Source organism: Acetobacter papayae (genome assembly GCF_047721125.1).
GTDB classification, from domain to species: domain Bacteria; phylum Pseudomonadota; class Alphaproteobacteria; order Acetobacterales; family Acetobacteraceae; genus Acetobacter; species Acetobacter papayae.
In genome coordinates this window covers 1-57671 of record NZ_JBDNWF010000005.1, presented here as the reverse complement: position 1 = coordinate 57671, position 57671 = coordinate 1, and the positions used below count along the sequence as shown (strand labels likewise).

The 57671-nt window shown below is 61.8% G+C and carries 46 protein-coding genes (1 of these 46 running past the window's edge); 20 read left to right on the top strand and 26 right to left on the bottom strand.

Annotation, left to right across the window (positions count from 1 at the left end; all coding sequences use genetic code 11):
• Positions 1–961: the 5' portion of an MFS transporter gene (locus tag ABF757_RS03045; RefSeq protein ID WP_415480871.1), read on the bottom strand. The gene continues 434 nt to the left of window position 1, outside the view; only the first 961 of its 1395 coding nucleotides appear in the window; its start codon is at positions 959–961; its stop codon lies beyond the left edge, outside the window.
• A gap of 127 nt (positions 962–1088) precedes the next feature.
• On the opposite strand from ABF757_RS03045, the gene ABF757_RS03040 reads away from it, so the two are divergent.
• From ABF757_RS03040 to ABF757_RS03030, 3 genes are all read left to right on the top strand, one after another.
• The gene (locus ABF757_RS03040; RefSeq protein ID WP_025860226.1) at positions 1089–1394 is read left to right on the top strand and encodes a CsbD family protein; all 306 of its coding nucleotides are present in this window, start codon (positions 1089–1091) and stop codon (positions 1392–1394) included.
• Between the two features lie 139 nt (positions 1395–1533).
• Positions 1534–2160, top strand: coding sequence for a ribonuclease HII (locus ABF757_RS03035; protein ID WP_415480870.1), 627 nt, complete (start codon positions 1534–1536; stop codon positions 2158–2160).
• Positions 2160–3284, top strand: a complete 1125-nt coding sequence (locus tag ABF757_RS03030) for a site-specific DNA-methyltransferase (RefSeq protein ID WP_415480869.1) — start codon at positions 2160–2162, stop codon at positions 3282–3284. The genes ABF757_RS03035 and ABF757_RS03030 overlap by 1 nt, the downstream gene beginning before the upstream one ends.
• A 33-nt stretch (positions 3285–3317) precedes the next feature.
• Here ABF757_RS03030 and ABF757_RS03025 read toward each other — a convergent pair whose 3' ends face one another.
• The 5 genes from ABF757_RS03025 to ABF757_RS03005 all read right to left on the bottom strand — a co-directional run bounded on the left by ABF757_RS03025 (position 3318) and on the right by ABF757_RS03005 (position 11071).
• Positions 3318–3902 (bottom strand): ankyrin, encoded by a 585-nt coding sequence (locus ABF757_RS03025; RefSeq protein WP_035370485.1) that lies wholly within the window; start codon positions 3900–3902, stop codon positions 3318–3320.
• A gap of 106 nt (positions 3903–4008) precedes the next feature.
• On the bottom strand, positions 4009–6201 hold the full coding sequence (locus tag ABF757_RS03020; protein WP_415480868.1) for a VWA domain-containing protein: 2193 nt from the start codon (positions 6199–6201) through the stop codon (positions 4009–4011).
• Positions 6198–9011: a DUF4159 domain-containing protein gene (locus tag ABF757_RS03015; protein WP_415480867.1), complete on the bottom strand. Its 2814-nt coding sequence runs from the start codon at positions 9009–9011 to the stop codon at positions 6198–6200. The genes ABF757_RS03020 and ABF757_RS03015 overlap by 4 nt, the downstream gene beginning before the upstream one ends.
• Positions 9008–9910 carry a DUF58 domain-containing protein gene (locus tag ABF757_RS03010; RefSeq protein WP_415480866.1) on the bottom strand — a complete coding sequence of 301 codons (903 nt, stop codon included), beginning with the start codon at positions 9908–9910 and terminating at the stop codon, positions 9008–9010. Before ABF757_RS03010 ends, ABF757_RS03015 begins: the two co-directional genes overlap by 4 nt.
• Positions 9911–10051: 141 nt before the next feature.
• Positions 10052–11071 carry an AAA family ATPase gene (locus ABF757_RS03005; RefSeq protein ID WP_415480865.1) on the bottom strand — a complete coding sequence of 340 codons (1020 nt, stop codon included), beginning with the start codon at positions 11069–11071 and terminating at the stop codon, positions 10052–10054.
• A gap of 229 nt (positions 11072–11300) precedes the next feature.
• On the opposite strand from ABF757_RS03005, the gene ABF757_RS03000 reads away from it, so the two are divergent.
• From ABF757_RS03000 to ABF757_RS02980, 5 genes are all read left to right on the top strand, one after another.
• The gene (locus ABF757_RS03000; RefSeq protein ID WP_081773625.1) at positions 11301–11873 is read left to right on the top strand and encodes a DUF1285 domain-containing protein; all 573 of its coding nucleotides are present in this window, start codon (positions 11301–11303) and stop codon (positions 11871–11873) included.
• Complete coding sequence (locus ABF757_RS02995) at positions 11870–13114, top strand: CCA tRNA nucleotidyltransferase (RefSeq protein WP_415480864.1); 1245 nt, start codon at positions 11870–11872, stop codon at positions 13112–13114. The genes ABF757_RS03000 and ABF757_RS02995 overlap by 4 nt, the downstream gene beginning before the upstream one ends.
• 73 nt (positions 13115–13187) lie before the next feature.
• Positions 13188–14969 (top strand): ABC transporter ATP-binding protein, encoded by a 1782-nt coding sequence (locus tag ABF757_RS02990; RefSeq protein WP_415480863.1) that lies wholly within the window; start codon positions 13188–13190, stop codon positions 14967–14969.
• Between the two features lie 157 nt (positions 14970–15126).
• Positions 15127–16326: an HlyD family secretion protein gene (locus ABF757_RS02985; RefSeq protein ID WP_051543383.1), complete on the top strand. Its 1200-nt coding sequence runs from the start codon at positions 15127–15129 to the stop codon at positions 16324–16326.
• On the top strand, positions 16326–17906 hold the full coding sequence (locus ABF757_RS02980; RefSeq protein ID WP_415480862.1) for a DHA2 family efflux MFS transporter permease subunit: 1581 nt from the start codon (positions 16326–16328) through the stop codon (positions 17904–17906). The genes ABF757_RS02985 and ABF757_RS02980 overlap by 1 nt, the downstream gene beginning before the upstream one ends.
• Positions 17907–17933: 27 nt before the next feature.
• Here ABF757_RS02980 and ABF757_RS02975 read toward each other — a convergent pair whose 3' ends face one another.
• The 9 genes from ABF757_RS02975 to carA form a co-directional block, all read right to left on the bottom strand.
• A complete protein-coding gene (locus ABF757_RS02975) occupies positions 17934–18449 on the bottom strand; it encodes an RNA pyrophosphohydrolase (RefSeq protein ID WP_025861610.1) in 516 nt (171 codons plus the stop codon).
• Positions 18450–18454: 5 nt separating this feature from the next.
• Positions 18455–19543 (bottom strand): divergent polysaccharide deacetylase family protein, encoded by a 1089-nt coding sequence (locus ABF757_RS02970; RefSeq protein WP_415480861.1) that lies wholly within the window; start codon positions 19541–19543, stop codon positions 18455–18457.
• Between the two features lie 27 nt (positions 19544–19570).
• Entirely contained in the window at positions 19571–21022 is a 1452-nt protein-coding gene (locus tag ABF757_RS02965) for a S41 family peptidase (RefSeq protein WP_415480860.1), read from the bottom strand.
• A gap of 183 nt (positions 21023–21205) precedes the next feature.
• Entirely contained in the window at positions 21206–22567 is a 1362-nt protein-coding gene (locus ABF757_RS02960) for a murein hydrolase activator EnvC family protein (RefSeq protein ID WP_415480859.1), read from the bottom strand.
• A gap of 129 nt (positions 22568–22696) precedes the next feature.
• Positions 22697–24235: a 2,3-bisphosphoglycerate-independent phosphoglycerate mutase gene (gpmI, locus tag ABF757_RS02955; protein ID WP_415480858.1), complete on the bottom strand. Its 1539-nt coding sequence runs from the start codon at positions 24233–24235 to the stop codon at positions 22697–22699.
• A 95-nt stretch (positions 24236–24330) separates the two neighbouring features.
• A complete protein-coding gene (locus tag ABF757_RS02950; RefSeq protein WP_415480857.1) occupies positions 24331–25527 on the bottom strand; it encodes a threonine ammonia-lyase in 1197 nt (398 codons plus the stop codon).
• Between the two features lies 1 nt (position 25528).
• Positions 25529–26002 (bottom strand): transcription elongation factor GreA, encoded by a 474-nt coding sequence (gene greA / locus ABF757_RS02945; RefSeq protein WP_025860852.1) that lies wholly within the window; start codon positions 26000–26002, stop codon positions 25529–25531.
• Between the two features lie 108 nt (positions 26003–26110).
• Positions 26111–29365 (bottom strand): carbamoyl-phosphate synthase large subunit, encoded by a 3255-nt coding sequence (gene carB / locus ABF757_RS02940; RefSeq protein WP_415480856.1) that lies wholly within the window; start codon positions 29363–29365, stop codon positions 26111–26113.
• 20 nt (positions 29366–29385) lie between these two features.
• Positions 29386–30819: a glutamine-hydrolyzing carbamoyl-phosphate synthase small subunit gene (gene carA / locus ABF757_RS02935; RefSeq protein WP_415480855.1), complete on the bottom strand. Its 1434-nt coding sequence runs from the start codon at positions 30817–30819 to the stop codon at positions 29386–29388.
• Positions 30820–31069: 250 nt separating this feature from the next.
• Here carA and ABF757_RS02930 point away from each other — a divergent pair, with 250 nt between their 5' ends.
• The 8 genes from ABF757_RS02930 (at position 31070) to ABF757_RS02895 (ending at position 39213) form a co-directional block, all read left to right on the top strand.
• Positions 31070–31525: a GatB/YqeY domain-containing protein gene (locus ABF757_RS02930; protein WP_415480854.1), complete on the top strand. Its 456-nt coding sequence runs from the start codon at positions 31070–31072 to the stop codon at positions 31523–31525.
• Positions 31526–31579: 54 nt separating this feature from the next.
• Complete coding sequence (gene dnaG, locus ABF757_RS02925) at positions 31580–33427, top strand: DNA primase (RefSeq protein ID WP_415480853.1); 1848 nt, start codon at positions 31580–31582, stop codon at positions 33425–33427.
• A gap of 148 nt (positions 33428–33575) precedes the next feature.
• On the top strand, positions 33576–35552 hold the full coding sequence (gene rpoD, locus ABF757_RS02920; RefSeq protein WP_415480852.1) for an RNA polymerase sigma factor RpoD: 1977 nt from the start codon (positions 33576–33578) through the stop codon (positions 35550–35552).
• A 28-nt stretch (positions 35553–35580) separates the two neighbouring features.
• Complete coding sequence (locus tag ABF757_RS02915) at positions 35581–36120, top strand: GNAT family N-acetyltransferase (protein ID WP_415480851.1); 540 nt, start codon at positions 35581–35583, stop codon at positions 36118–36120.
• A 179-nt stretch (positions 36121–36299) separates the two neighbouring features.
• Positions 36300–36746 (top strand): 30S ribosomal protein S6, encoded by a 447-nt coding sequence (gene rpsF / locus ABF757_RS02910; RefSeq protein WP_025860844.1) that lies wholly within the window; start codon positions 36300–36302, stop codon positions 36744–36746.
• Between the two features lie 5 nt (positions 36747–36751).
• The gene (rpsR, locus tag ABF757_RS02905; protein ID WP_025860843.1) at positions 36752–37027 is read left to right on the top strand and encodes a 30S ribosomal protein S18; all 276 of its coding nucleotides are present in this window, start codon (positions 36752–36754) and stop codon (positions 37025–37027) included.
• A gap of 12 nt (positions 37028–37039) precedes the next feature.
• Positions 37040–37627: a 50S ribosomal protein L9 gene (gene rplI, locus ABF757_RS02900; protein WP_415480850.1), complete on the top strand. Its 588-nt coding sequence runs from the start codon at positions 37040–37042 to the stop codon at positions 37625–37627.
• Between the two features lie 374 nt (positions 37628–38001).
• Complete coding sequence (locus ABF757_RS02895; RefSeq protein WP_415480849.1) at positions 38002–39213, top strand: class I SAM-dependent methyltransferase; 1212 nt, start codon at positions 38002–38004, stop codon at positions 39211–39213.
• Positions 39214–39233: 20 nt separating this feature from the next.
• On the opposite strand, the gene ABF757_RS02890 is transcribed toward ABF757_RS02895, so the two are convergent.
• From ABF757_RS02890 to ABF757_RS02865, 6 genes are all read right to left on the bottom strand, one after another.
• Positions 39234–40256 (bottom strand): sulfite exporter TauE/SafE family protein, encoded by a 1023-nt coding sequence (locus tag ABF757_RS02890; RefSeq protein WP_415480848.1) that lies wholly within the window; start codon positions 40254–40256, stop codon positions 39234–39236.
• A 53-nt stretch (positions 40257–40309) separates the two neighbouring features.
• Complete coding sequence (rsmA, locus tag ABF757_RS02885) at positions 40310–41233, bottom strand: 16S rRNA (adenine(1518)-N(6)/adenine(1519)-N(6))-dimethyltransferase RsmA (RefSeq protein ID WP_415480889.1); 924 nt, start codon at positions 41231–41233, stop codon at positions 40310–40312.
• Complete coding sequence (locus ABF757_RS02880; protein WP_025860839.1) at positions 41148–42494, bottom strand: peptidylprolyl isomerase; 1347 nt, start codon at positions 42492–42494, stop codon at positions 41148–41150. The genes rsmA and ABF757_RS02880 overlap by 86 nt, the downstream gene beginning before the upstream one ends.
• An 81-nt stretch (positions 42495–42575) precedes the next feature.
• A complete protein-coding gene (locus ABF757_RS02875) occupies positions 42576–44918 on the bottom strand; it encodes an LPS-assembly protein LptD (protein WP_415480847.1) in 2343 nt (780 codons plus the stop codon).
• 2 nt (positions 44919–44920) lie between these two features.
• On the bottom strand, positions 44921–46030 hold the full coding sequence (gene lptG / locus ABF757_RS02870) for an LPS export ABC transporter permease LptG (RefSeq protein WP_415480846.1): 1110 nt from the start codon (positions 46028–46030) through the stop codon (positions 44921–44923).
• 169 nt (positions 46031–46199) lie between these two features.
• On the bottom strand, positions 46200–47879 hold the full coding sequence (locus tag ABF757_RS02865) for a porin (protein ID WP_415480845.1): 1680 nt from the start codon (positions 47877–47879) through the stop codon (positions 46200–46202).
• Between the two features lie 617 nt (positions 47880–48496).
• Between ABF757_RS02865 and ABF757_RS02860 the strand changes: the two genes are divergently transcribed.
• Positions 48497–49186, top strand: a complete 690-nt coding sequence (locus ABF757_RS02860) for a GntR family transcriptional regulator (RefSeq protein ID WP_415480844.1) — start codon at positions 48497–48499, stop codon at positions 49184–49186.
• A 44-nt stretch (positions 49187–49230) separates the two neighbouring features.
• Here ABF757_RS02860 and minE read toward each other — a convergent pair whose 3' ends face one another.
• The 3 genes from minE to minC form a co-directional block, all read right to left on the bottom strand.
• Positions 49231–49512, bottom strand: coding sequence for a cell division topological specificity factor MinE (gene minE, locus ABF757_RS02855; RefSeq protein ID WP_025860837.1), 282 nt, complete (start codon positions 49510–49512; stop codon positions 49231–49233).
• A complete protein-coding gene (gene minD / locus ABF757_RS02850) occupies positions 49509–50324 on the bottom strand; it encodes a septum site-determining protein MinD (RefSeq protein WP_415480843.1) in 816 nt (271 codons plus the stop codon). The genes minE and minD overlap by 4 nt, the downstream gene beginning before the upstream one ends.
• Positions 50325–50482: 158 nt before the next feature.
• The gene (minC, locus tag ABF757_RS02845; protein ID WP_415480842.1) at positions 50483–51175 is read right to left on the bottom strand and encodes a septum site-determining protein MinC; all 693 of its coding nucleotides are present in this window, start codon (positions 51173–51175) and stop codon (positions 50483–50485) included.
• Positions 51176–51454: 279 nt separating this feature from the next.
• Between minC and ABF757_RS02840 the strand changes: the two genes are divergently transcribed.
• Both ABF757_RS02840 and ABF757_RS02835 read left to right on the top strand, forming a co-directional pair.
• Positions 51455–52123 carry a glutathione S-transferase family protein gene (locus ABF757_RS02840; protein WP_025860835.1) on the top strand — a complete coding sequence of 223 codons (669 nt, stop codon included), beginning with the start codon at positions 51455–51457 and terminating at the stop codon, positions 52121–52123.
• A 5-nt stretch (positions 52124–52128) separates the two neighbouring features.
• The gene (locus tag ABF757_RS02835) at positions 52129–53349 is read left to right on the top strand and encodes a BaiN/RdsA family NAD(P)/FAD-dependent oxidoreductase (RefSeq protein ID WP_415480841.1); all 1221 of its coding nucleotides are present in this window, start codon (positions 52129–52131) and stop codon (positions 53347–53349) included.
• Between the two features lie 35 nt (positions 53350–53384).
• Here ABF757_RS02835 and rsmI read toward each other — a convergent pair whose 3' ends face one another.
• Complete coding sequence (rsmI, locus tag ABF757_RS02830) at positions 53385–54362, bottom strand: 16S rRNA (cytidine(1402)-2'-O)-methyltransferase (protein WP_415480840.1); 978 nt, start codon at positions 54360–54362, stop codon at positions 53385–53387.
• Between rsmI and ABF757_RS02825 the strand changes: the two genes are divergently transcribed.
• Positions 54350–55864, top strand: a complete 1515-nt coding sequence (locus ABF757_RS02825; RefSeq protein WP_415480888.1) for a penicillin-binding protein activator — start codon at positions 54350–54352, stop codon at positions 55862–55864. The genes rsmI and ABF757_RS02825 overlap by 13 nt on opposite strands.
• Before the next feature lie 184 nt (positions 55865–56048).
• Here ABF757_RS02825 and ABF757_RS02820 read toward each other — a convergent pair.
• On the bottom strand, positions 56049–57671 hold a 1623-nt coding region (locus ABF757_RS02820; protein ID WP_415480839.1), incomplete at its 5' end, for a tetratricopeptide repeat protein.

The following is a 57671-nucleotide window of genomic DNA, read 5'->3' as shown; positions in this document are numbered from 1 at the left end:
GAATGGCGGGCACCAGTGGACGAATGGCGATAGAGCCCAGTGGCCCAACAAATGTGACAATACCGCTCTGGGCCGCGTTCAGCCCCGCGCCGATCTGCAAAAAGGTGGGCAGCAGGAAGGGGAGCGAGCCCACGGCAATGCGCGAGGCCGCTCCCGCCACGAGCGAAATGCGGAAGGTGGCAAAGCGCATCAGCCGGAAATCCAGCAGTGGCTCGGTAATCCGGCTTGCATGGCGCGCATAGACGGCCATAAGCACCACGCCCCCGGCTAGCAGACTGACCAGCACGGGCCAGCCCGCCGCATCATGGCTGAACAGTTCGGCCAGAATGGACAGGGTGGCCAGTCCGCCTCCGGCCAGCACCATGCCTTTGAGGTCAAACGGAGGGGGTGAGGGCTCGCGCACCTGCGGGATAAAGCGCCATGTCATCAACAGCCCCAGTATGCCCACGGGAATGTTGAGATAAAAATTCCACCGCCATGAAAACCATGTGGTGATGAAACCACCCACAACCGGCCCCATAAGTGGGCCGAGTGTTGCAGGGAGCATCATCCACGCCATGGCGCGCACAAGATCCTGGCGGGGGGTATCCCGAATGACGACAAGCCGCCCTACAGGTACCATTAGCGCCCCGCCCGCGCCTTGCAGCATGCGCATGATAGCCAGAAACGGCAGCGAATGCGCAATGCCGCAGAAAATGGAGCAAACCAGAAAGACGCTGATAGCCAGACTGAGAATGGTGCGGCTGCCAAGCCTGTCCGCCAGCGCTCCAGATGCGGGAATAAAAATAGCCAGCCCGATAATATAGGATGTCAGGGCTACGGAAGTTGCAACCGTATCGACATGCAGATCATGCGCGATGGCGGGCAGTGCCGTAGCCAGAATGGTGCCATCGAGTTGTTCCATGAAGAACATGGCGGAGACAGTAAGGGCCGTGAGTTGGATACGGTTAGGAAAAGCCATGCCTGCGTGGGAACCCTAGTCAGCGTTATGTTTTTGCGGTCTGATAGGTTCAGACAACCGTAAAGCCGGGATCACGCCCGATACGCGGACCGTGGACCAAGCGGTTGGAGAAGGGAGGACTATGGTCATGGCTGATGACAAAATCAAGAAACTGGAAAACAGAGCCGAAGGCGTCGCCAAGGATGTGCAGGGTCACCTGAAAGATGCCGTTGGCGGATTGACAGGGGATGTCGGCCTGCAGGCGGAAGGCAAGTTCGACCAGTTCGCCGGGCACATGCAGCAGGATTTTGCTGATCTGTACGACGAAGGCGAGGGTGTGGTGGAAAAGGCCGTAACCCTCGTGCGCGACAAGCCCCTGCTGGCTCTTGGCGTTGTTTCCTTTGTCGGGATCGTGCTGGGCTGGCTGCTCGCACCGCGTTCAAAGCGGTCCTGAAAAAAATCATTTCATCAGGACTCTTGCGTTCCTAGGTGAAAAAATGCTTCTCCTTCCCCACGGAGTCGCAGTTAGAGCGACTCGGTTATTTTAGCCGAGTCGCTCAAAACGAGCGATCAGTTGGACGGAACGAGGGGCAATGCCGGATTTCAGGCGTGAACAACAGCATGGCGGACGTGTCGCCGGGGTAGACGAAGTGGGCCGTGGCCCGCTCGCTGGCCCCGTGGTGGCGGCTGCGGTGGTGTTTGCGTCCGGTGTGCCAGATGATCTGGCCAGCCTGATCGATGATTCCAAAAAACTGAAACCAGCCATGCGCGAGGCCATTGCGGCCCGGCTGCCCGGTGTGCCGGGGGTGGAAATCGGTCTGGGTGCAGCTTCCGTTGCGGAAGTGGACCGGCTGAACATCCATCATGCAGCCCATCTGGCCATGCAGCGCGCCGTGGCCCGGCTGCCGCAGATGCCCGACCACGTGCTGGTGGATGGCAACAAGCTGCCCAGCTTTGGCTGCAGTGCCGAGGCACTGGTGGGTGGCGACGGGCTGAGCCTGTCCATTGCTGCCGCCTCCATCGTGGCCAAGGTGGTGCGTGATCGCATCATGGCGCGGCTGGATGTGCGCTGGCCCGATTACGGGTGGGACGGCAACGCGGGATACGGCACGCAGGCGCACAGGCATGCGCTGGTGCAGGTGGGGGTTACCCCCCACCACAGGAAGACATTCGGTACGGTACGGCGGCAGTTGGAACTGGCAGGAGCGGCAGGGCAGTGATGAGCGGCATGAAAAAATCGGTTCCCATGGAACTTCCTCTCGACAGGATTATCCGTGGTGAATGCGTGGATGTAATGCGCGGCCTGCCCAGTGGGTCGGTGGACTGCATTTTCGCGGACCCGCCGTATAACCTGCAACTCCGTGGCGAACTGCGCCGCCCTGACGATACGCTGGTCGATGGCGTTGACGATGAGTGGGACAAGTTTTCCGATCTGGAAGAATATGACCGCTTTACCCGTGCATGGCTTTCCGAGGCCCATCGCCTGCTGCGCAAGGATGGCACGATCTGGGTGATCGGCTCCTACCACAACATTTTCCGTCTGGGTGCGATTCTGCAGGATCTGGGGTTCTGGATCCTTAACGACATCGTATGGCGCAAATCCAACCCTATGCCGAATTTCCGTGGTCGCCGCTTTACCAATGCGCATGAAACGATGATCTGGGCTGCCCGTGGGCCGGATAGCCGCTACCGTTTCAACTATCAGGCCATGAAGGCGCTGAACGACGATGTGCAGATGCGCTCGGACTGGTATCTGCCCCTGTGTACCGGCAATGAACGCCTGCGTAACGAACACGGGCTGAAGCTGCACCCGACGCAAAAGCCCGAAAGCCTGCTGCACAGGGTGCTGGTTGCCTCCACCACGGTGGATGATGTGGTGCTTGATCCGTTCTCAGGTTCGGGCACGACAGCGGCCATGGCGCGGCGGCTGCGGCGGCACTTTATCGGGATCGAGCGCCACCCGGACTACATCGAGGCTTCACTGGCGCGGATCGCGCGTGAGCAGCCTTTGCCTGAAGACGTTGTGCAGACAACGCAGGACCGGCGCGAGGCCCCGCGGGTGCCGTTTGGCAGTCTGGTGGAGCAGGGCGTGATCGTAGCGGGTACGGTGGTGTGCGATAAAAAACAGCGCCTGCAGGCAACGGTCTCACCAGATGGCACGCTGGTTAGCGGCACGCATCGTGGTTCTATCCACAAGCTGGGAGCGCAACTGACTAACGCGCCCTCATGCAACGGCTGGACGTTCTGGCATTTTGAGCGTGAAGGAGCACTTCTGCCGCTTGATGTGCTGCGTCAGGAAAGCCTGCAAATGGTCGCTGCTAATAACGCGAACGCGCAGGGCTGATAATTCGCCCCGCCCGTAAGGGCTGGTGGCAGTTTAGCTGCCACCAAACCCGAGGAACCCGGCGGAAGGCTGGGCAACGCCCCCCGTGGAATCATAACCATGTCCCGCCGGAGCGGTGTCGGCCCGCGCGGCGTTGATCCCGCCGGTAACAACGGGGCGCCCCGCGTCCATACCCTGATTGGCGTAGTCTGAGCCGACCCGGTCATCCGACGTGCGCAGAGACAGCAGCAGGAAGGTTATGGGGTTGCGGTTGAGGTCGATGGACATTTCCAGCGGCGTTTGCCCCAGAATATTGTGCCCACCCAGATCAGCCCCACGGTTCACGGCATCCTTGGCCGCAGCAACGCTGCCACGGTTAATGGCCTCGAACAGAGCGCTCGTGGGCTCCACATCCTTGCCAATACGGTCGCCGTCATCCTCGTCCATCCCTTCCGAGCCCGGAATGGCGGAAGGGGGGGCAGCGCGCTTGGCGGCCTTGGCGCTTTCCGCTTTCTGCGATGCCTCCTCAGCCGCGCCCTGTTCTTCCTCTTCGGAAGCAGCAAGGGCGGGGGAGACATGGAAGTGGGCCAGGCTACAGAACAGCAGGGCGCAGGTAACAGGGCGGAATAAGCGGTTCATGATCTGTCCATTGATGCGCGATGCCAAATATTACCACACCCCCCAGATGTCGCAAAGGAGCACACCGATTCGCCATGAAGAGGCAAGGCGCTCTTAAGCGGTGCCATCAGCGGGGGCGGCGCCCTTCGCGCCACCATGCACCCAGTATCAGCGGCAGTGCCAGTAGCAGATAGACCCATGTTGGCAGCAGTGGTGCGGCTGTCCGCCCGGTTACGGTATGGGCACCGCGTGCGGGAAAAGCCAGCCAGTCCGCCCCGTGCAGGTCGGATGAACTGGCAACACGGGTGGATGGCACGTGCAGCGTGTCGGGAGAATCTCCCAGCCAGAACACGCCACCACCCGTCTGGCGGGTGATGGAATCAAGCTTGCTTGCAGTTGCGCGCAGGGTGGCAAATTCCGCCGGGTCTGCCTGCACGGGGGCAGCATAGGTTGTGTGTGTGCCATCGCTGATCTGCCAGATACCGTTTTCCGTGGCGGGCAGTGTGGCCCGGAAAGTGCCGGGGTCCTGCGCATCTGGGTGCAGGGTTACAGTTTGGGTGGCGCCGGAAGGCGCTGTCACGCTCACCGTGTTGGCCGGGTCGTTGGAAACACTGTGGCGGGTAATGCTCAGCACGCCATCGGACAGGCTGGCGGCAAGTTGTTCTTCCTCCAGCTCTGGCTCTTTCATCAGCCAGTGCGAAATCCGCCGCAGTAACTCGGCCTGTGGTCCGCCGCCGCCCTCGCCCCGTGACCAGAGCCAGATCTGGTCAGACAGGAGCAGGGCCACGCGGCCACGGTCCACATGATCGAGCAGCAGCAGGGGCGCGCCATCCGGCCCGTTCATCAGCACTTCGCCATGGGTGCGGTCCGGGCGCAGGGCGCGGTACCATGGCCCCCACGAGCTTGTGCCATCCGTAGCTCCGTCCGTGCCACCCGGCGGTGGTGCGCCGTTGGCAGATGGAGCGGGCAGCCCCTGCGGTGCGCCGGGCAGGGCGGCCGTAACTGGGTGCCTGCGGCCAGTGGCGGTGAGTGTGGGGCGAAAACGCTGGGTGATGATGCTGTTTTCAAACGGCACATGGGCAGGCAGCACATCGCCCACCGGGGTATCTTGCAAGGAGCCGGGGCCAACAAATTCCGGCCCCGCCGTTAGCAGCAGGCCACCGCCCTGACGTACAAAATCCGCAATATTCTCAAGGTAGAGACGCGGTAGAATGTGGCGGTTTTCAAACCCGTCGAGAATGATCAGGTCGAACTGGCGGATTTTTTCCTGAAAGAGTTCACGCACGGGAAAGGCGATAAGCGCCAGATCGGACAGCGGCGTTCCGTCATCTTTTTCCGGCGGACGCAGAATGGTGAAGTGGATCAGGTCCACTGCCGGGTCGGCCTTGAGCAGCCTGCGCCAGACCCGTTCACCCTGATTGGGCGTGCCCGATACCAGCAGCACGCGCAGCCTGTCACGAATGCCGGTGATGGTCACGACAGTCTGGTTGTTGATGGTCGAAACCTCGCCCTCCAGAGGAGAAACCGCAAGGCTGACTAGCAACTGGCCGGGATGGGCCACATGCACGGTAATGTCCTGCGGGGTGCCTGTCTGCACAGGTACTGTGCGCGCGGCTTCGCCATTGACGCGCACACTCAGTGTGGCGGGCGTGCCGTCATGCGTGCCCGGTCCGGCATCCTGCACCCGCACGCGCAAATGCGCATCCTGCCCGGCTATGGCGTAAGGGGGGGCTTCTAGTAACTCAAGCCTGCGGTCGGTTTCCTCGCCTTTGGCGCTGAGCAGCACATGCAGGGGCAGGGTGGTATGGTGGCTGCCATTGCCTGCCGGGCGCAGCCTGTCGGGGATGGTTTCTGGGGTGTCGAGGTTCTGGCCATCTGTCAGCATGACAGCCCCGGCAAAGCGTGCAGGCGGAATATCCGCCGCCGCCTGATCGAGCGCTTCAAACAGTCTGGTGCCGTCATGGCCATTTTCGCGCACGTTGACCGTGCGAAATTCAAGCCCCGGTGCTTGCGCATGTGCCAGAATATCCGCTGCCTGACGGGCAATGGCGTTTCTCTGTCCCAGAGACATGGAGCCAGAGTGATCAACCAGCAGCAGCGCGGTCTGGGGCAGGGGGTGGCTGTTTTCATGCAGGCGTTGCGGCCCGGCCAGCCACGTCAGGATAACAAGGGCGGCCCCAAAGCGGAGCAGAGCCCCGGACGGGCTGGCCCGCAACAGCCCCACGACACATAGCACCAGCGCCAGCACAGCCAGCGCCGCCAGCAGCCATAAAGGGACAAGCGGCTCAAAGGTGACAGAATGGGAAAGAAGGTCTGTCATGGCGTGTCTTCCAGCCGTTTGAGCAGCATGGGCACATGCACCTGATCGGCCTTGTAGCTACCTGTCAGGGCGTAAATCACCGCATTCAGGCCAAAGCGATAGGCCTGAACACGCTGTTCCGCCCCACCGGGCAGCACGGCATAGGGTGTGCCGCCATGGCCATCGACCGCCCATGCATGGGCCCAGTCAGCCGAGCCGATAATAACGGGGCTGACATCATCATTTTCCGCATCGCCTTCACGCGCGACCCAGAGCGGTTGCCCGGCGTAGCGACCGGGAAAATCGTGCATCAGGTAAAAAGTGTGCGCCAGCAGGTGGTGGTCTGTCATGGTTGTCAGGGGCGGGATTTGCAGCCCCGCCGTTACGCGCCGCAGGGCGTGACCTGCACTGCCACTGGTTGTGCTGCCCTCTTCGCCAGAGGCATCGTCACCCTGTGTATCGATCAGCAGGATACCGCCATGCGCCATAAAACTGTTCAGATTGGCGGTCACGGCGGGGGATGTCTCGGCATCGCCCGTTACGGGCCAGTAAATCAGCGGATAGTAGCTGAGGTCATCCTGTCCGGGGCGCACTGCGTCCGGCACACCCAGCTTGGCGGAAGTGCGGGCATTTACAAAATCCGACAGGCCCTGAAGCCCCTGACGGGAGACTTCATCCACATCGGGATGACCTGTCACTACATAAGCCAGCCGGGTTTCCAGCGCAGCACGTGGCACTGCCGGAGCCTGTGAGGTGGTTGTGGGGGGTAGGGTATCAATGGCGGAGGGCATGCTCTGCGGCGCTGCCGTGGTGGCGGGTGGCAGACTGCCCGTACCATCATCGGGGGCCTGCGCCCGTGCCGTTCCGCCAGCCAGAACCAGCCCTGCCATGAGTGTCACGGCCATTCCGCGCCGGGAGGGGAGGCGTGCCACCCGCATGAGCAGCATGGCCAGTCCGTCCACCAGCATGAGCACAAGGGCCGCCAGCAGGCTGTAACGGCCCAGCGGCCTGTCTGGCTGGCGCGTTTGTGGATCGATCAGGGTGCCGATGGGATCAGCCGCCTGCAGGGCTGTGATCTGGGTTGCGGCATTCAGGGCGCGTCGGCCATTGCGCGGGCCGTAAAGGCCGGGCGGGTGCTCGGGCGAGACCGGCGTGCTCTCAAAGGCGCTGGCCCTGAGCCCGCGTGCTGTGGCAGGCGGCGGGCCAAGATTGCCTTCGCCATCAAGGCTCAGGGCTGGAGAAAGCAGCGTGTCATCTGCTGGAATGGCAAGGCCATTGGCATGTTCTGTCAGGCGCTGGAGCATGGAAACAAACAGGCCCGACAGCGGCAGGTTGGACCAGTCCGCCGTGCTGCTGACGTGGAACAGAACCAGTGTGCCCTTGCCCATGCTGGAATAGGTAACAAGCGGTGTGCCGTCTGCCAGTCGTGCCCAGCTTTGCTCACCCAGCGTGTCGGTCGGGCTGGCGAGAACCTGTCTGCTGACCGTGACATCGGCCGGGATGGACAGCCCCCGGAAGGGCGAGAGCGCATCAAAGGGCGCGAGTTTCTGCGGCGCGCCCCATGTCATGGAACCACCAAGCTGGCGCGTGCCATCAAGCAGCGGCACCGGCAGCAGGTTATCGGCAGGGCTGGTGCCCTCATGCGGAGCTCCGGCCAGAGCTGGCCCGGCAAAGCGGATGAGCGTACCGCCTTTTTCCACCCATGCACGCACGGCCTGCTGGGTCTGGGTGCCGGTGAGTGTGCCATCAGGTGCGATCAGTACAGAAAGCGGGCGGTTCAGCAGGGTTTCGGGTGTGCCTTCATGCAGGTCTGTTGTAGGGCCGAGTGCCCGGCGGATATAAAACAGTGCGCCCACCAAGGGTGTGTCCGCCCCACCTGCCGAAAGCAGACCTACAGGGCGCATCCTGTCGGTTTCATCCATAAGGAGCGTGGTGGCCGCGCCTGAAATCCCGCGCAGGGTAATGGTTTCAACCTGATTGCGCAGTTCGGGCGGCAGGGGCAGGTGGATATCTGTCTGCGTTGCATGGGCTGGTAGAGAGAAAGGAATGGCCGCCAGTGTCGCGCCATCGGCGGTGCGAGCAAGGGCTGTCATGTCCTGCGGCATGGCGGAAGGCACCGCCAGCACACGGGCCATGATATCGCCCGAAGCCGGAGGGGGCGGTGTTAGCGCCAGCGCGGTCTGATGGGGGAAGCGCACCTCGCGCACCGGCCCGGCACCGCGCAGGGCGGAAGCAAAGCCTGTATCCTGCGGGCTGGCCACGCCATCCGCCAGATAGAATACCCCGGCATAGCCATGCTCCAAGGCACTCAACTGCTTTGCCGCCTGCGCACGGTTAACCGGCCATGGAGACGGGCGCAGGGCGTTGAGGGTTTGCTCAGCCTCGGCGGCGGCGCGGGCTTGAGGCTGGTCTTGTGCGGGCTGTTCCGTTGGGGTGGGGGCAGTTAGCAGCAGGGTTACGGGGCTTTGGGTGCGGGCCGCGTTTTCCACAATAGCCTGCGCCGTGCTGATCCGCTCCGCCCAGTCAGGAGCGGCAAATAGGCCGTTATCCATGACCAGCAGCACAGGGCCGGATGCGGTAGCGGTTTCCGTATCCTTGTGCAGGAACGGCCCGGCAAGCCCTACAACCAGCAGGCAGAAAACCAGCGCGCGGATAATGAGCAGCCACAGGGGCGAGCGCACGGCGTCTATCTGGCGGGTGCGGAGCCCGGCCAGCAGCGCCACGGGAGGGAAGGCCTGCCTGCGCGGCTGCGGCGGCGTGGCGCGCAGCAGCCACCACACCAGCGGCAGCCCTGCCAGTGCCAGCAGCAGGAAGGGGGAGGAAAAACTCATGCGGAGTGGCTCATCAGCGTATGCAGGCTCAGCAGGGCCGGGAGGGCTGTCTGGTCTGTCTGGTGCCGTGTTAGGTCGTGGCCGTAACGCGTGGCCGTGTCAGCAAGCCAACCCTCACGCGTGGCGATAAGGGAGGCATAGGCCGCGCGGATATCGGTGGTTTCAGACAGTTCAACCGGCTGTTCGCCCTCCAGCCCTGTAAACAGTACACGCCCTGCATAGGGCAGGCTGGCCTCAGCCGGGTCGCGCACTGCCAGCAGATGCGCGCGTACAGGTAGGGCAGCCAGATGGCGCAGGAAGGATTGTATGTCTTCCTGCGGGCCAAGAAAATCGCTGGCAATCAGCAGATGCGCGCGCATGGGCAGATGTACCGGCAGGCGCTGGAAAGGGGCCTGTGCGGCACTATCCGGTGTGGCTGCCAGCTCTTTATGCGCCTGCGCAATCAGCCCCATGGCCAGACGTTCCAGCGGCGGGCCACCAGTAGGTAGAGGGAACAGGCCCGAAGGCCCCGCCAGTTGCACGGTTTCTCCCGCACGGAGCAGCAGGGCGGCCATGGTCAGCAACAGGGTAATGGCGCTGTCCAGCTTGGAGGGGATGGACGGGGCCGAGCACCAGTCCATGGAGGGCGACATGTCGCACCACAGGAGAATGGTCTGGGCGGTTTCCGCTTCTTTTTCACGCACCTGCGCATGGTGGGTGCGGGCTGACTGCCGCCAGTCTATGCGCGAGGCGGGCTCTCCCGGCTGGGCCGGACGGTACTGCCAGAAACTATCACCCCACCCCGCACGGCGCTGGGGGTGTAGGCCAGCGGCCAGTGTGGCTGCGGTCTGGCGTGCGCGCAGCAGCAGGTCGGGCATGCGTGCGGCCAGTGCCGCCGCCGCTGCAGCACTGGGGGGCATGGGCGTGCCTGCGGCCCCAGTAGCAGAGGGCCGTGCTCTGGCGCGCCCTGCTGCGTGGCCGCCACCGTGGCGACCGGCCGCCGGACGCAGGAAGGCCGGAAGAAAAGAGGCGATGCGGTGCGCGAACCCGTCCAAAAGACGTCAGCCCAGCCGGTTTACAAGCCGGGTAATGACATCAGCCGGGGTCAGGCCATCAGCCCGGGCCGCGAAGCTGAGGGCCATACGGTGTGCCAGAACCGGCTGCGCGAGGGCCGCTACATCGTCAAGGCTGGGGGACAGCCTGCCATCGAGCAGTGCGCGTGCGCGGGTCGCGAGCATGAGGGTCTGGGCCGCACGCGGGCCGGGGCCCCAAGCAATGGCGGTTTTCAGGTCCTGATCCGGGGTGGTTTGCGGGCGGGCGGCGCGCACCAGCGTCAGAATGGCATCCACAATGCTTTCACCCACCGGCATGGTGCGCACCATGGTCTGAGCCTCCACCAGCCCGCGTGTGCTCAGCACCGGCTCGGCGGTGGGGCGGCTTACGCCGGTTGTGGCCAGCAGCATCTGACGTTCGGCGTCCTCGGGGGGGAAGTCGAGCGCGATCTGGAGCATGAAGCGGTCAAGCTGGGCTTCGGGCAGGGGGTATGTGCCTTCCTGCTCGATCGGGTTCTGGGTTGCCAGCACATGAAAAGGCTGGGGCAGTGCATGCTCGGTGCCGGCGACACTAACATGGTGTTCCTGCATGGCCTGTAGCAGGGCCGATTGTGTGCGCGGGCTGGCGCGGTTGATTTCATCAGCCATGAGAAGCTGGCAGAAAACCGGCCCCTTTACAAAGCGGAAGCTTCGGCGGCCTGTGCTGTCTTCATCCAGGATTTCGCCTCCGGTAATATCGGAGGGCATGAGGTCCGGCGTGAACTGCACGCGCCGGGCATCAAGCCCGAGCACCGTGCCCAGCGTCGTGACAAGCAGGGTCTTGCCCAGACCGGGCGGGCCGACCAGCAGCGCATGCCCCCCCGAAAGAATGGTGACAAGCGTCTGGCGGATAACGGTATCCTGCCCGAAAATAATGTCGCCAAGGGCCTGCTGCACGGCCGACAGCCGTTCGCAGATACGGTCTGCCTCGCGCACATCAGGGCGGGAGGCGGAGGAAAGTGCTGAGAGCGGAGCGTCTGATGCGGTCATTTGTCCAGTCTTGAAGACATGCGGGGGTTTCATCAAGCGGGGTAAGCTCCCTATATCATTGGAAGACGCATATGGACACGCATTACGGGGTGATCAGGTCGTGAAAGGCGAAAACGCGCAGAACGCGGGGGCAGCCCCGTGTGGGGAAAAGGAATTCAGCCTGTCCGATCATTCGGAGTCCGGGTTGGAATCCGTGGCGGCGTGCCTGTCGCAGGTGGCTGGCGCGAGCATGAAGGGCGGCGTGCCGCGCCTGCCGTTTCTGATCCGGCGTGATGGGAGCTGGCTCTATCGGGGCAGCGCTATCAAACGCAAGGCTATGCTGTGCCTGTTTGGTTCCCTGCTGACCCGGGACGAAAAGGGGGCCTATTTGCTGCGCTCTCCTTTTGAGAGCGGTGTGATCGAGGTTGAGGATGTTCCGTTTGTTGCGGTGGAACTGACATGGTCGGGGGTGGGCCGCACCCAGCGGCTGTGTTTTCGCACCAACATGGACGAAACCGTGACGGCCAGCAGTGAGCATCCGATTCGAACCGAATGGGATGTCCCGCCTGAAGCCTGCGTGGATGCCTGCCCCCCTTATCTGCTGGTGCGGGCAGGCGATGGCCGCTGGCCGCTGGAAGCCCGGCTGAGCCGTAGCGTGTGGTACGAACTGGCCGCACTGGCCGAGCCGGGTCTGTACCGGGGCGTGCGGTGCATGGGGGTGTGGAGCTGCGGCTGTTTCTTTCCGCTGGCCCGCTGCCTGTCCTCCACAGGGCAGGAGGGGGACGAGACAGACTGCCCTGACAGCCCGGACGATAGCGTGTGAACAACACGCCTGAACAGTCTGCCCTCATAGAAGGATTATCCGACCGGCAACGCGCGCTGTTGCATGTTCTGTGGCGTATTCTGCCGCAGGCCCGGCTGGTCGGTGGCGTGGTGCGTGACCTGCTGGTGGGTAGACGTGTGGCCGATATCGACATGGCCGTGCCGCTTGCACCCGAGCAGGTGATGGAGCGGCTGCGTGCGGCGGGGGTTGTGGCCGTACCCACGGGGCTGGCCCATGGAACCGTTACCGCTGTTGTAGACGGGCTGCCCTGTGAAATTACTACCCTGCGACGCGACCTGCTGACCGATGGCCGCCATGCCGTGGTGGCCTGGACGGATGACTGGCAACAGGATGCCGCCCGGCGCGACTTTACCTTCAACGCCCTGTTTCTTGATCAGGCGGGCAGGCTGTACGATTGGTTTGGCGGGCAGGCGGATCTGCGTGCAGGCTGCGTGCGGTTCGTGGGCGATGCGCAAAGCCGCATTGAGGAGGATGCCTTGCGTATCCTCCGTTTTTTCCGCTTTCAGGCCCGTTATGGCAAAGGGGAGCCTGCGGCGGATACAGTCGCGGTGCTAGGCCGCACGGCAGCCCTGCTGACAGGGCTTTCTGTCGAGCGCGTGTGGTCGGAACTACGGCAGATTCTCGCACTTCCTCAGGTCATGCCCGTTATGCGGCTTATGGCGCAAACGGGCGTTCTAGCCGTTATCCTGCCCGAAGGCGTGACATTGGACAGGCTTGAAGCGCTGGAGGCCTGCCAGCCCCCGCCCGATGCACTGTTGCGTCTGGCCGCGCTGAGCCCGGCTCCCGCGACTGTGGCCACGCGGTTGAAGCTGTCAAAGGCGGAGGCCGCGCGCCTGCGCTGTATTGCGCGCGCAGGCGCGCCAGAGAGCCCCTTGGCCCGGCTGAATAATAACGAACAGGCACAGGACTTCTTGCGGAACCTGCTGGTGGATGCCCCACCCGACTGCCTTATGGCGGGGCTGTGGCTTTGTCAGGCGCAAAACCCGCAGGATGGAGCCCGCGTGCAGGCGCTCGCGCATTTGCGCCAGCGCTTGTCCGGGCTTGATGTGCCGGTGTTTCCGTTGGCAGGGCGTGACGCGTTGGCCATGGGGGTCGCACCCGGCCCGGCCATGGGGCAGGTGATTACGCAGGTCAGGCAGTGGTGGCGGCAGGGTGGCTGTAAGGCTTCGGCTGAGGCATGCCGGGCTGAACTAGGCCGGATTCTGAGCGAGCAAGCCTGAAAGCAGCGGCTTTGTTGCCAGAGGTGGTTTGCCCCCCTTTGCACGTGAGGGCTGAGGGCTGCTACATGGGGGCATGACAGCTACCCACCCGGCCTCTCGCCCTGCCAAGCGTAAATTCCTGTCCGACGATACATGGACCCTGCTGCTCAGGCTGTGGCACGGGCAGATTCGCCATCACAAAATGCATGTGGTGATTACCGCGGCGCTGCCGATCATAACCGCGTTGCTGACAGCCCTTTACCCGCTGGTGATCCAGCGCGCGCTGGATATGTTTTCCTCCCGGGATTCGCGCATTCTGTATCAGGTGCCGCTGCTTGTGGTGATGCTGACAGCCGCCAAGTCACTCGCCCAGTACGGGCAGACCGTTGTCACACAGGGGCTGGTGCTCAAGGTTGTGCGGGGCCTGCAGGGCGAAATGTTCGACCATATGATCCGCAGCGACATTACGCAGGTGGAAAGCGAGGCCCCTGCCAAGCAGGCCGCGCGTTTTACGACGGATGCGGTGGCCGTGCGCGATGCCATGCTCAGGGCTGTCAGTTCCGTAGGCGATGCGGTGACGGTAGTGGGGCTTGTGGTGTCCATGTTCTATATGGACTGGGAACTGAGCCTGATTGCTGCCCTGCTTTACCCACCGGCGGTACTGCCTATCCAGAAACTGGGGCGGCGGGTGCGCCGGGCTTCGGGTGGGATGCAGGAGCGCATGGGGGAAACCTCGGCCTTGTTGACCGAAAGTTTTTCGCAGGCGCGTACGGTTCGGGTTTACCGGCTGGAACAGGCGGAGCGTAAGCGGGCTGGCCTGTCTTTTGACAGGCTGCATGAATCCGTCCTGCAGATTGCCCGCAGCCGCGCACGGGTTGAACCCCTGCTGGAAACACTGGGGGGAGCGGCGGTTGCCGCCGTGCTAGGCTTTGCAGGCTGGCGGGCTGCAACGGGTGGGGCTTCGCTGGGCGATTTTTCGGGCTTTGTGGCGGCCCTGCTGCTGGCGGCCCGGCCCCTGCGCGCTCTGGGGGCAGTACATTCCGCCTTGCAGGAAGGCATGGCGGGGCTCAGCCGCGTGTTTAAGATCATAGATGAAAAACCCACTGTCATGGACAGGGCTAATGCCGTGTCGCTGCCGGAGGGGGAAGGGCATCTGGTGTTCGAGTCCGTGGGCTTTGTCTATGCCGACGGGCGCACCGGTCTTGCAGGGCTGAGCTTCGATGCTCAGCCGGGCTGCACGGTCGCACTGGTGGGGGCATCGGGGGCTGGCAAATCTACCGCCCTGTCTCTTGTGCCGCGCCTGCATGATGTCACCAGCGGGCGTATTGTGCTGGACGGGCTGGACCTGCGCGATATCCGACTGGCCAGCCTGCGCGATGCCATTGCCTATGTCAGTCAGGACCCGCTTCTGTTCGATTTTTCTGTGCGGGAAAACATTCTGGTAGGCCGCCCCGAGGCTTCGGAAGAGGATGTGTGGCAGGCCATTCGTGCAGCCTCGGCCGAGCAATTTATTACAGATCTGCCCGAAGGGGTGGATACGCAGGTAGGGCCGGGCGGGCAGCGGCTTTCAGGTGGCCAGCGCCAGCGTGTGGCACTGGCGCGCGCTCTGCTGCGCAACCCGCGCCTGCTGCTGCTCGATGAGGCCACCAGCGCGCTCGACAGCCAGAACGAAGCTGCGGTGCAGGACGCATTGGCCACTTTGCGGCGTGGCCGCACTACGCTGATTGTGGCGCATCGTCTCTCGACCGTGCGGTCGGCGGATATGGTGGTGGTGATGGAGCACGGGCGCGCGGTCGAATGCGGCACGCATGACGGGCTGATGGCGCATGACGGTCTTTACGCGCAACTTGTGCGAACACAGGGCTTTGAGCGTTAGACACCCGCGCTGACAAGGGTGTCTTTCCAATGTGGGTGTAAGGCCACGCTTGAAGCGAAACGGCGAACGTGCCACATACTGACCGAACCGGTCGGTCAGCGCAGTGCGGCGCGTGGCGGATTTTTATGACACGGTGTTTGCAGGGCAGGGATAAAGCATGGCGGACGAAAACCACGAACAGTCTCCCGAAACATCCGGCGCGCAGGGTGACGGGCAGGCAGGTGCAACCGGCAAGACCGAAGGCAAAAAGCCGTCACGCCTGAAACCGATTCTAACGACTGTCATTGCCATTCTGGTTGTTGCAGCCGGGCTTTACTGGTTTTTTACCCGCAACGACATTGACACCGATGATGCCTTTACCGCTGGGCGTGCCGTTAGCATTGCCCCGCATGTCGAAGGCTACGTGGTGGAATTGCTGGTGAATGACAACCAGTTCGTGCGTAAGGGCCAGATTCTCGCCCGCATCGACCCGCGTGACTGGCAGGCCTCGCGCGATCGGGCTCTGGCCTCGCTCGACGCTGCCAAGGCAACGGCGCAGGCCAGCGAGATGATGCACGCCGTGGCCATGCTCGAATATCCCGGTGCGTTGATGCAGGCGCAGGGTCGTCTGGCCGAAGCCCGCGCGCAGGAATTCCGAGCCCAGACAGATTATCGCCGCCAGCATAGCGTGGCCCGAGCAGCCACCTCGCAGCAGGATATGGATTACGCACAGGCTGCACTCGATTCAGCGCGCGCACAGGTGACTGCTGCACAGGGTACGGTGCAGATGGCCATGCCCGTTCAGCCTAACATCCATAACACCGCTATACGCGTGACCCAGGACGAGGCCAATGTGCACGGCGCTGACGCCGATCTGGTTAATGCGGATCTGAACCTTGGCTGGACTGTTCTCCGTGCCCCGTGTGACGGCTGGATCAGCCAGCGTAATATCGAGCAGGGTGACTACGTCCATAAGGGGCAGGCGGTTTTCTCTATTGTTGAACCCGAAGTCTGGGTGGTGGCCAACTACAAGGAAACCCAGATTACCCACATGAAACCGGGCCAGAAGGTGGATGTGCGTGTTGATGCCTATCCGAGCCTGAAACTGCGCGGGCATGTTGATTCCCTGCAAAAGGGCACAGGGGCGACGTTCAGCGCTTTCCCGCCTGAAAATGCCACCGGCAACTACGTCAAGATCGTGCAGCGCGTGCCGGTGAAGATCATTATTGACGAAGGGCTGGACCCGGATCAGCCGCTGGCCCTTGGCCTGTCTGTCGAGCCCGTGGTGCATGTGGATACGCAGGGCCGCTCCGATGCGCCGCCGCCCCGCGCCCCGGCTGATGCAGCGGCGCAGGACAGCCAGCAGGCGCATCCCTGATGGCCTCGGCAGCCGATAACGTCGCTCCCGGCGGGTGGAAGCCCAAGCATAATCCATGGACGGTCGCCTTTGTGGTTACACTGGCGGCGTTCATGGAAATTCTGGACACCACCATCGTCAACGTGTCGCTGCCTCATATCGCGGGCAGCCTGTCCAGCACGTATGACGATGCGACATGGACACTCACCGCCTATCTTGTTGCCAACGGCATCGTGCTGACCATTTCCGGCTGGCTTGGAAAAGTCTTCGGTCGGAAAAACTATTTTCTTATCTGTATCATCATGTTCACGGTTTCGTCCTTTCTGTGTGGCACGGCCACCAGCCTGGGCGAACTGGTGGTGTTCCGGCTGATGCAGGGCTTCTTTGGTGGCGGGCTACAGCCGAACCAGCAATCCATTATTCTGGATAGTTTTCCCCCGGCCAAACGTGCGGCGGCTTTTGGGCTTACGGCCATTGCCGCGGTGGTGGGGCCGGTTATCGGCCCGACACTGGGCGGGTGGATTACAGATAACTTTTCCTGGCGCTGGATTTTCTTCATCAACGTGCCGTTCGGTATTCTGACGACAACCGGCGTCATGGCTGTGGTGGAAGACCCACCATGGGCGCGCAAGCAGAAAGCCCCGGTGGATGCGATTGGCATCAGCCTGATCACCATTGGCTTTAGCTGCCTTGAAATCATGGTTGATCGCGGGGAGGATGCTGACTGGTTCGGCTCCACCTTTATCCGGATTATGGCGGTTCTGGCTGTTTTCGGTCTGGGTAGCGCTGTGCTGTGGCTGTTGCATACGGATAAACCGGCTGTTGATCTGCGGGTTTTCAAAGACCGTAACTTCGCTATGGGTACGGCCCTTATGGGGGCCATGGGTGCACTGCTTTATGCCTCAGCTATTGTGGTGCCGCAGTTTGCCCAGCAGGTCATGGGGTATACGGCCACACTCTCCGGTCTTGTGCTTTCACCCGGCGGACTTGCGGTGATTGTGCTGATCCCCATTGTAGGCAAGCTCATGACAATCATGAGTGTGCGCAGCGTGATCGCCACGGGGTTTGCGCTCATGGGGTGCTCGCTGTTCTTTTCAGCCCAGCTTTTGCCTCTGCTTGATTTCAGGCATCTGGTGCTGTTCCGCATGAGCCAGACCGCCTGTTTGGCCTTCCTGTTCGTGCCGCTTTCCACCATCGCATACGCCACAATTCCTGAACGCCTAAATGCCGATGCCTCGGCTCTGTTCAGTATGTCGCGCAACGTGCTGGGGTCTCTGGCGATTTCGGGTGCTACGGCCCTGCTGACCGAGCGCAGGCAGGCCCGGCAGGCGCATATGACACATTGGATGACGACCTATCACCAGCCGTTCAATGACTATCTGGACAGGGTGCGCAGTGTAGCGCTGGCGCGTGGTACATCGCCCGCGCTACTGGATAACGTAGCCCAGCATACGATGTTCCAGCAGTTTACCAAACAGGTATCCATGCTGGCGTATAATGAGGTTTTCATGATTTTGGGGATCGGGGCTTTCCTGTGTGTCCCGTTCTGTTTCCTGTGCTCACCCATGCGGGGTGATGGCAAGGTAAAGGCCGCGCATTAACCCTGCGCGGCCAGCAGGCCACACCCTTTAGCGGGGTGTGGTCAGGCCTGCGAAGTCGCGGGCCAGCCGTTCATATATTGGCTTTTTGAAGCCGACATTACGGGCTGGCAGGGTGTTCAGGTCCACCCACATCCACGCATCGAATTCGGCTGGTAAATGTGTATCCAGCCGGATATCGGCATCCTGTCCGGTAAAGGCGAGCGCAAACCATTTCTGGGTCTGTCCACGGTAACGGCCACCCAGCGCCTTGCCGATCAGGTGATCGGGCAGGTCATAGGCAATCCATTCCGGGTGTTCTGCCAGAATATGCACGGCATGGGTGCCGGTTTCTTCCCACACTTCGCGCAGCACGGCTTGTGCGGGGTCTTCCCCTTCATCGATACCGCCTTGCGGACATTGCCATGTGCCTTCACTCAAAGGGCCACCGGCCCCCGGCATGTCCGTGCGGCGCGCAATGAATACCCGGCCATCGGGATGAAAAATCATAGCCCCGACATTGGGGCGGTAAGGCAGGGCCGAGGCAGGGGGAGCGGTTTCTGACATAGCGGTTATCGGCTCTGTGTAGCTTGGGGAGCGGCCAGATTGACCCGCATGGCTCCGTTTGGTGTTGTGGGCGTAACGTCGGCCGGGTCTGGCGGCAGGATAAGCTGGCTTACCGGCACAAGGGCAATGCCGACATCTTTCAGATGGGCAATCCATGCCCGCAGGCAGGCCAGCGCTACGGGCCGGAGCGGGCTCATGACACCAATGGCATGGCCGTTGCGCCGTGCTGCCTGCTGGAGTTTGAGAAGCTGGATATCAATCCCGACGATATCCGTATCCGCATTGATCTGCACATCCGCCTGTCCCAGCAGTCCTGCGCCGGTAATGGGCTGATCCACAGTGCCGTTCACGTAAAGCAGGCCACGCTTGTCCAGTGTGCCCAGAATGGTGGTGAAATCCTGTGAGTGCAGCAGGGTATTTGCATTCGGCCCAACAGGAGCACCTACTACGCCAACATAACCCGCCATGCGTGAGAGAACCCAGTTCAGGTTATCTGTGTTCTGCTGTGCGGAATTGAGCAGGCTGATGGCGCGTGGCCCGGCATCGTCTGCCGGGGGTGTTTGGGTGGTGGTGGGTTTGTCCTTGCTGGCCTGCATGGGCAGTACCAGCAGGGTTTCATGCTGGTACTGGCGTGCAGTTTCCATGAGCGTATCCGCACCCGAAAGATAGGGCGAAAACGCAACCGATACCGCACCGGGCAGCGAGGCCATGGCATCGGTCGACTGCTCATCCGGCTGGCTGATACCTTCTAGTAGCACCGCCACCATAGGGGTGCCGGGCGGTACATCCACGGTCTGTGCAGCGTAAATCTGGCGGGCGGTCTGCCCGTGCGGGCCTGTCAGGGGCAGGGGAAAGCCGCCGGTGCCGTTATGCTTTTCCAGCAGCGCCATTTGGGGCGGCAGAATGCCGGTGTGGTCGCCCTTCAGGTGGTGGCGGGCCACATCCGCATTCCATTGGGCAATGGAGGGATGTGGCGGCCTGATAAAGTGCAGGGTTGCCCCCAGAATGGCGGCAACCGCCACAACGGCAAGCCAGAACCAGATGAACAGTCTGCCGCGGGTGGTAAGCCGCCGCCACAGGGAAGGGGTACGCATGACCGCTCTCGTGCTCGCTTTACGCTGTTACTGGTGCTGCGCGCCGTCCGTCTTTGCCGGGGTTTTGGGGGCGGGGGCGGCAGGCACGGCTGGAGCAGGGGCCGGCAGCCCGGCCATGGAGCGGACAACCCGCAGGCCTTCTTGCAACTGGAAGTCGGTGGAAGGCTTGGTGTAATCGAACTCGGGCCAGTTGGCGGGCGGTTCGTTGGGAATGTCCGCAGCAATGGCAGGCAGGTCGGTACGGGGCTGGGGCTTGGTGGTGTTGCCGCCCTGATTTTTGAGAATATGCTCAAGATCGGCTTCACGCAGGCTCAGGCCGGGGTCGTCACGCGTTTCCTTGACCGTGATGTCGGGCATGATGCCCAGCGCCTGAATGGAGCGGCCCGAAGGCGTGTAGTAGCGCGCCGTGGTCAGGCGCACAGCGCCATTGCCCGGAATGGGGATGATGGACTGCACCGACCCCTTGCCAAACGAGCGCGTGCCCAGCAACACGGCGCGATGGTGATCCTGCAACGCACCAGACACGATTTCAGAGGCGGAGGCCGAGCCACCGTTGATCAGCACCACCATGGGCAGGCCATCGGTAATGTCGGTGCCGTGGGCATCCCAGCGCTGGCTGTCCTTGGGGTGGCGCGCCCGGGTGGACACGATCTCGCCCGAACGGATGAAGCTGGAGGAAACCTCCACCGCCTGATCAAGCAGCCCGCCGGGGTCGTTGCGCAGGTCCAGCACAAGGCCCGCAAGCTTGCCACCCGCCTGCTGGCGCAGGGTGTTGTAGGCCTTGAGCAGTTCTTTTTCCGTGGTTTCGTTAAACTGCGCGATGCGGATATAACCGATCCGGTCGTACAGGGCGGATTTGACCACGTCGATATGGATGATTTCGCGGGTGAGTGTCACCACAATGGGCTTGGGCGTTTTTTCGCGCACCAGTGTCAGCGTGATCTTGGTGTCCGGCTTGCCGCGCATTTTCTTTACGGCTTCATCAAGCGGCATGCCGTCCACGGTGTGGCCATCCACAGCGATGATGTAATCACCCGCCTTGATCCCGGCCCGGAAGCCCGGTGTGCCGTCAATGGGGGAGACAACGCGGATATGGCCGTCCTGCTGCTGGAGTTCCAGCCCAAGGCCGCCAAACTCGCCTTTCATCTGCACCATCATGTCTTCGTACTGCTTTTGCGTCATGTACGAACTGTGCGGGTCAAGGCCGCTGAGCATGCCATTCAGCGCATTGGTGATCAGATCACGGTCGGATACGGGCTCGACGTAATCGGAGCGCACCAGATCCAGAACCGTGCCGAACAGGGTCAGCAGGCGGTAGGTTTCGGCGTGGTTTGCGGTGGGCGCGGCATCGGGTGTCGCGGTCTGCGCCTGAACAGGGGCAGGCAGAAGGATTCTGGCAGGGAAGTGACCTGGAGAGAAAGCCAGGGCAAGGCCGGTCATGGCGGTGGCACCGAGCATCAGACCTGTGCGGAACTTCATGCGATCTTGTCTCCTGTCGCCAGAACCGGGAAAAACCCCGTGGCGCGTGTTCGTCCTGTCTTTTTTCCGGCCCGCCATAGCCCTGCCCAAGGGGAGGCATGGTGTGTGGCAGGTCGCGTTGCGGGCGAGACTAGCCTGTTCCGCAACGCAGGGAAACCGCCCATGCCGTCATGGCTTTACGCCCTACAGGAAGGGGGCCGGGTTGATGCTCTGCTGCCCGTGCCGGAGTTGTATGAACAGTCTGGCTGAACTGCCCGCATTTCCCATGTGTCCTATGGGTGCGCCCTTTGTCAAATCCTGCCCGGTATCGACTGAAAGCTCGGAAAGGCCTGCCAGAATGAAGCGGTAATGGCGGCCGCAGTTGAGAATGACCATACGCCCATATGTGCGGAACACACCGGCAAAATCGACCCCGCCGGTGCAGGGGGCGCGCACGCTGGCACCCGGCGGGGTGCGGTAGGTCATGCCTGTGGCGGGACCGGATTCGGTGCTGGCCCCCCACGCGCTGAGCAGTGTTCCGGCCACGGGCTTCAGCCCGGAAGCTGCCCCGCTTTGTTCGTTCAGACCGGGGCCTTCCGCTGTGTTGGCCTGTACGGTGTCCTGCTGGCTGGTTGTGGCCTGTGTATCGGCCGGGGCTGTAAGGGTGTGTGTTGTGCGCGGGCGGGGTGGCGGAGCGCTCAGGGCTTGGTGCAGGCGGGTTTCAGCTGCGGTTTGCAGGGCTTCAAGCCGGTCTACGGCATCCTGTAGGCTTGAGGCGCGCTGCATGGCGTTCTGGAGCGCCTGCGTTGCCACACGGGCGGCACTATCGGCCCGTTTTTGCGCCTTACGTGCCTGATCAGCCTGCCTGCGCACGGTTGCACGTTCGCTGGCCTGCTGCTGCTCCAGCGCTTCCAGCCGGGTTTTCTGGGCGGTGAGGTCGTGATCCAGCACGGCCAGCCGGGCCTGTTTTTCGCGCAGGTCGCGCGCTTCATCCTGCAACTGGCGTGACAGGCCGCGCAGAACCAGAAAGCCGGTTACGGCATCGTTCTGGGGCAGGGGGGCTGCCAGCAAGGTATCGGAGGGATAGACCGAAAGCCGCACCGCCAGAGGCAGGATCGGGGCCAGTGCCTGTTCATGCCCCAGCAGGCTTGCAGACAGGGCCTGCTGCTCCTGATGGGTTGCATCCATACGGTCCGACAGATCGGCAATCTGCTGTTCCGTATCCTGTAGCTGCGCTGTGGCACTGAGGGTCGCGGCAGAGAGGGCGCGGGCCTGAGTGCGGGCTGTGGCCGCCGCGGCCATGGCGGCATCCTGTCTGGCGCGGGAGGCGGCAACCGCCGCGGCCTGACGCTGCGTTGCCGCCTGTGCGGCCTCGTGTCTGGCGCGCGCGTTTTCAAGCGCGTGGCGGGCCTGAACGACCGAGTGACTGCCCGATGGGCTGCCGGATGTATGGGGCGTGATATGGTGGGCGTGGTGCGGTTTATGGGCCGTATTGGCCGCTGCCGCCTGTGCCAGACTGTGGGGGAAGGTGACGCTAGCTCCCGCACAGAGCAGGATTGGTAACAATACGGCCCGGAGCAGTGCAAAAGACCGTCCGGGCCTCTGTATGGGGCACCGTGTGCTTGCTCTCGCCTGTCGCCGGATTGTGGGCGACAGGGCCGCTGGAAGGCGGGGGAAAAGCCGGTGCGCGTTCATTCAGGGGGTAAGCAGCGAGCAACCCGTCATGTCGGCGGGCTTGGGCAGGCCCATGATATCGAGCAGCGTGGGCGCGAGGTCGGCCAGACGCCCGCCATCCCGCAGGGGCCTGTCGCCCGCGCCAAGAGCCACCAGCGGCACGAGGTTGAGCGTATGGGCTGTGTGCGGCCCGCCGGTTTCGGGGTCGATCATGGTTTCGCAGTTTCCATGATCAGCCGTTATCAGCAGCGCGCCGCCGTTGCGGGTAATGGCCTGAGCAATGCGGCCCACCCCGGTATCCACCGCTTCCACCGCTTTGACGGCAGCTTCCAGAATGCCGGTATGGCCCACCATGTCGGGGTTGGCGTAATTGAGCACGATCAGGTCATACGTGCCGCTGTCAATGGCGCTTACAGCCTTGTCCGTCAGTTCGGCGGCGGACATTTCCGGCTGTAGATCGTAGGTGGCGACTTTGGGTGAGGGCACCAGAATGCGGTCTTCACCTTCGAACAGGGCTTCGCGGCCACCATTCATGAAGTAGGTCACATGCGGGTATTTTTCGGTTTCCGCCATGCGGAGCTGGCGCAGCCCCGCGCTGGCCACAACTTCGCCCAGCAGGTTGTCCAGTGTTTCGGGCGGGAACAGCACCGTCATGCGCGCGGCCAGTGATTCGCTGTACTGCGTCATGGCAGCCACGGCGTCAAAACGGACGATGCGCGCACGGGCAAAGCCGTCAAAACCCGGCTCAAGTAGGGCATCCATCAACTGGCGGATACGGTCAGCCCGGAAGTTGAAAGACAGGATGCCATCGCCATCCTTCATGCCAGCATAGCCGGGCAGAACGGTGGGGATAATAAATTCGTCAGAAACATCCGCCGCATAGGCAGAGGCGATTACCTCATCCGGGGTGGTGCCGCTCTCGCCCTGTGCGCAGACCATTGCGTTATAGGCTTTTTCCACCCGGTCCCAGCGCTTGTCACGATCCATGGCGTAGTAACGCCCGGACAGCGTGGCAAGCTGTACGGAGGCTGGCAGGCTTTCCTGAAGCTGGCGCACATAATCACGGGCTGAACGCGGGGCCGTGTCGCGGCCATCTGTAAACAGGTGAAAGGCCACAGGCACACCTGCTGCCGCCACAATGCGGGCCAGTGCTGCTGCGTGATCCTGATGCGAATGCACGCCACCGGGGGAGACAAGGCCCATAAGGTGGCAGGTGCCGCCACTGGCCTTCAGCCGGGCAATGAAATCCGTCATGATAGGAGATGCGGCCAGACTGCCATCTTCAATGGCGGAGAAAATGCGCGGCAGTTCCTGCATGACAATGCGGCCTGCGCCAATATTCAGGTGCCCGACTTCGGAATTGCCCATCTGGCCTTGAGGCAGGCCCACATCTTCGCCGCTTGTGCGCAGGAAGCTATGCGGGTTTTCGCGCCACAGGGCGTCAAAACTGGGGGTGCTGGCCTGATGGACGGCGTTGTTATCCGTTTCCTCCCGCCAGCCGAAGCCGTCTAGAATGACAAGCATGACAGGACGTTTTGGCTGTGGTGCGGGCGAAGTCATGAACGGGCCTCTGTTTTTTGTTTTTGCCGGTTATGGGTTCGGGTGTTTGTATCCGCCAGACAGTGCCATGAGAACGTGTGGAAACAAAGGCAGGTTCAGGCCCGGCGGACGATGTAGCTCTTTTCCAGTTCCTGTGTGATGCGTTCGGCATGCGCCGGGTCACGCGCCTCAATCATGACTTCAAGCTCGGCCGCCTGTACGGACGGCGCTGCAAAAAGCCGCTGATGCGAAACTTCGATAATATTCCCGCCCGCCGCGCCAATAGTGCGCGAAATATCGGCCAGAACGCCGGGGCGGTCAGGAATTTCCATAACCAGCCGCAGGATACGCCCATCGCGCAGCATGGCGCGCAGCAGGGTATTGGCCAGAATGCGGCTGTCGATATTCCCGCCCGAGACAGGCAGCGCCACTTTCTTGCCCGCGAACAGGTCTGGGTAGGTCAGCACGGCGGCAAGGCCTGCGGCCCCAGCCCCCTCACTTACCTGCTTTGCCCCTTCGGCCAGCAGGGTAATGGCGGTTTCCAGCGCGCATTCGGGCACGACCAGCACCTGATCCACCAGCTTGCGGATAACTTCATCCGTCTGCTGCCCGATCTGGAGCACGGCAATGCCTTCGGCAATGGTGGCCCCGCCGGTAGGCATGGTGGCCTGGCCGGGGAACGCGCACAGGGAGTCGTATTTTTCCACCTGCACGCCAATCAGGCGCAGGCCGGGGCGCATGGCGCGTGCCGCCACCGCGCAGCCTGAAAGCAGGCCGCCACCGCCAATGGGTACCACCAGCGCATCAAGCTCGCCTGCATCTTCCAGCAGTTCCAGCGCGCAGGTGCCCTGACCGGCCATAATGGCGGCATCATCATAAGGGTGGATGAAGGTGCGGCCTTCGCGGGCCTGCATATCCTGCGCGAAGGCCAGCGCCTCGGCAAAATTGTCCCCTTCAAGAACGACGCGCGCACCCCAATCGCGGGTACGCACCACCTTCGCACCGGGCGTGAAACGCGGCATGACAATAACCGCGTCAATTCCCAGCAGGCTGGCATGGCGCGCAACGCCTTGGGCATGATTGCCAGCCGAAACCGCGATAACGCCACGCGCACGCTCTTCCGGGCTCAGCAGGGCGAGCTTGTTGGCTGCCCCACGTTCCTTGAAAGACCCCACCGCCTGAAGGTTTTCGAGCTTGAGGGTAATCTCGGCCCCCGTCGCGCGTGAGAGGGAGTGCGAGGCAATGGTGGGGGTGCGGATCACCTTGCCGCGGATCCTGTCGGCCGCGGCGGTGATATCCTGAAGGGAGATCATATCAGATAAATTTTACGGACAGGATTTCATAGGTGCGGTCGCCGCCGGGGGCGGGCACGGACACGGTGTCGCCTTCCTGCTTGCCAATCAGTGACTTGGCCAGCGGTGAGGAAATGGAAATCTTGCTCTGCTTGATGTCGGCTTCATGCAGGCCAACGATCTGGTAGGTGATTTCCTTGTCGGTATCTTCATCCACCAGGCAGACAGTCGCGCCAAACTTGACATGGCTGCCCGAAAGGCTGCTGGGGTCGATTACCTCGGCGGTGGAGATCAGCTCTTCCAGTTCCATGATCCGCCCTTCAATGAAGGACTGGCGCTCACGCGCGGCATGGTACTCGGCATTTTCTGACAGGTCGCCGTGGCTGCGGGCTTCCGCGATAGCGCGGATCACCGCAGGACGCTCCTCGGATTTGAGCTTGCGCAGCTCATCTTCGAGAAGCTGAAGGCCATTGCCTGTCATCGGAGTTTTCTGCAAGACAAGTCCCCGGAATAAAAACTGTCGGCCTCTGGGGCCGACACGCTGGTTGCATACGCGCCTTACCGTGCGGCAGAGGGCATAGCCCCCCGCCGCACGGTAAAGTGTTCAGAACGATCCGCTAAAGTATGACTGAAGCGGCGCAACATCAAGCGGTCCCTCGCGCATTGCCGCAATGGCGTGGATAGCAGCACGCGCTCCGGCCATGGTTGTGTAGTGCGGAACGCCCAGCACCAGTGCCGAGCGGCGGATATCGAAGCTGTCCGCCACCGACTGCGCACCCTGCGCTGTGTTGATGACCATCTGCACATCGCCCGAGCGGATGGCATCCACGCAGTGGGGGCGGCCTTCCAGCACCTTGTTGACCAGTTCCACCTCAATACCGGACTCGCGCAGGCGGCTTGCCGTGCCGCGTGTCGCCAGAATTCTGAACCCCATGGAGGCCAGCAGGCGACCCAGTGCAGGCAAATGCGGCTTGTCACTTGCGCGCACGGACAGGAACACCGTGCCGCTTTCAGGCAGCTTTACACCTGCGCCAAGCTGCGACTTGGCAAAAGCCCGCTCGAACGACGTATCCAGCCCCATGACCTCACCCGTCGAGCGCATTTCAGGCCCGAGAATAATGTCCACTTCCGCAAAGCGGTTGAAGGGGAATACGGCTTCCTTCACCGCCACATGCGGCACCACGGCCCGGTCATCAAGGTTGAAGGAGGACAGCTTATCGCCCGCCATCACGCGTGCGCCGATTTTGGCAACCGGCACCCCGGTCGCCTTGGCTACGAACGGCACCGTGCGCGAGGCGCGCGGGTTGACCTCGAGCACGAACACTTCCTGATCCTTGATCGCGTACTGCACGTTCATCAGGCCAACAATGCCCAGTTCCCGCGCCATGGCCTCGGTCTGGGCCTTGAGTTCGGTCACGATAGCGGGTGAGAGCGTGTAGGGCGGCAGGGCGCAGGCGCTATCACCGGAATGAATGCCCGCTTCCTCGATATGCTCCATGACGCCAGCCACATAAACGCTGGTGCCGTCGGCAATGCAGTCCACATCCGCTTCAATCGCTTCGTTCAGGTAGCGGTCGAGTAGGATCGGGCCGGAGGAGATTTCATGCCCGGCAAGGCGCAGCACATCGCGCATGTAGCGCTGGAGCGATGCCCGGTCGTACACGATTTCCATCGCGCGGCCACCCAGCACGTAGGAGGGGCGCACCACAACCGGGTAGCCCACGCGCTCGGCCACGATTTCGGCTTCTTCAAGGTTGCGCGCAATGCCGTTTTCGGGCTGACGCAGGCCGAGCTTGTGCAGCATGGCCTGAAAGCGCTCGCGGTCTTCGGCACGGTCGATAGCATCGGCCGGGGTGCCCAGCAGCGGAATACCAGCCGCTTCCAGCGCACGGGAGAGCTTGAGCGGTGTCTGTCCGCCATACTGGACGATGCAGCCCTTCACGCTGCCGCGGCTCTGCTCGCAGCGGATGAGCGAGATTACATCCTCGGCTGTCAGCGGTTCGAAATACAGCCTGTCCGACGTATCGTAATCGGTGGAGACAGTCTCAGGGTTGCAGTTGACCATGATGGTTTCATAACCGGCCTCACGCAGGGCGTAGGCGGCATGCACACAACAGTAGTCGAACTCGATACCCTGACCGATCCGGTTCGGCCCACCACCGAGAATGACGATCTTTTCACGGTCGGTGGGAGCGGATTCACAGCTCGGGGCGGCAAACAGCCCTTCGTAGCTGGAATACATATACGGCGTGGCGGAGCTGAACTCGCCCGCGCAGGTGTCGATCCGGCGGTAGGCAGGCACCACACCAGCCGCCTCGCGCAGCTTGGCCACTTCGGCGGCCTGCGTGCCGGACAGGCGCGCGAGCTGCACATCGGAAAAGCCCAGCGCTTTAAGCTGGCGCAGGCCCTGTGCGTCTTTGGGCAGGCCGTGGTTTTCCACGGCGCGTTCGGCCGCCACAATGGTTTCAAGCTGGCGCAGGAACCACGGTTCGAACTTGCAGGCTTCGTGAATATCCTCGACCGAAAGCCCCGCGCGCAGGGCCTGTGCGGCCATGAGAATACGCTCTGGCCGCTGCTGGGACAGGGCCGCGCGGAACGCATCCACCCCGCCATCGCCCGGCACGTCCACGGGGTCCAGGCCGTTCAGCCCGGTTTCCATGGAACGCAGGCCTTTTTGCAGCGCCTCGGCGAAGGAGCGGCCAATGGCCATGGCTTCGCCCACCGATTTCATGGAGGTGGACAGCAGGGCCGGTGCGCCGGGGAATTTTTCGAACGTAAAGCGCGGAATTTTAACAACGACATAATCGATCGTCGGCTCGAAGGAGGCCGGGGTCGTGCGGGTGATGTCGTTCTTGAGTTCGTCCAGCGTGTAGCCCACGGCCAGCTTGGCCGCGATCTTGGCAATGGGGAAGCCCGTTGCCTTGGAGGCCAGTGCCGATGAACGCGAAACGCGCGGGTTCATCTCGATCACCACCATGCGGCCGTCTTTGGGGTTGACGCCGAACTGCACGTTGGAGCCGCCGGTTTCAACCCCGATTGCCCGCAAGCAGGCAAGGGAGGCATCACGCATGCGCTGGTATTCCTTGTCGGTCAGCGTAAGCGCAGGTGCTACCGTGACGGAATCCCCGGTATGAACCCCCATGGGGTCGATGTTTTCGATGGAGCAGATGATAATGCAGTTGTCCGCCGTGTCGCGCACGACTTCCATCTCGTATTCTTTCCAGCCCAGCACCGACTCTTCCACCAGCACTTCCGTGGTGGGCGATGCATCGAGGCCGGAGGCTACGATCTGGTCGAACTCCTCGCGGTTATAGGCAATACCGCCGCCTGAGCCACCCATGGTGAAGGAGGGGCGGATAATGGCGGGAAAACCGATTTCACGCAGGGCTTCATGTGCTTCGGCCATGGTGTGGGCAATGAGGCTGCGCGGGCTTTCAATGCCGATGGCATCCATGGTCTCGCGGAATTTCTGCCGGTCTTCAGCACGGTCGATCACATCGGCCTTGGCGCCGATCAGTTCGACATTGTGCTTTTCGAGAAAACCCGAGGCATGCAGCGCCATGGCGGTGTTGAGTGCTGTCTGCCCGCCCATGGTGGGCAGAACCGCATCCGGGCGTTCCTTGAGGATAATGCGCTCGACCACTTCGGGGGTGATAGGCTCGACATAGGTTGCGTCGGCCAGCCCCGGATCGGTCATGATGGTGGCCGGGTTGGAGTTGACCAGAATGACCCGGTAGCCTTCCTCTTTCAGGGCCTTGCAGGCCTGAGCGCCCGAGTAGTCAAACTCGCACGCCTGCCCGATAACGATGGGGCCTGCGCCGATGATGAGGATGGAGCGGATGTCTGTCCGTTTGGGCATGATGCGTCGATCCTGTCAGTTCAGTTGTGGGCGCCGGCGGTGCGGTCGATCAGGGCGGTAAAGCGTTCGAAGAGATAGAAGCTGTCCGAGGGGCCGGGGCTGGCCTCGGGGTGGTACTGCACGGAAAAAGCTGCGTAACGATCGGAGGCAATGCCTTCGTTCGAGCCGTCGAACAGGCTGACATGCGTTACATGCGCGTTTTCGGGCAGGGTTTTGGCGTCCACGGCAAAACCGTGGTTCTGGCTGGTGATTTCCACCCGGCCGCTGGCCAGATCCTTTACCGGCTGGTTTGCGCCACGGTGGCCGCGTTCCATCTTGTAGGTTTTGGCGCCCAGCGTGAGGGCCAGAAGCTGATGGCCAAGGCAGATGCCAAACAGCGGCACGCCGGCCTCAAGCACGGCGCGGATGGCGGGCACCGCGTAACGCGCGGTTGCAGCCGGGTCGCCCGGGCCGTTGGAGAGGAACACGCCTTCTGGCTTGAGGGCGAGAATTTCCTCGCCGCTGGTAGTGGCGGGCACAACCGTGACATCGCAGCCCGCGGCAACCAGGCAGCGCAGGATGTTGCGCTTGGCTCCGAAATCCACCGCAACGACGCGGCGGCGCTTTTCAGGCACAGCGCGGGTGGCATGGGGCCATTCCCACACGCCATGCGTCCACTGATACGGGGCTTCGCAAGTGACTTCCTGCGCCAGATCCATGCCTTCGAGGCCCGGCCATGCGCGGGCGGTTTCGGCAGCGGCTTCAGGGTCGATCCGTCCATCCTGCGGGAAGAGCAGGATGGCTGTCTGCGGCCCGCCATCGCGGATGCGCAGGGTCAGCGCACGGGTGTCGATCCCGGCAATGCCGCTTACGCCACGGGCTTTCAGCCATGCATCCAGCCCTTCGGTCGCGCGCCAGTTGGCGGGCGCGGTCACATCTTCCTTGACCACAAGGCCACGGGCGAACACGCGGGTTGCCTCGTCATCTTCCTCATTGGCGCCGACATTGCCGATATGTGGGAAGGTGAAGGTAATGATCTGCCCGGCAAAGGACGGGTCGGTCAGGGTTTCCTGATAGCCGGTCATGCTGGTGGAAAAGCAGATTTCGCCCATGGACTGGCCTGCGTTTTCGGCCGCGCTCTGCGCGGGGGTAAAGGCGCCAAAGCCCTTTCCCCAGAATACGCTTCCATCGGCGAGAACAAGAGCGGCGGTGGCGCCGTCCGGGCGGGCGTCGGGCATGGGGGTTCCTGTCTTGCTGCTTCCCGTTGAGGGGGAGGGTCTGTCTGTCACGGTGGAGGCGGGGCGGAAGTCTTCAAGCGAAAGGCCCGTGGCCTGAGCGATAACGGGCCAGTGCCGGGCCGGTATGGCCTGCGCCTGCCGCCATTTGCGAATGGCTTCAGTGCCCACGCCGGTCAGGCTGGCTGTGGCCTCTGGCCCGCCAAGGCGGGCAATGATGGAGTCGATCGACATGGACATGGCCTAGCTCTGCCTCCCACCTGTGACGTTATTGGGGCATCTGGTGTGTGGGTTGTCTAGCACCCCATCGGGACGAATGGGAAGAAAATTCCCACCCGCCTGAAGTGCGATAAAGGTGGGTTGGGAAGTTTTTTCCCAACTGTGTCGCTTTTCCATCATTCGGGCGGGTGAATTCGCGGGGCTGGGGTGATAAGGTGCGCCGGATCAAGCGCACGGGCTGTCGTGCGGGAAGTCATGCAGGAGCAAACCGATGTCCCTTCGAGATCAACTGATGTCCGACCTGAAAACCGCTATGAAGGCGGGTGAAAGCGCGCGGGTGACGACAATCCGCATGATTACCGCCAAGCTCAAGGATGTCGAGATCGCCGGTCGTGCCAAGGGTGCGGAAGGGCTGAGCGAGGATGAAGGCGTGTCGGCCCTGCGTGGCATGATCAAGTCACGGGTGGAATCCGCCACGCTGTACCGCGATGGTGGTCGCCCCGAACTGGCGGACAAGGAAGAAGCCGAAATTGCCGTGATCCGCGCCTATCTGCCGCCGGAAATGGATGATGCCACACTGGCCGCCGCCGTGCAGGCCGCCATTACGGAAAGTGGTGCCACCTCCATCAAGGAAATGGGTAAGGTCATGGCGGTGCTGAAAGGCCGTTTTGGCGCGGAACTGGACATGGGGCGCGCCAGTGCGTCGGTTAAGGCGCTGCTGGGTTAATCTTGGCGCGGGTGGCGGGTTTTCGGGTAACAGACGGGCAGGGAGCGGTGTTGTATGGCTATTGACGCCGGTTTTCTTGACGAGCTGCGCGCCCGCACACCCATAACCTCGGTTATTGGGCGGCGGGTCAAACTCACCCGCTCTGGCCGAAACTGGAAAGGGTGCTGCCCTTTCCATGGCGAGAAAACGCCCTCTTTTTATGTTTATGACGATCACTTCCACTGCTTTGGCTGCGGCGTGCATGGCGATGTGATCTCCTTTGTCATGCAGAGCGAGGGGCGGAGCTTTCCTGAGGCGGTAGAGGAACTGGCCTCATCTGCCGGGCTGGAAGTGCCTGCCCAGACGCGCGAAAGCCGCGAGGCCGTGGTGCATGCACGCTCGCTGGAAGATGTGCTCAACGCCACGCAGGCCCTGTGGGCGCAGGCCCTTTACCAGCCCGAAGGCCGGGCCGGGCTGGACTACCTGCTGGGCCGGGGGCTGACGCGCGAAACCATTGCCTCTTTCGGGTTGGGCTGGGCCGGTGAGGGACGCGGCGCATTGGCGGCGGTTCTGGAGCGTGAGGGGATAACCCCAGTCCAGATGGCAGAAGCCGGGCTGATGCGGCTCGATGAGGACGGTCGGCCCAAGGGGGAACTGTTCTGGGGCCGCGTTACGTTTCCCATTCGCGACCGCAAGGGGCGGCTGGTGTCGTTTGGCGGGCGTATTCTGGGTGATGGCCAGCCCAAATACCTGAACGGGCCGGAAACGGCGCTGTTTTCAAAACGGCGGCTTCTCTTTGGGCTGGACCGGGCGCGGGCGGCCATACGTGCGCCACGGCCCAAGGGGGTGTCCGCCCCGGATCTGGTGGTGGTGGAAGGGTATATGGATGTCATTGCCCTGCATCAGGCCGGTTTTACGGGGGCTGTAGCGCCACTTGGCACGGCGCTGACACCCGAGCAGCTTGAGGTTCTGTGGCAGGTCGATCGTGCGCCTATTCTGTGTTTCGATGGGGATGCCGCCGGGCGGCGCGCAGCGGTCAAGGCAGCGCAGACCGCATTGCCTCTGCTCAAGGCGGACCACACGCTGCGCTTCTGCCTGCTACCCGAGGGAGAAGACCCCGACAGCCTCGTGCGTGGGCGAGGCGCGCAGGCGGTGGCGGGGCTGTTTGGGGGCGCGCGGGGCCTGTCCGATGTGCTGTTCGACCTGCTGGCGGGGGGTATGGTGCAGCCCGGCCCGGAGGAACGTGCGGCCCTGCGACATAAGCTGACCGAAAGTGCGGCCCTGATTACGGACAAGGCGCTGGCCTCGGAATATCGCCGCACCCTGCTGGATCATTTTTTTACCCGTTTCAGAAGCAGCGGACGGGGAAAAGGCAGCGGCGCATCGGGTATGCGGAGCGGGGGCTGGCAGGCCGAGGCCGGGCCCACCACATTTGTCCTACTGGATCAGACGCGCGAGCGGCATCGTCTGCTGCTGAGCGTGCTGCTGCGGTATCCGGCTTTGGTGCCTGATGTGGAGGAAGCTCTGTGCAGGCTCGACCTGGCTGCGGATTTTGCTGCCGTACGCGCCGCATTGCTGGATTTTTCGGCGGAAGGTATACAGCCCGCCAGCGCCGCAGCGCTATGGACATGGGTGACGCAGAACGATCTGGAGGAAACCATTCGCGCTTTCATGCGTGAAGAAGACGGGTATGCCGCACGGTCGGATGATGTGATGGACCCGGCGCAGCTTGTGTCTGCAAGGACACAGTGGTGGCATTTTTACGGGCTGCTGGATCGGGCGCGGTTCGAGGCAGACGTCGAACGCGATATTGCCAGCTTTACTGAAAAAAACGGCGATGCCGATCAGTGGACGCGGCTTCAGGCCCGGCTGGAAGCACGCGAGCGCCTGAGGCGCGGCAGCCTCGATGATACGGAATTTTAGCACGGACAGGAAATGTTCTGGGGCGTGTTCCCCTTGACTTGCGGCGCAGGATATCCCACCTCCTGCCCGCGCTGGAACGTGAGTGGTACATGGTAAACTGGTCGTTCTGCATTCAGGCGGGATGTGGGCGCGGAGGAGCAGGTCTGGTATGGCGACAAAAACGGCATCGACAAACGCGGCGCAAGAGCAGGATGGCGATACCAGCCTGCTGGACACGCAGTCCTCATCAGTAAAGAAGCTGATTGCCAAGGGGCGTGAACGCGGGTGCATCACGTTTGATGAACTCAATGCTGTTCTGCCTCAGGACAAGATGTCGTCTGAACAGATCGAGGACATCATGGCTCTGCTGTCCGAGATGGGCATTCAGGTTGTCGAGAGCGAGGATACCGACGAGGCCGAAAGCCCCAAGGAGTCCGAAGCCGATGACGAGGCAGAAGAGGAAGAAGCCGAGGCCGAGGCCGACGGCGAAAGCCCCACAGGTAATGTAAACGCGGAAAGCGTTGGACGTACCGATGACCCCGTGCGGATGTATCTGCGCGAGATGGGCACGGTTGAACTGCTCTCGCGCGAAGGCGAAATCGCCATCGCCAAGCGGATCGAAGCCGGACGTGACGAAATGATCGGCGGTCTGTGCGAAAGCCCGCTGACCTTCCGCGCCATCATCTCCTGGCACGAAAGAATTCTGAGCAGCGAAATGCTGCTGCGCGACATCGTTGACCTTGAAGCCATGCAGAATGGTGGCAACCCGCCGGAGGACGGCGAGGGGGCTGAAGGCGAGTTTGCCGAGTCTGACAACGAGGCCGAGGAAACCGAAGAGCAGGAATCCGAAGGCGATATCGAAGGCGAGGGCAGCGGCCTGTCGCTTTCCGCGCTGGAAGAAAAACTCCGCCCTGAAATTCTGGCGCATTTCGAAGAAATCGGCCCGCTTTACGAACAGCTTCGCAAACTGCAGGTCACGCGTATCGAGGCTCTGACCTCGGGCGAGGATGTAGGCGGTACGTTCGAGAAAGACTACGCGATTCTGCGCGACAAGCTGGTGAGTAAGGTTGAGCAGGTTCACCTGCACAACAACCGGATCGAAGATCTGGTGGCACAGCTCAAGGAAATGTTCCAGAAGCTGAACGTGTTCGAAGGGCGCATGCTGCGTCTGGCGGAAAGCTGCCGCGTCTCGCGTGATGACTTCCTGATGAAGTACCGCGGTCGCGAGCTTGATCCGGGCTGGATGGAGGCCGTGGCTGCCCTGCCGGGGCGTTCATGGAAAAACTTCGTGCTCAAGCACACCGATACGGTGAACGACCTGCGCGCGCAGGTTGCTGCACTGGCGCAGGAAACGGGCCTGCCGATTGGCGAATTCCGCCGTGTCTATGCCACCGTGGCTCGTGGCGAGCGTGATTCAGCCCGCGCTAAAAAGGAAATGATCGAGGCCAACCTGCGGTTGGTGATTTCGATCGCCAAAAAATATACCAACCGTGGCCTGCAGTTCCTTGACCTTATTCAGGAAGGCAATATCGGCCTGATGAAGGCCGTGGACAAATTCGAATACCGCCGCGGCTACAAGTTCTCCACCTATGCCACGTGGTGGATCAGGCAGGCCATAACCCGCTCCATTGCGGATCAGGCACGCACGATCCGTATCCCCGTGCATATGATCGAGACCATCAACAAGCTGGTGCGTACTTCGCGGCAGATGCTGCACGAGATCGGGCGTGAGCCCGCGCCGGAAGAACTGGCCGAAAAGCTGGGTATGCCGCTTGAAAAAGTGCGCAAGGTTCTCAAAATCGCCAAAGAACCGATCTCCCTTGAAACCCCGATCGGGGATGAGGAAGACAGCCATCTGGGTGATTTCATCGAGGATAAATCGGCAGTCATTCCGCTGGACGCAGCTATCCAGACCAACCTGCGCGAAGCTACGACGCGGGTTCTGGCCTCGCTCACCCCGCGTGAGGAGCGTGTGCTGCGTATGCGCTTTGGTATCGGCATGAACACCGACCATACGCTTGAGGAAGTCGGGCAGCAGTTCAACGTTACGCGTGAGCGTATTCGCCAGATTGAAGCCAAGGCCCTGCGTAAGCTCAAACATCCGAGCCGCAGTCGCAAGCTGCGCTCCTTCCTGGATGATAATTGATCCATCAGGAATAGAACCAGTCACGCGCATGCGGGTGGGTATCACCTTCATGCGCATGACCATGGCGCCAGCCGCCCCGCGCCTTTTGTTGCCGGATGGCTGGGTGCTTGAGCATGGTGTGCATCTCAGCGTTGCGGATTACCGCTATCTGCAGGACCGAGTAGGGCGCTCATGCTGCTGGTGGATGCGGCAGGCGGCCTCCGATGAAATGCTTGCCCGTATTCTGGCCCAGCGCAGCACGGCTATCGGGCTTTTGCGCGAATGCAGTGTGGTGCGTGGGTTTTACGAGCTTGACCGGCGCGACCCCGAGGATGTGAACCTGTGCTATTTCGGTCTGTTCCCGCAGGCTATTGGCAGAGGGGTAGGGCGTGCTTTTCTTGATGGCGTCCTGCGTGAGGCATGGCGCGGGCGCACACGGCAGGTGCGGGTGAACACCAGCACGGCGGACCATCCACGCGCCAGACAGCTTTACCAGCAGGCGGGCTTTCGGCCCGTGCGGCAGGTTGAGGAAATGTGGAGTGTGCCAGACAGGCTCGGGCTCGATATTCCGCAGCATCTGCGCGTCTGATCCCGTTTTTTCTTGCTTTTCCCCCGGGGGCGTGGTTGAAGCTGCCCTTTCCCTGCCGGGCATGTGGCATTGCCCGGCTATACCCGCAGCTTTTCTGCCAGTCCATGGACTGTGCAGGCAGCACCGAAAGCCGGAAGGGTCCGGTTCGGGCAGGTTGATTTGATCCGAAGGGAGTGAACATGCCGCTTTACGAAACCGTGTTTATTGCACGGAATGATATTTCCCAGCAGCAGGTCGATGCGATTGTCGACGGCATCACCGCTCAGGTTGAAGCCGATGGCGGCGCTGTCCGCAAGCGCGAATACTGGGGCCTGCGTAGCCTTGCCTACCGCATCAAGAAGAACCGCAAGGGTCACTACACCCTTCTGGGTCTGGAAGTGCGTTCGGAGCTGCTCAAGGAAATCGAACGCCAGCTTTCTCTGAACGAAGACGTGCTGCGTATGATGGCGCTGCGCGTGGAAAGCATTGACGAAGCGCCCTCACCGGTTCTGTCCCGCAAGGGTGAAGACCGTGGCGAGCGCAGCTTCCGTGGTCCCAAGCCGGCCGGTGGCCGTTTTGAGAGCGGTCGTGGCCGTCGTGGCGGCGAAGATCGTCCGCTTGAGTCAGCCGACAACGGAGCGGAGTAAGCGCTATGTCTGAATCCATGGAAATCAACCCCGCCGCTCGTCGCCCCGCTGTTGGCGCGCGTCGTCCGTTCTATCGTCGTCGCAAGTCCTGCCCGTTCTCCGGCCCCAACGCGCCGGCGATCGACTACAAGGACGTGCGTCTGCTCAGCCGCTTCCTGTCCGAACGTGGCAAGATCGTGCCGAGCCGTATCACTGCGGTTTCCGCCAAGAAGCAGCGTGAGCTGGCGCAGGCTATCAAGCGCGCCCGCTTCATGGCCCTGCTTCCCTATGTCGTAAGCTGAGGGGAACCGATCATGGCTGCTACAGAAGTAATCCTGCTCCAGCGCGTTGAGCATCTGGGTCAGATGGGTGAAGTGGTTAAGGTGCGTCCTGGTTACGCCCGTAACTTCCTTCTGCCTCAGGGCAAGGCCATTCGCGCCAATGCGGGCAACCTTGCCCGTTTCGAGCGTGAACGCGTCCAGCTTGAAGCGCAGAACATCAAGAACCGCGAAGAAGCCGAACGTCTGTCCGAACGGATGGATGGTCTGGCCGTTGTCCTGATCCGTCAGGCCGGTGACAGCGGGAGCCTGTATGGGTCCGTCAGCACGCGCGACGTTGCGCAGGTTGTTACGGAAGCGGGCTTCAGCATCGACCGTCAGCAGGTTTCGCTGGCTCACCCCATCAAGTCCCTTGGGCTGTATGCGGTGAAGGTGGCGTTGCATCCTGAAGTTGTGGTGTCGGTCACCGTCAACGTGGCGCGTTCGGAAGAAGAAGCCGAGCGTCAGGCACGTGGCGAAGCTGCTACCCCGGAAGAAGAAGCGACTCTCGCTGGCGATGAAGCCTTCATTGAAGGTGAAATTGTTGACGAAGACGCCGAAGACGCGCAGGGCGACGTCGCCTGAACAGGCGGCTTTCCTGCACGGAACCGGAAAAGAGGGCGGAGCAATCCGCCCTCTTTTTTTTATCTGCTGCATCGTTCCAGTAAAGAACAGGGCATGCAGATAAGGAAATAGCCTGAGGCACCTCCTGCCGGGCTCACCTTTTCAAATATCGTCGTATGGACTGCTGTGAGCGCGGATATGCTTATCGCTTCGGCATGAGGCATAGAGCCGTGGCGTATTTCGTTTTTTATGCGGCTGTGCTGATCAGAACCGTTATGGCGAGTTGGGCCATGACATGGCTGCTCTATAAAAGACAGTGTCCTTTTTTCGTGCCACTTTCCTATTCTCTGGCTTATGCTCGTTCAAGTTTGCCAGTGTAAGAAAAGGAATGTGTATTGAAACACCTTCTGGACATGGTCTTACGACAGTTTGTTTCTTATGGTTGTCTGTCCGTTTACTGGCCAGATGGCAGTTTCAGCCAGTATCAGGGCAGTAAGCCGGGGCCGCAGGCGGCTCTCAGGCTGAAAGATACCCATGCCGAGCGCGCCCTGCTGCTCAATCCGGGGCTGGGTGTGGGCGAAGCCTATATGGAGGACAGCCTGCAGCCAGTGGATTGCACGCTGTATGATCTGCTCCAGTTACTGATGCTCAACGCCATGGAGCCTGCGGGCCATGTGAGCGAGCGTCTGGCTTCTGCCCTGCGTTATGTCCGGCGCGGCTGGATACAGTTCAACCCCGCTGGCCGTTCAAAGCAGAATGTCGCGCATCATTATGATCTGGGTAACAGCCTCTACCAGTTGTTTCTGGATAAGGACTGGCAGTATTCCTGCGCCTATTTCCGCTACGGAACTGAAACCCTCGATGAAGCGCAGGAAGCCAAGAAGCAGCATATCGCCGCCAAGCTGCTTCTTGATAGGCCGGGGCTTGAGGTGCTCGATATCGGATGTGGTTGGGGCGGCATGGCTCTGACCCTAGCCCGTGATTATGGAGCGGTGGTGACGGGTATCACCCTGTCCGAGGAGCAGTTGGCCTTTGCGCGCGAGCGCGCGCGGCAGGAGGGGCTTGAAGGACAGGTGCGGTTTGAACTGCTCGATTACCGGCATCTGACGCGGCAGTTTGACAGGATTGTATCTGTCGGCATGTTTGAGCATGTCGGGGTTGGGCATTATGGCCAGTTTTTCGATGTCGTGAAAAACAGCCTCAAGCCCGATGGGGTTGCACTGGTTCATTCCATAGGCCGCAATGACGGGCCGGGCACAACCAATCCGTGGATCAATAAGTATATTTTCCCCGGTGGTTATTCTCCGGCCCTGAGCGAGGTCTTGCCCGCAATTGAACAGGCAGGGCTATGGGTTACGGATTGCGAGATCCTGCGGCTGCATTATGCGAAAACAATCGCCTGCTGGCGCGAACGCTTTGCTGCCCGCAGGCAGGAGGCCGTAGCCCTGTATGATGAGCGTTTTGCCCGGATGTTCGAGTTTTATCTTACAGCATCGGAACTGGCATTTCGGGTGCAGGGGCACATGAACTTCCAGTTGCAGCTTTCTCCATCGCTTGAGGCCGTACCACTAACGCGGGATTACATAGCTGTGGCGGAAAGGGAGTAAGTCTGACAAAGGCCGTGTGTTCAGGTCTTGATCGTGTGTGAAAGACCACGGGTGATGTAAATGCCCCGTTTCATCGACACATGCAGCACGGAAGCACGGTACCAGTAACCACGCTGGCCGGGCACCCTGCCGGTATTGAAGGCAGGGTGGGTGTGTTTGAGTTCGATTTCCCTGTTGGGCTCAAAGGCAACGGAGTAGATATGGGTACGCCAGCCCATACTGGCGGAAACGACTGAGTGGGTAGCATTCAGCGTTGTGTGCACGTGATCCTGCCGGATAACCTGCTGCCCGGCCATGACCAGCATGGCTGCCCCGGCAGCGCAGGCCGCCGCATGGCCAATGGAGCGGAACACCTCCTCATTGACCAGATGTAGCCAGAACCGCACCAGCAGAGTGGCGGCCACACCTGCAAGTGCGACAACGGCACCGGCCAGCAATACCTGCTGGTTCAGCAGGCCATAGGCGGCGTAAAGGCCGATCTTGGTCAGGTGCAGCAGAATGTCGTTGGCTGCGCGCGTAGCAATAATGGCTTCCTTGCGGAGCCCCAGACGGTGGTAAAAGGCGTTGAACAGCAGCCCGACCGCCCCGGTAAACCCAGAAATAAAGCCCGCCAGCAGCCCTATGACGGGGAGAAAGCGCATGGAAACAGCGGGAGGTGCGATCGTGCTTTCGGCTGTCTGTGGCTGTGTGGCGGTACCCGGTTTTTTGCGACGCAGCAGCAGTGGCAGGTTGCCGAGCAGGAACAGGCCCAGCAGCAGGTCTAGATACACAGGCTGCATCAGGCTGAGCATCCACACGCCAAGCCACGCGCCGGGCAGGCTGGCGGGCACGAAGTAGCACACCACACGCCAGTTGATGGCACGGAAGAATGTGGCGATGCGGGTGGCTGAACTGACAGCCGTGCCAAGGGACAGGGCCGCGGGGATTTGCTCTGGTGCGAGCAGCATCCCCAGAACCGGCATGACAATCAGTCCTGCGCCGCCGCCTGAAACTGTGCTGAGACTGAAAGCCAGCAGGGCGATGACAAAAAGCAGGACGATCATATCAGGCAGGACTCCTTGGTGCGAAAGTCCGGTAACGCGAAAGAGAGGCTTTTCTAAGGCTGGCCAGCAAGGGTCCGCCATGCACGGGCCAACCGATCGAACTCATCGATCGTCAGGGTTTCCGCCCGACGTGTTCCGTCTATCTCTGCACGTTCAAGCAGAGCGTTGCCTTTAAGGCCCTTCAGGGCACCACGCAGCATTTTGCGGCGTTGGCCGAAGGCCGCTGCTGTAACCTGCTCCATGGCGCGGAAAAGAGCCGGATCGGGCTGGGATTTATGGGGGGTGATGCTCGCCACGGCGGACCAGACCGCAGGCGGAGGCGAAAACGCGCCGGGTGGCAGTTTCATGACAATGGCGCAGTCTGCGCACCATTGGCTGAGCACGGCCAGTCGCCCGTAATGTTCGCTGTCTGGGGCGGCGCAGATACGCTCGGCCACCTCAAGCTGGAACATAAGGGTCAGGCGTTCCCATTCTGCTCCCTGACGCAACCAGCCGACCAGCAGCGGGGTGGCGACATTATAGGGCAGGTTGGCGACAATCTGCCTTGGGGCGGGGCAGAGGGTTGTCAGGTCTTTTTTGAGTGCATCAGCCTGTATGATGTCGAGCCGCTGGGGGAAGGCCGTGGCCAGTTCCTCGATAACCGCGACCGCGCGCGGGTCCAGTTCCACCGCATAGACATGGCTTGCGCCGGTTGCCAGCAGGGCGCGTGTCAGCCCGCCAGGGCCGGGGCCAACCTCAACCACATGGCGGCCATCCAGCGTGCCAGCCAGTGCCGCGATATGTTCGGTAATACCGGGATCCAGCAGAAAGTGCTGGCCCAGCGCCTTGCGCGCATCCAGACCGTGACGGCGGATGACATCGGCAAGGCTTTCCAGTGCAGCGGACAGGAGATTACGTTCCCTTGAGCTTGACGCGCATATCGATAATGGCGCGGCGGTGCAGGTCGCTGTCGAGCTGGCGGGCGGCTTGTTCGACACGTTCATTCATGAGCTGATCCGCGATTTCGCTGGGTGAGCGGTCGGAAAAGTTCTTTTCCTTTTTGTCGCACACCATCAGCAGGTCGATCCCGTCACGTGAGACCATCGGGCGCGAGACTTTGTTCAGCGGCAGGTTGGCCAGCACGGACTGCATCTGCGGGTTCAGGCGCTCAAGCGGCAGTTCACCGGGGTCGCTCGGGCGTTTTTCGCCTTCAGCCTTGTTCAGCCGCTCCATGTCCGCGCAGTTGTTGGCGCTCTGCGACAGGTGTAGGGCTTTCTGGAGGGTTGCCTGCTGCTGCGGGGTAACGTGCTGGGGGTCAAGCAGGGTATCGAAGGGCAGAAACACCTGACGGGCGGAAATCACATGCCCGATTTCCTTGCCGACCGTGCGCTTGCCGTTGAGCGTGACGATCAGGAAGCCACCGGGCACGGTAATCGGGTTGGAGACAGCCCCCACGCCCACAGGCATCTGCCGGACGATGTTGACAACTGCCGGGTCAAGCTCATCTTCCTGCACCCAGCCCATAGACCCGCCATCAAGCGCTGTCTGGCTCTGTGAGAACTGTGCCGCAACGATGGGGAAGGGGGCTCCCTTGCGCAGTTCCTGAATGATGGTGTTGGTGAAGTCCAACTCATCCTCAGCGTGGCGCGGGTCTTCAACTTTGACGAAAATTTCGCCAATTTCGTATTCGGTGCGGCCTTCTTCACGCTGGAGGGCGGCCTGACGCTGGGCGATATCCTTGGCCGCAACGCGCGAACGCTGCCCAAGCTCCTGACGCAGTACCTGTATCCAGCCGATCTGTACCCGGATCTGGTCGATCAGCGTTGTCAGCGAAACGCCGTCCTTGGCCAGATGTGCCCGCAGGGCCCCTTCAGGCATGCCATTACGGCGCTCGATATTGCTGATGGCAGAGGCAATCTGGTCAAGCGGCACATTGATATGGCGGCTGAGGATTTCCTGCGTGCGCAGTCGCTCATCAATCAGCTGGCGGATGATCTGCGGGCGCAGGCGATCCATTAGCTCGGGCGAGAGCGGCAGGCCGGTGGACAGGGCGAAGAGCTTGCCTCGGTTATCCACATCGCGCCGGGTCAGGGGAACGCTGTTAACGACCGCGACAATGGAGTTGTCCGGCTTGGGCGCGGCCTTGGCTGCGGCATCGCCATGCGGCTCCTGCGCGTCAGGGGCGGCATGGGCCGTCGCCAGAGGAGCCGACAGGGCAGCCATGGCGTAGCAGGCCAAGGTAAGGGAACGCAGGCGCATACGGAACGGTCTTTCAGCTTTCTGCCAGATCAGGCGCGGTTATACCTGATAACGGAGGCCGCGACATTTTTGAAGCAGTTCTTATTTGACACCGAAGGAGCCAAGGGACTTGAGACTGAGCGTGACAAGATAGGTCGAGTAACGCTGTACGCCGCCAATGGAGGTGTATTGCTTGAGATACATGAAGTCGATGCCAAAGCAGTCATTGCCGTAACCGGCGGTTACACCGTTGGTAACAAACTGCTGCCGCGAGAGGCTGCGGCGCGAGAAGATCGAGGCATGCCAGTTAGACCAGTATACCGATACGCCGCCACTGATTTCGCTTGTGCGGGTTGTGTACAGCTTGTTCAGGTTGTTCGTGCGGTAGTCGGTGGCGTAGTAGTAATAGGGCGTGATGGGTTCCCAGATATAACCGCCGTTGAGCCGCAGATGCGGGACATTGACGTTAAACAGTGCATCGCCAAAATCGACCTGCGATGAGTAGGGATTGTAGCGCATGCGCGATGTGAACGAGAAATACTCGCTGGGCGCTACGCGCGCGCGCGCCACGACATCAGATACATGGTGGTCCAGCCCGGAATAGGGCAGGCGGTCATGCTCCACGTGTTCCTGAAAACTCTGCCCGGCCAGCAGGTCCACTTCGTGCCCGTTCCATGTCCAGTTGGCATGTACGCCCACATTGGCGCGCAGCCCGCCATCCAGCCTGTCTGTGCCCTGATAGCGGTTGAGCGAGAACAGGGTTGAATCCGTGAATTCGTAGGCAAAGCTGTCTTCATTGGGCAGGCCGTCATCCGCACCGTTTCCGGTATTGGGGGCGTAAATGCCCTGCACAATGGGTTCAAGCAACTGCGTGCCGCGCCCATGCTCGAACGAACGGACAAAAGGCCAGTTTGTTTTCAGCGCGATGGTGGGCAGCACCATGCCCGAGATCATACCGTGGCCTGTAGAGCGGGAATAGTAATTGGGAAGCTGATACAGCTTGGACCCCCGGTAGAGCGTGGAATCCAGACGTAGAGTGAGCAGGAACTGCTCGCCCGATTTGGTATGGAAGGGGCGATCCCAGTTGAGCTGTAATTCGCCGCGCTGGTCTGTGGCGCCGATGGTTCGACGGACGTAGAAATCCGTTGTGTTGACACTCAGCCTGCCGCCAAGGGCATCTGGCTGGCCAACAAAGCTGTATGTATAGCGCGGGAGAGCGGCAGGCAGGTCCGAGTTGTGGATGACCCCCTGGTTGAGGCCCTGATAGTACTGCGCATCCAGCCTGCTGTAAGCGCCGGTGCCGAAGCCTTCCAGAAAGGCGTTCGAATTGAGCATTTCGCTCCCGTAGCCCTGTACGCGGTAGTCACGCATGTAGTTGGCGGAGGTGGCGAGGTTGATATTGGCGCCAGCGCGCCAGTAACTGTTGATATTGAACAGGCCACGGGCAAAAATATGCCCCTGCATACCATGGGGGTCACCACTATTGACCTTGTTGCCAAAGCCGTTCGTGTAATTGATGGCGTTGTGGGTATCGTAGGCGAAACCACCCCGGATATTGAGCGAGCCGAAATTCAGTGCCTGTCGGTAAATGCCGCTGAGCTGTGGACCCGTTGCGGTTGAGAACAGGCCCTGAACGGTCAGGTCTGACTCGTCGTTGATGACCCAGTAATACGGGATGGTGAAATAGGTGCCCAGATAACTGTCATGCGGGGTGATGCCGGGCATGAGAAAGCCGCTCTGCCGTTTGGCGGAGGGGTCCGGCATGGAAAAGAAGGGCATGTAGAAAACCGGGATACCCAGAATATCGACATAGGTATCGCGGAAATCGAGCTTGGAGTGTTCGATATCCTGTGTCGCGCCATAAGCGCGGAACTGCCAGAACGGTGCGCGTGTCTTGTCCTTGGCGCAGATTTCGCACGCGGTGTAGATCACCCGGCTCATGTCGTTGACCTTGCCGTCCGTGCGTCTCAGCCCGTTTGCGGCAATTTTCACGTTATCAGCCATGTTGGCGTAAACATGCAGCATGACGCCGTTGCGCATGCCGCCGCTGAGTTCGGCATATTGTGCATACAGTACCGACCCATCGGACTGGACGGTGGCCACGTTTCCGCGTGCGGTGACAATGCCCGTATCGCGGTCGTAAACGATCTGATCTGCTCTTAGAACGCGTTCATCCTGCCAGACCTGCACATTGCCGGACCATGTGACGGTGTGGTCGGTGTCGTTGTAATCGACCTTGTCGGACTGGAAGGTGGCGGGCGCATCGGACGAGCTATGTGTGTCCGCGTCGAAATGGATCTGCTGCGGGCGGAACTGTGCCCAGGCCGCGGTGGGGCGGAGCAGTACGGTACAGGCAATGATACTGCCCAGAGCGGTAGCCGCACTCAGGCTGGCCCGACGGCAGGGGCGGCTTGCGCGGGGTAAGGGCCAGAGCGCCAGGGACAAAATCAGCCATCCTCCAGATGTAAAAGCAGGGCGATCGCAAGGCATAGCCCTGCTACGGCGGGAACCCACGCAGCAAGAACGGGCGGCAGCACACCTGACTTGCCGAACTGTTCCGCGACCTTGGATACCGTGAAAAGCAGAAAACCGGCGGCAACGCCAGAGCCGATCATACGGGCGACCCCGCCATGGCGCGATGGTCGCATGGAAAAGCCAGCCGCGACAAGGCACATGGTGCCGCTGAGCACGGGCAATGCCAGCAGGGTCTGAAAGTGGATGCGGTGGCGGATGGAGGAGAATCCGGAGCGGTCCAGCAGAGTAATGAAGCTTGGCAGCGCCCAGACGGATAATGTGTCAGGCGAGGCAAAGCTCTCCTGCACCCGGTTTACGGTCAGGTCTGTCGGCAGAACCGTGCGGCCGATATAAGTAGGCAATTCGTTGGGCAGCACCCGGGATGCTTTGTCCAGAACCCAGAACCCATGATCGAGATAGCCTGTAGGGGCTTCGATTCGGGAAATCAGCTCGTTGTTCTGATCCAGCCTGAGCACACTGATATTGCCAATATGCAGGGCCGTATTGTGGAACTGCACACTGCGCGCATGCAGGATGGCAATGCCGTGGGGTGTGGTCTGGTCGGACTGGCGGAGCCATAGCGAGCCACCAGCAATGCTCAGAGGCCCGTCATCCGAGCGCAGATAGCGCTGGTCGAGCTTTTCCGCCCATGAATACATGATGGAAGACAGGGGAGAGACCACCGTTGTGGCCAATACCCCGAGCAGAATAGCGCAGCCCAGTGGTGCGGTCAGGAACTGCCAGACCGAAATACCTGCCGCGCGCGCCACAACCAGTTCGGATGAGCGGGTCAGCCGCCAGAAGCACAAGACCCCGCCCAGAAGGGTCGCGAAAGGCAGGATGATGATGGTGAAGTACGGGAGATGCAGGGCCGCGATTTCCGCCGCGACCGAAGCGCCCGCATTAGGGTGGGCAGAGGCGCGACGCAGCAGGTCAAGAAAGTCGAAAAGGCCTACCATCCCCGTGAGCGAAGCCAGCATGAGCAGCACCGACAGCACGAACTGCTTTGCGATATAACGCGATAGGGTAAAGGCCACAGTCATGCGGCTACAGGCGGCCCGCTAGGCAGGAGACTGCAAGAGCGTAACAACGCTTGACCCCGCTAGTGGCGGAGCCATGGACGCAGGTGCGGGGCGAGTGAACAGTCATGCAACCGTTACTTACCTCACCCCGCAATGGAACAACAGCCCCGTGTGTAATCAGCTATCGGTTTTAGAACAGCAGGATCACACCGGCTGAGGCGGTATCATCGCTTTCGGAGCTACCGTTATGGGAATCTGATGAGGTATGGGCGTATTCGCCCACCAGATTGAGCCAGTCGGTCAGGTGGTAATAGGCTGCCCCAATAACGGACTGGTTGCGCCGCACCAGATAGGCCGGATCAACCATTTGCGCTTCGCCTGAGGCAAGATAGAGGTTGCTCACCCCGTAACTGCCGACCAGCTTGAGGCGCTCCGTCACGTTATAGGCGGCCTGCACGTAATAGCCTTCAGAATCGCGCTTGCTACCATTGGCGGCTACGCCATCGAAGAACAGACCCGTGGTGCCCAGCCCGCTGCCGCGATAGTAGTAGGCAACACCTTCAAAGCCTTTGTAGCTGACTTTGGCGCCGATATCGCCGGCTTCAACCATGGCGGCATGGTGCGTGCCGGTTGGGGTCGAGGTGCCGTTGTCGAGATATTGCAGGTTCTGCTGATGCTGGATCAGGAAGCTGGCCCAGATCTTGGCCTTGACCTCGCCAAACGTCGCCTCATACGTGACCTTGCCCTGAATCATGGGCGAGGAATGCTGCGTGGAGGACGCGGAGTATGAGGTGCTGTCGGCATTGGAGCCCGCATACTGGAATTCGTCCAGAGGCTGGAAAACACCTACGCTGGCCTGCACCCCTGCGATTTTTGGCGTGGTGTAGGTAATCTGCGGAATCCAGTCGGCATAGACATAGCCTACGCCGATACGGCCCAGAGAGGTATTGCCCGGAGCCGAGTTGCTGCCGGTGGCCCCTACGCTGAGCAGGGTTGCATCGTTCAGGATGGCGTCGCCGCCGAACAGGCCGAGGTCACGCCCGACTTTGAACGTACCCACATGGCTGTTGCCAAACGTGACGTAAATCTGACGGAAATCGATGCCCGGTGTGCCAAGCCCAACCGGACTGCCGCCGGTATTGGCATTGAAAGCCCCGTTCTTGGCGTTGTTCATGCCCGGATACATGCCCAGAACCGCGTCGATATCCCAGCCCTGCTGCTGGGTGCTGAGTTTGAGGATCAGCCCCGCAGGCAACAGGCCGTTACGCACGCCTGAGGAATCAAAGCCTGAGCTGCCCGTAGAAACGCCGCCAGCAATGGCTGGGCCGCCGCCGGGGCTGTTGAAGGTATAAAACCCGTTGATAAAGCCCGACAGGTTGATGTCTATCGGCCCGGTTTTAAAGGTCAGCCCCTTGCCGGGCACATATTTGGCCACGCGCACGAAGTTGCCCTGATTCATGGCGTCCAGTGCCTGCTGGGCAGAACGGGCGCTGGCTTCCGCACGGGTGGCGGCATCTTCAGCGCGGGAGGAGGAGGCGACTTCGGGAGCACCCTCAAACCGGATGCCAGGCTCATACCCATTGCTGACGCCGTGAGCCGCCGCATGGCTGGCAGCCTGCTGTCCGGCATGGGCATGCGCAGCCGTGGGGCGGGCAGCACGGGGGGCTGCATCCTGCTCGGCCGCGGTGTGGCGGACATGCTTGCTCAGCAGGGTGCTGTATTCGTGTTGGGTCAGGCTGCCTTTGGCACGCAGAACATCCAGCAGGTCGCTATAGTCATCGGCCATGGCATGGCGGGCCAAAGTATATGGGAGACTGGCCACTGATGCGGCCATGACAGTAGCAACCAGTGTCTTTTTTCTTGATGCCATTGAAGTCCGCGCTCCCAATCCATTGAAATTGCTCTGTGAGAGACAAGGCTTCCTGCCGTCAATACGTGCCGTGTTGAACTGGCGGTGTGTTCATGCCGGTTGCAGGGAAAGGGGGAGGGGGGAGATGCCTCGGCTAAGGGATATGCCGTTGGAAAAAGAGACTAAGTTATTACATCCGCCCGTCGGGTGTGGGTGTCTGGCGTTTTTGTATCGGTATTGTAAAAACCTGAGACTTGCCAAAAGGGAAATTAAATATTTCTGAGAAATTTCCGCATTTTTGCGGGGCTTTCGGGGTGGTTTGTGGTGGTGGCGTGGTCTGCTTTTGGGTTGTGAGCGGCAGGCCGTTTGCTCGTAAGGCCGGGGGGTTGACGTGGCCGTGCTCTCACGAAGTTTTTATTGCAACCCAATCGAGGCGAGCACGGAATAAATGCACAGCGGGAGACTTTCTGGCGCAATCCTGTGTGATTCCATGTTGGTGTCGGGTTCCCTCATGGCGGAATTTTGATAGAGTCGGAACCAGTGCGGTGGCGGCACCATGGGCTGGTGGTTTTTGCTGGCTAAACAGTGGCGCGCCGGATTTTGTATCACGGACGAACAGAGCGGACGGCTTACGCGCAATGAGAGCAGGCTCTATTTTGGTAACACCAGATCATTCACGCCCTGAGGGGCGCGGTGCGCTGGCTGCATACGCCTACCAGCAGATCAGAGATCAGCTCATTTACTGCCACTATCAGGGGGGAGAGCGGCTTGTGTTGCGGCCTCTGGCAGCGGCCTTGGGCCTTAGCCCGACACCCGTGCGCGAGGCGCTGCTGCGTCTTGTTTCCGAGCAGGCGCTGGAGTTGGATGATCGCAACACCGCCTGTGTGCCGGTAACGGCGCGCGAGGTCTTTCTCGAAATTCATGGCGTGCGGGGCGATCTGGAAGAGCGCATCACGCGGGAACTGGCGACCCATGTTACCGCAGATGAAATTGCGGTCATGCGGGCAAAGCACCATGATTTCATTCTGGCTTACGAGGCTGGCAGCCCACATGCGGCGGCGGTGGCCAATGTGGTTTTTCACAGCACGACGGCACGGTTTTCGCGGCGCCTGCTTACGGTCGGGCTGATCCGTGGCCTGTGGGCGCGCATGGGGCCGGTTTACGCCGCCACTAACTGCCTGCCGCCCACAACGCCAGCAGACCCGGACCACCCGCATCTGCGGCTGATCGCAGCATTTGAGCAGCGCGACCCAGAGGCGGCGGTGGAAGCGCTGAGGGAGGATTTCATGCAGGCGCGTGTATGGCTGGAGCCGTTGCTGCCAGCCTGAAAAACCTTTTGGCCCGGCCCATGATTGGGGCCGGGCCAAAAAGCTTAGTCTTTTTTGGCAACCCGGTCCGTCAGGCCCGGAACTTCCACGTCAATTTCCAGCACCGAACACTGTGCCCCGCGATCCATCTTGATCTGCACCTTGTCCTGATCGACCGAGATATGGCGCTTGATCACTTCCATGATCTCGCGGTGCAGCTTGGCCAGTAGGTCATCCTGATTGCCGCCATCCACGGACATACGTTCGTGAGCCAGCAGAATCTGCAACCGATCCCGGGCGATGGGTGCGGAGGAGCGTTTGTTGAACAGGTTGGAGAGAAAACTCATGCGGCTCTCCATTTGAACAGCCAGTCGAGCAGACCGCGCCGCTCGGTGGGGATGGTGATCTTGATGTCCTCACCCATCAGGCGGCGGGCGGCTTCCATATAGGCTCCGGCTGCGGCGCTGTTGGGTTCGGCAATGGTAACGGGCGCGCCAAGGTTGGACGCCTTGAGCACATCCGGGCTTTCGGGAACAATGCCCAGCAGGGGAATGGACAGGATTTCCAGAACGTCGTCCGTGCCCAGCATGTCGCCCGATGCCGCACGCTGCGGGTCATAACGGGTCAGCAGCAGGTGCTTGGGCATTTTTTCGCCCGCGCGGGCCTTTTCCGTGGTGCTGTCCAGCATGCCGATAATGCGGTCGCTGTCACGCACGGAGGACACTTCGGGGTTGGTCACGATTACGGCCATGTCTGCATGGTGCATGGCCATCTGTGCGCCGCGCTCGATCCCCGCAGGGCTGTCGCAGATCACCCAGTCGAACTTCTCGCGCAGTTGTTCGATAATTTTGGCCACCCCTTCTGCCGTCAGGGCATCCTTGTCGCGCGTTTGCGATGCGGGCAGGAGGGAGAGGGTCTCGATCCGCTTGTCCTTGATCAGCGCCTGAGCGAGATTGGCATCGCCCTGAATGACGTTGATCAGGTCGAACACCACGCGCCGTTCGGCCCCCATGATGAGGTCGAGGTTACGCAGGCCAACATCAAAATCTACCAGAACCACGCTCTGCCCGGTTTTGGCCAGAGCCGCCCCGAGAGCTGCTGTTGTAGTGGTCTTGCCGACGCCACCCTTGCCTGACGTGACGACGAGAACCTTTGCCATCGGTGTTCCTTTTCTTACAGGTCATGCCGCCGGAGCCCTTTGGCGCGGTCATACGGCGACATTAGCTGGTTGCATTAGAAAATGTAACTTTGAATTTTTCGTTTACAGCGGGCTTTTTTTTGCCATTTTCCACAAGATTGTGGCGCTGACATGTTCCATCAGCCGGGTAGGGCGCGGAACACCAGCCTTTCTCCCTCAAGCAGGATTTGCGCGGGGCCGCTGGCGCAGGCCGGGTCCATTTCCTCGGCGGTGGCGTAAAACCCGTCTATGGCCACCAGTTCCGCATCCAGCGCCTTGGTAAACACCCGCGAGGAGCCACGCCCCCCAATGCCTGCCACGGCGCGGCCACGCAGGGCGCCGTAGATGTGGATGGACCCCCCGGCGGACACTTCGGCCCCTGAGGCTACCGCTCCGAGCACCACCACATCGCCTTCAGGCCAGATAACCTGCTGGCCCGAGCGGATGCTTTCTTCCACAACAAGGGTTACGGGGTGGTTAGCGTTTTTGCTCTGGTTGGTCGGATCGGCATCGGTGGAGGATGCGTTTTCGCGCGTTTGTGTGGGCGGTGTGCGGGCGGAGGCCGGGCTTTCGGGCCATTCCCACCCCGTTGTGGCGGGCCAGTCGCGGCTGCCGCCTTCAATCCCGATAATACGGATGCCACGCTGCTTCAGGTCATCCGGCAGGGTGGGCAGGCCGGGCGTGTCAGCCTGCACCATGCTCAGATCCACAATGACGGGTTTGCCCGCGAAAAACCCGACCGAACGCGCGATCTGCTGATCGAGCGCGCTCAGCCAGTCCGTCAGGGGAGATTCCGGGGTCAGGGTCAGAGCCACGAACGTGCGTCCGGACATGCGGATGCGCGGGAGGGGTGCTGATGGGCCAGCCGAGGATGTGCCAGACAAGGAAATACCGCCGCTCTCAAAATCAGGTGGTCAACAATAGGGACAGCGCGCAAGAACCGGGGCGGGATTCCTCCGCGCTGGCTTGCTGGTGCGTACCTGTTTTTACGCATTGGCGACTTGGCAGGCCGAAGGCAAGCGCTTTATGCCGCCAGACACAATCGCGGCAGTTTTTGGCGGGCTGTGTTTTCCCTCTGGCGTGGGGGCGGGCAATGGCATAAACGAAAGCGTATGCGTACACTCCTGCATTTTCCTATATCTCCGGCTAGCCGAACCGTGCGTCTGGTACTCGGTGAAAAGCGTCTGCCGTTTGAACCGGTGATCGAACGCGCCTGGGAACAGCGCCCGGAACTGCTCGCCATCAACCCGGCGGGGGATGTGCCCGTGCTGATCGAGGATAACGGGCTGATTGTGCCGTCCGCCTCCGTCATCTGCGAATACCTTGAAGAAGCCTATGCCGATACGCCCCTGCTTGGCCGCACGCTGGCGGAGCGGGTGGAGGTGCGCCGGGTTGCAAACTGGTTCGATGCACTATTCGCGCGCGAAGTGTCTGGCCGGTTTATTGATGAACGGGTGATGAAGCGGCTGAGCGGACGCGGCAACCCAGATGGCGGGGCCCTGCGCGAAGCCTATGCCTCCATGCGCCCGCTGATGCGCTACGCCAATGAACTGGCGGAAAACCGTAACTGGCTGGGCGGCGGTTTTCTGTCGCTGGCGGATTTTACGGCAGCCGCCCATCTGTCGTGCATGGATTTTATTGGCGACATAGACTGGGCGCGTGTTCCCGCTCTGCGTGACTGGTATGCCCGCATGAAGTCACGCCCCTGTTTCCGCCCCCTGCTGGCGGATCGTATCTCCGGTATTACCCCCCCCGAATACTACACCAATCTGGATTTTTAAGAATTATGAACGGACTTTCTGGCACGGCCGCGGCCGTGCAGGATGTGATCGTTGTCGGAGGGGGCGCTGCGGGCCTCATGACAGCGCTTGTCGCGGGCAGGCGTGGCCTGCGGGTGAGCGTGCTGGAGCACGGGCCGGAGGTCGGGCGTAAAATCCTGATTTCAGGCGGCGGGCGCTGTAATTTTACCAATACAGACATGCGCGCCGAATGCTTTCTTTCGAGCAATCGGCATTTTGTCAAATCCGCCATCAGCCGTTACCGGCCGGAACATTTTCTGGCCCTGGTGAAGCAGCATGGCATTGCCTGGCATGAAAAAAAGCTAGGTCAGCTTTTTTGCGACAACTCCGCCTCCGACATCGTGCGGATGCTGCTGGAAGAATGCCGCGCAGCACATGTGCGGATTGTAACCGGCGTGCGGGTGAGTGGTGTCAGCAAGGCGGATCACTTCACGGTGCAGACATCGGCTGGCACGATGCATGCGCGTTCTCTGGTGCTGGCTAGTGGCGGGCTGTCCATTCCCAAGCTGGGGGCGAGCAGCTTTGCATATGATGTGGCGCGCCAGTTCGGCTTGCCGGTCATTACGCCTGAGCCCGCGCTGGTGCCGCTGGTTTTCGGTCGGGAAGAGGATGCGTGGCTGCGCACGCTGGCCGGTGCGTCGCTGCCGGTACGCGCTTCGTGCGGCAAGGTAGCGTTTGAAGAAGCGCTGCTGTTTACGCACCGGGGGCTTTCCGGCCCGGCTTTGTTGCAGATTTCCTCTTTCTGGCGCGCGGGGCAGCCGATCTCGCTGGATCTGGTGCCGGGGCAGGATATGGGCGCAGCTCTGGCGCGGCTGAAAAAAACCGGTGTGCGTACACAGGCTCCCGCCACTATGGGGCGCTGGCTGCCGCAACGTCTGGCGCAGGCGCTCAGTGCCCATTACGTGCCGGAAAAGCTGCATGGCAGGCCACTGGCCGAATGGGCGGATAAGGATGTAGCAGCACTGGCCCGTCATCTCGGCCATATGGCACTTACCCCTACCGGCACCGAAGGCTTTGCCAAGGCAGAGGTTACGCGCGGCGGTGTAGATACGCGCGCCCTGTCCTCCCGCACGATGGAAGCGACCACGGTGCCCGGCCTGTATGTGGTGGGCGAGGCGGTTGATGTTGCCGGCTGGCTGGGTGGCTATAATTTCCATTGGGCATGGGCCAGCGGCCATGCGGCGGGCGAGGCCGTGGCCGCCGCCTGAAGCGGTTATTTGCCGAGTGATGGCGTGTTTTGCGCCTAATCTTTCTTCTGGTTGGCCAGTTCCAGTGCGCGGGCATAGACAACCCGTTTTGGTAGGCCCGCGGCGGCGGCGGCCAGAGCCGCCGCATCCTTGACGGAATGCGTGGCCAGCAGGCTGGTCAGGGTGGCATCCAGATCATCGGCGCTAGCACTTTCTTCCGGGGCTGGGCCTAGCAGCAGGGTGATTTCGCCTCGGGGTGGCGTTTGGGTATAAAAATCCGCCAGTTCTGACACGCTGCCCCGGCGGAGTTCCTCAAAGCGTTTTGTCAGTTCGCGCGCAACGGCGGCGGGGCGGTCTGGCCCGAATACGGCGGCCATGTCGTGCAGGGTGTCGGCCAGCCGGTGCGGGGCTTCATGCCAGATCAGGGTTGCGCCAAGGCCCGCGCGTTCCGCCGCATGCAGTCGGGCGAAGGCCTCGCGCCGGGCGGCGGAGCGGGGGGGCGGAAAGCCGACAAACAGAAACGGATAGGGTGGCAGGCCTGACAGCACCAGAGCGGTCAGCGCCGCATTGGGGCCGGGCACGGCGGTTACGGTAATACCTGCCTCTATGGCTGCACGCACAAGCCGGTAGCCGGGGTCGGACAGCAGGGGCATGCCCGCGTCTGAAACCAGTGCAATCCGCGCACCTGCCTGCAGGCGGGCAACAAGGGCGGGAACACGCTGGCGCTCGTTATGTTCATGCAGCGCTTCCGTGCGGGCACTGATCCCGCGATCACTCAGCAGCCGGGCGGTAGTGCGCGTGTCTTCACACAATACGAGTTCTGCCGCAGCCAGCGCTTCGGCCCCGCGTGGGCTGAAATCGCCCAGATTGCCGATAGGCGTTGCGACAAGCACGAGTGTCGCAGGCGGCACGCTAGCGGAAGAAGGCACATGACTTGGGGCTTCCCCTTCGCTATGGAATGAAGCAGTCTTGTCATGCGGCGGCTCATCAGGCTGGCTGGCGGTAGAGGATGATGTGGATGATGACGCGCGCATATTCGTTCCTGTCAGGGCTTTATGCTCAAGCTCTGGGGGCAAATGCCCCCCCATGCAAGGCCACAATGGCCAGAATGTCCGTGGTTTATGCCACATATGCGCCAAAAGGGCGCGGTCTTGCCGCTGTTGGGCTTGGCGGGCTTCTGCTGGCCGGATGCGCGCAGCAGTCTTCCGGACCGGGGGCAGGCTCTGCCGGTGTGACTGAAGCACAAAAACCCGCACCCAGCCGTAGCGTTGGTGTGTTGCTGCCCCTGAGCGGGGCCAATGCTCCCCTTGGGCGTGAATTGCTTGCCGGGGCGGAAATGGCGCTGGCCACGCAGCCCCAGCAGGGAACACCCGGCGTGCAACTGCGGGTGGATGCCCACGATACCGCAGCCCCCGGTGGCGCTGCCGAGGCCGCCGCCGCTGCCGTGCGGGCGGGTGACAGTGTGCTGATCGGGCCGCTGACCAGCGGTGATACGGCGGAAGCCACACCCGCCGCACAGGCAGGGCGGGTGCCGGTTCTGGCCCTGACCAGCGATGTGGCGCAGGCCCGTCCGGGCGTATGGGTCATGGGGATTACGCCCGAAGATCAGGTGCAGCGTCTGGTGGAGCAGGCCCGACAGGAAGGTCGCAAGCGCTTTGCTGCCCTGCTGCCGGATAATCCTTTGGGGCGCGCCATGGGCAGCGGCCTGCAGGTTGCCTGCCGGGATCAGGGGCTGGCGGAGCCTGTCATCAGCTATCATTCCACGGCGCCAGACAGCGTTACGGATGCTCTTAAGCAATTGAGCGGTATCAGCACGAATGGCGCATCGCTTCCCGCTGGTGTGGCCGGTCCGGGGCCGGATGCACAGGCCCAACCGCTGCCTACGGATCTGGCGGCGGCGCTGGGGCAGGCGGGTAACGAAGCCGCTAGCGCTCCGGCAACCATGCCCGGTGGCAATGCCAGCACGGGCGTGGCTGGGCTGAGTGCTTCCGGGCAGGGTGTTGCGCCTGCCTCGCTGCCTTTTGATGCCCTGTTGCTGGGCGATACCGGCCTGCCACTAAAAACCGTCATGACCGCGCTGAATGACATGCAGGTTGGCCTGCCCGCAGTGCGGATCATGGGGCCGGGCCTGTGGGCGGCGTTTGCCAGCAAGCTGGGGCCGATCCGTGGTGCGTGGTACGCTGCTCCCAACCCTGCGGCCCGTCAGGGGTTTGTGGCGCGTTTTTCCGCACAGTACCAGCATGCACCCAAGCCGCTGGTTGACCTGACCTATGATGCCGCAGGGGCTATCCGCACACTGGCGAACGAAGGTGCCAAGGACTTTTCGCCTAAATTGCTGACCCGTCCGGCAGGCTTCCAGGGCGTGGATGGGGCGTTTGTCCTGCTGCCCGATGGCCGGGTGCGGCGCGCTCTGGCGGTGTTTGAAGTTATTGGCAGTGGGGCTGATGCGCGGATGATCGCAACCGCCCCGACCAATGTCGCCCCGCAGGCGGCACCGGCTGCCGGTGCGGTTAAAGCCCCCGCAGGCGGTGCCTGAGCCAATACATTCTGGTTGGGTCCGGGTAGCAATATGACTGCCCGGACCATGGCATTTTTATTGCCCGGTTTCAGACCCTGTTAATCTCGGCTTTTTATGTCCGCATGATAGGTAGCGGAGAGCCGGGTGCATCGGGTGCCGCACACCCGGTATGCCCATGTGGCGTGTTGCCGCGATAATTTTTTCAACTCAAGGCAGAAGTCCGCCGGGTGCGTGCCATGGTCGAAAGGCTCTGGGCGACACGACTAACCACATCAGCCCACTGGCGCGGTGTGGTCTGGCGGATGATACGCAGGTTCGGATACCACGGCGTATCGTCACGGCCGTGCAGCCAGCGCCAGCAGTTATCGTAGCGATCCATCAGCAGCACTGTTTTGCCCAGCCCCCCGGCCAGATGCGCCACGGATGTATCCACGCTCACCACCACATCCAGTCCCATGATCAGGGCTGCCGTGTCGTCCATACTGTGCAGGGCGTCTGTCGGGTCGTACAGGGACATGCCTTCGGGCGGGTCCATCATCTGTTCTGCATAGGGGCCTTTTTGCAGGCTGATGAGCTTAACCCCCGGCAGGCGGCCCAGCGGGGCAAGGGCGCTTAAAGGGAGCGAGCGCCGCCTGTCTACAATATGGGCTGCCAGCGTGCGGTTACGTGGTGCTCCGCCCCAGACCAACCCGACCCTGAGCGCTTTGCCCGAAGGCAGAAGCCCTGCCATGGCGCGTGTTTTTTCCTCATCTGCCTGCAGGTAAGGCACGGCGGTGCCCCATGGCGTGGAGGTATGCAGGAAAATACGCGGCAGGCTGATAAAGCCGCAATACCAGTCAAAGGCGGGCAGAGGCGGCGTATCATCGCGCATGACATGCACGGTATGGACACCCTGCACGCGCTGGCAGAGCTGGTGCAGTTCTGGCGGCACCAGCAGGTGAATAATCGCCCCACGCTGCGCCAGAGACGGGATATAGCGCAGATACATGAGCGTATCGCCCAGCCCTTCTTCATGCACGAGCAGCACGCGCTGGCCATCAAGCCGCTCTGTGCCTTTCAGGGCGGGGAGTGTGGCGCGGTCAGGCATGGTTGCGTGACCGGGCAGGGCATGCCGCCACTCATGCTCCTGCCAGCCTTTGGCGTAGTCGCCAGCCTTGAGCCGGGCGACGGAGCGGTTGAAGTGAAAGCGGGCATCGTCCGGGTGCAGGGCGAGTGCACCATCAAAATGGCTGAGGGCTTCTTCCATGCGGCCCTGACCGGTCAGGATCGTGCCAATATTGACCAGCACTGCCGCGCGCTCAGCTTTGCTGGCGGGTAGGGGGTGCAGGCAGTCCAGTGCGGCCTGCATGTCGCCCTGTTCTGTCAGCGCCATGGCCAGCAGGCTACGCGGCAGTGTGGCGTCCGGGGTGCGGGAGAGGGCCTGTTTCAGCGTGCTTATGGCGGCTTCGTGCTGGCCGGTTTGCACCAGCAGGCTGCCCAGCACGGCATGCACGCGCGTATCATCCGGGGTGCGGCGTAGGAGTGCCTGCCCTGCGGCAAGGGCCTCAGGCCTGCGATCCTGCGCCATCAGCAACTCGGCCAGATCCTGCAACGGGTGCTGGCTGGTGGGGTGGCGGCTGGCTACGGCGGCCAGAAGGTCGGCAGCCCGTTCAGGCCTACCCACGGCAGCCAGACAGGTGGCGTAGAGAATACCCGCCTGTTCCGCACTGGCGTTTTCTGCCGGAGGGCACTGCCCGTATGGTTCCAGCCGGGGCAGGGCCTGCCAGAACAGTCCGGCTTTTATGTCCGACAGGCAGGCGCGCAGAAATTCGGGGCTGAGGGGGGC

Bases quoted from the DNA above. Each gene is read 5' to 3' on its own strand.
- ABF757_RS03040 (WP_025860226.1), top strand. From the start codon at position 1,089: ATGGCTGATGACAAAATCAAGAAACTGGAAAACAGAGCCGAAGGCGTC.
- ABF757_RS03035 (WP_415480870.1), top strand. From the start codon at position 1,534: ATGCCGGATTTCAGGCGTGAACAACAGCATGGCGGACGTGTCGCCGGG.
- ABF757_RS03030 (WP_415480869.1), top strand. From the start codon at position 2,160: ATGAGCGGCATGAAAAAATCGGTTCCCATGGAACTTCCTCTCGACAGG.
- ABF757_RS03025 (WP_035370485.1), bottom strand. From the start codon at position 3,902: ATGAACCGCTTATTCCGCCCTGTTACCTGCGCCCTGCTGTTCTGTAGC.
- ABF757_RS03020 (WP_415480868.1), bottom strand. From the start codon at position 6,201: ATGACAGACCTTCTTTCCCATTCTGTCACCTTTGAGCCGCTTGTCCCT.
- ABF757_RS03015 (WP_415480867.1), bottom strand. From the start codon at position 9,011: ATGAGTTTTTCCTCCCCCTTCCTGCTGCTGGCACTGGCAGGGCTGCCG.
- ABF757_RS03010 (WP_415480866.1), bottom strand. From the start codon at position 9,910: ATGCCCCCCAGTGCTGCAGCGGCGGCGGCACTGGCCGCACGCATGCCC.
- ABF757_RS03005 (WP_415480865.1), bottom strand. From the start codon at position 11,071: ATGACCGCATCAGACGCTCCGCTCTCAGCACTTTCCTCCGCCTCCCGC.
- ABF757_RS03000 (WP_081773625.1), top strand. From the start codon at position 11,301: ATGAAGGGCGGCGTGCCGCGCCTGCCGTTTCTGATCCGGCGTGATGGG.
- ABF757_RS02990 (WP_415480863.1), top strand. From the start codon at position 13,188: ATGACAGCTACCCACCCGGCCTCTCGCCCTGCCAAGCGTAAATTCCTG.
- ABF757_RS02985 (WP_051543383.1), top strand. From the start codon at position 15,127: ATGGCGGACGAAAACCACGAACAGTCTCCCGAAACATCCGGCGCGCAG.
- ABF757_RS02980 (WP_415480862.1), top strand. From the start codon at position 16,326: ATGGCCTCGGCAGCCGATAACGTCGCTCCCGGCGGGTGGAAGCCCAAG.
- ABF757_RS02975 (WP_025861610.1), bottom strand. From the start codon at position 18,449: ATGTCAGAAACCGCTCCCCCTGCCTCGGCCCTGCCTTACCGCCCCAAT.
- ABF757_RS02970 (WP_415480861.1), bottom strand. From the start codon at position 19,543: ATGCGTACCCCTTCCCTGTGGCGGCGGCTTACCACCCGCGGCAGACTG.
- ABF757_RS02965 (WP_415480860.1), bottom strand. From the start codon at position 21,022: ATGAAGTTCCGCACAGGTCTGATGCTCGGTGCCACCGCCATGACCGGC.
- gpmI (WP_415480858.1), bottom strand. From the start codon at position 24,235: ATGACTTCGCCCGCACCACAGCCAAAACGTCCTGTCATGCTTGTCATT.
- ABF757_RS02950 (WP_415480857.1), bottom strand. From the start codon at position 25,527: ATGATCTCCCTTCAGGATATCACCGCCGCGGCCGACAGGATCCGCGGC.
- carB (WP_415480856.1), bottom strand. From the start codon at position 29,365: ATGCCCAAACGGACAGACATCCGCTCCATCCTCATCATCGGCGCAGGC.
- carA (WP_415480855.1), bottom strand. From the start codon at position 30,819: ATGTCCATGTCGATCGACTCCATCATTGCCCGCCTTGGCGGGCCAGAG.
- ABF757_RS02930 (WP_415480854.1), top strand. From the start codon at position 31,070: ATGTCCCTTCGAGATCAACTGATGTCCGACCTGAAAACCGCTATGAAG.
- dnaG (WP_415480853.1), top strand. From the start codon at position 31,580: ATGGCTATTGACGCCGGTTTTCTTGACGAGCTGCGCGCCCGCACACCC.
- rpoD (WP_415480852.1), top strand. From the start codon at position 33,576: ATGGCGACAAAAACGGCATCGACAAACGCGGCGCAAGAGCAGGATGGC.
- ABF757_RS02915 (WP_415480851.1), top strand. From the start codon at position 35,581: ATGCGGGTGGGTATCACCTTCATGCGCATGACCATGGCGCCAGCCGCC.
- rpsF (WP_025860844.1), top strand. From the start codon at position 36,300: ATGCCGCTTTACGAAACCGTGTTTATTGCACGGAATGATATTTCCCAG.
- rpsR (WP_025860843.1), top strand. From the start codon at position 36,752: ATGTCTGAATCCATGGAAATCAACCCCGCCGCTCGTCGCCCCGCTGTT.
- rplI (WP_415480850.1), top strand. From the start codon at position 37,040: ATGGCTGCTACAGAAGTAATCCTGCTCCAGCGCGTTGAGCATCTGGGT.
- ABF757_RS02890 (WP_415480848.1), bottom strand. From the start codon at position 40,256: ATGATCGTCCTGCTTTTTGTCATCGCCCTGCTGGCTTTCAGTCTCAGC.
- ABF757_RS02880 (WP_025860839.1), bottom strand. From the start codon at position 42,494: ATGCGCCTGCGTTCCCTTACCTTGGCCTGCTACGCCATGGCTGCCCTG.
- lptG (WP_415480846.1), bottom strand. From the start codon at position 46,030: ATGACTGTGGCCTTTACCCTATCGCGTTATATCGCAAAGCAGTTCGTG.
- ABF757_RS02865 (WP_415480845.1), bottom strand. From the start codon at position 47,879: ATGGCATCAAGAAAAAAGACACTGGTTGCTACTGTCATGGCCGCATCA.
- ABF757_RS02860 (WP_415480844.1), top strand. From the start codon at position 48,497: ATGAGAGCAGGCTCTATTTTGGTAACACCAGATCATTCACGCCCTGAG.
- minE (WP_025860837.1), bottom strand. From the start codon at position 49,512: ATGAGTTTTCTCTCCAACCTGTTCAACAAACGCTCCTCCGCACCCATC.
- minD (WP_415480843.1), bottom strand. From the start codon at position 50,324: ATGGCAAAGGTTCTCGTCGTCACGTCAGGCAAGGGTGGCGTCGGCAAG.
- minC (WP_415480842.1), bottom strand. From the start codon at position 51,175: ATGTCCGGACGCACGTTCGTGGCTCTGACCCTGACCCCGGAATCTCCC.
- ABF757_RS02840 (WP_025860835.1), top strand. From the start codon at position 51,455: ATGCGTACACTCCTGCATTTTCCTATATCTCCGGCTAGCCGAACCGTG.
- ABF757_RS02835 (WP_415480841.1), top strand. From the start codon at position 52,129: ATGAACGGACTTTCTGGCACGGCCGCGGCCGTGCAGGATGTGATCGTT.
- ABF757_RS02825 (WP_415480888.1), top strand. From the start codon at position 54,350: ATGACGCGCGCATATTCGTTCCTGTCAGGGCTTTATGCTCAAGCTCTG.
- rsmI (WP_415480840.1), bottom strand. From the start codon at position 54,362: ATGCGCGCGTCATCATCCACATCATCCTCTACCGCCAGCCAGCCTGAT.